This is a genomic window from Frankia sp. CeD (assembly GCF_000732115.1).
Classification (GTDB): domain Bacteria; phylum Actinomycetota; class Actinomycetes; order Frankiales; family Frankiaceae; genus Frankia; species Frankia casuarinae.
In genome coordinates this window covers 49847-107517 of the sequence record NZ_JPGU01000005.1, presented here as the reverse complement: position 1 = coordinate 107517, position 57671 = coordinate 49847, and the positions used below count along the sequence as shown (strand labels likewise).

The 57671-nt window shown below is 70.4% G+C and carries 42 protein-coding genes, 1 tRNA gene and 4 pseudogenes (1 of these 47 cut by a window edge); 26 read left to right on the top strand and 21 right to left on the bottom strand.

The window, feature by feature from the left end; translation table 11 throughout:
* From CED_RS05485 to CED_RS23405, 9 genes and pseudogenes are all read right to left on the bottom strand, one after another.
* Positions 1-803, bottom strand: partial view of a cytochrome P450 gene (locus CED_RS05485; RefSeq protein ID WP_049760874.1) — the 5' portion only. 493 nt of this gene lie to the left of the window's left edge; 803 of the gene's 1296 nt are visible here — the first part of the coding sequence; it begins with the start codon at positions 801-803; its stop codon lies beyond the left edge, outside the window.
* Between the two features lie 11 nt (positions 804-814).
* A complete protein-coding gene (locus tag CED_RS05480; RefSeq protein ID WP_035908945.1) occupies positions 815-1717 on the bottom strand; it encodes a class I SAM-dependent methyltransferase in 903 nt (300 codons plus the stop codon).
* Positions 1718-1722: 5 nt separating this feature from the next.
* Complete coding sequence (locus CED_RS05475; protein ID WP_011436045.1) at positions 1723-1980, bottom strand: acyl carrier protein; 258 nt, start codon at positions 1978-1980, stop codon at positions 1723-1725.
* 12 nt (positions 1981-1992) lie between these two features.
* The gene (locus CED_RS05470; protein WP_035908944.1) at positions 1993-3009 is read right to left on the bottom strand and encodes a fatty acid desaturase; all 1017 of its coding nucleotides are present in this window, start codon (positions 3007-3009) and stop codon (positions 1993-1995) included.
* Between the two features lie 267 nt (positions 3010-3276).
* Positions 3277-4527, bottom strand: a complete 1251-nt coding sequence (locus CED_RS05465) for a cytochrome P450 (RefSeq protein ID WP_035908942.1) — start codon at positions 4525-4527, stop codon at positions 3277-3279.
* A gap of 181 nt (positions 4528-4708) precedes the next feature.
* Entirely contained in the window at positions 4709-5905 is a 1197-nt protein-coding gene (gene chrA, locus CED_RS05460; RefSeq protein WP_051868679.1) for a chromate efflux transporter, read from the bottom strand.
* Between the two features lie 195 nt (positions 5906-6100).
* Positions 6101-6769: a DUF305 domain-containing protein gene (locus tag CED_RS05455; RefSeq protein ID WP_035908940.1), complete on the bottom strand. Its 669-nt coding sequence runs from the start codon at positions 6767-6769 to the stop codon at positions 6101-6103.
* Between the two features lie 91 nt (positions 6770-6860).
* Positions 6861-7361 carry a hypothetical protein gene (locus CED_RS05450; RefSeq protein ID WP_011436050.1) on the bottom strand — a complete coding sequence of 167 codons (501 nt, stop codon included), beginning with the start codon at positions 7359-7361 and terminating at the stop codon, positions 6861-6863.
* An 82-nt stretch (positions 7362-7443) separates the two neighbouring features.
* Positions 7444-7659 (bottom strand): annotated as a pseudogene (locus CED_RS23405) (C40 family peptidase); the annotation flags it as partial.
* Positions 7660-7891: 232 nt separating this feature from the next.
* Here CED_RS23405 and CED_RS22175 point away from each other — a divergent pair.
* Positions 7892-8222 (top strand): annotated as a pseudogene (locus CED_RS22175) (SAM-dependent methyltransferase); the annotation flags it as partial.
* Positions 8223-8579: 357 nt separating this feature from the next.
* Here CED_RS22175 and CED_RS05440 read toward each other — a convergent pair.
* The gene (locus CED_RS05440) at positions 8580-10361 is read right to left on the bottom strand and encodes a GGDEF domain-containing protein (RefSeq protein WP_035908939.1); all 1782 of its coding nucleotides are present in this window, start codon (positions 10359-10361) and stop codon (positions 8580-8582) included.
* Between the two features lie 898 nt (positions 10362-11259).
* Between CED_RS05440 and CED_RS05435 the strand changes: the two genes are divergently transcribed.
* Complete coding sequence (locus tag CED_RS05435; protein WP_011436053.1) at positions 11260-12102, top strand: SAM-dependent methyltransferase; 843 nt, start codon at positions 11260-11262, stop codon at positions 12100-12102.
* A gap of 193 nt (positions 12103-12295) precedes the next feature.
* On the opposite strand, the gene CED_RS05430 is transcribed toward CED_RS05435, so the two are convergent.
* Positions 12296-12844 carry a flavodoxin family protein gene (locus CED_RS05430; RefSeq protein ID WP_011436054.1) on the bottom strand — a complete coding sequence of 183 codons (549 nt, stop codon included), beginning with the start codon at positions 12842-12844 and terminating at the stop codon, positions 12296-12298.
* Positions 12845-14099: 1255 nt separating this feature from the next.
* Here CED_RS05430 and CED_RS05415 point away from each other — a divergent pair.
* Complete coding sequence (locus CED_RS05415; RefSeq protein ID WP_035908927.1) at positions 14100-14882, top strand: DUF899 domain-containing protein; 783 nt, start codon at positions 14100-14102, stop codon at positions 14880-14882.
* 453 nt (positions 14883-15335) lie between these two features.
* On the opposite strand, the gene CED_RS05410 is transcribed toward CED_RS05415, so the two are convergent.
* A tRNA-Leu gene (locus CED_RS05410) sits at positions 15336-15411 on the bottom strand.
* Between the two features lie 246 nt (positions 15412-15657).
* Here CED_RS05410 and CED_RS05405 point away from each other — a divergent pair.
* From CED_RS05405 to CED_RS05385, 5 genes are all read left to right on the top strand, one after another.
* Complete coding sequence (locus CED_RS05405; RefSeq protein WP_011436057.1) at positions 15658-16257, top strand: ANTAR domain-containing response regulator; 600 nt, start codon at positions 15658-15660, stop codon at positions 16255-16257.
* A gap of 91 nt (positions 16258-16348) precedes the next feature.
* Positions 16349-17965, top strand: a complete 1617-nt coding sequence (locus CED_RS05400) for a branched-chain amino acid ABC transporter substrate-binding protein (protein WP_035909012.1) — start codon at positions 16349-16351, stop codon at positions 17963-17965.
* A 311-nt stretch (positions 17966-18276) separates the two neighbouring features.
* Positions 18277-19482 (top strand): branched-chain amino acid ABC transporter substrate-binding protein, encoded by a 1206-nt coding sequence (locus CED_RS05395; protein ID WP_200875367.1) that lies wholly within the window; start codon positions 18277-18279, stop codon positions 19480-19482.
* A gap of 255 nt (positions 19483-19737) precedes the next feature.
* Positions 19738-22458, top strand: coding sequence for a DNA polymerase I (gene polA, locus CED_RS05390; RefSeq protein ID WP_035908923.1), 2721 nt, complete (start codon positions 19738-19740; stop codon positions 22456-22458).
* 250 nt (positions 22459-22708) lie between these two features.
* A complete protein-coding gene (locus CED_RS05385) occupies positions 22709-24787 on the top strand; it encodes a bifunctional diguanylate cyclase/phosphodiesterase (protein WP_011436061.1) in 2079 nt (692 codons plus the stop codon).
* A gap of 9 nt (positions 24788-24796) precedes the next feature.
* Here the strand turns inward: CED_RS05385 and CED_RS05380 are convergent, their stop codons facing one another.
* Both CED_RS05380 and CED_RS05375 read right to left on the bottom strand, forming a co-directional pair.
* Positions 24797-25924: a M4 family metallopeptidase gene (locus CED_RS05380; protein WP_035908919.1), complete on the bottom strand. Its 1128-nt coding sequence runs from the start codon at positions 25922-25924 to the stop codon at positions 24797-24799.
* 162 nt (positions 25925-26086) lie between these two features.
* Positions 26087-26758 carry a hypothetical protein gene (locus CED_RS05375; protein ID WP_011436063.1) on the bottom strand — a complete coding sequence of 224 codons (672 nt, stop codon included), beginning with the start codon at positions 26756-26758 and terminating at the stop codon, positions 26087-26089.
* A gap of 99 nt (positions 26759-26857) precedes the next feature.
* Here CED_RS05375 and coaE point away from each other — a divergent pair, with 99 nt between their 5' ends.
* The gene (coaE, locus tag CED_RS05370) at positions 26858-27547 is read left to right on the top strand and encodes a dephospho-CoA kinase (protein ID WP_011436064.1); all 690 of its coding nucleotides are present in this window, start codon (positions 26858-26860) and stop codon (positions 27545-27547) included.
* Between the two features lie 25 nt (positions 27548-27572).
* Here the strand turns inward: coaE and uvrB are convergent, their stop codons facing one another.
* Positions 27573-29705 (bottom strand): excinuclease ABC subunit UvrB, encoded by a 2133-nt coding sequence (uvrB, locus tag CED_RS05365; protein ID WP_035909009.1) that lies wholly within the window; start codon positions 29703-29705, stop codon positions 27573-27575.
* A gap of 211 nt (positions 29706-29916) precedes the next feature.
* On the opposite strand from uvrB, the gene CED_RS05360 reads away from it, so the two are divergent.
* The 3 genes from CED_RS05360 (at position 29917) to CED_RS05350 (ending at position 33638) form a co-directional block, all read left to right on the top strand.
* The gene (locus tag CED_RS05360; RefSeq protein WP_035730300.1) at positions 29917-31239 is read left to right on the top strand and encodes a peptidase M50; all 1323 of its coding nucleotides are present in this window, start codon (positions 29917-29919) and stop codon (positions 31237-31239) included.
* Positions 31240-31281: 42 nt separating this feature from the next.
* Entirely contained in the window at positions 31282-32286 is a 1005-nt protein-coding gene (locus CED_RS05355; RefSeq protein WP_035730298.1) for a TerC family protein, read from the top strand.
* 326 nt (positions 32287-32612) lie between these two features.
* Positions 32613-33638 (top strand): glycosyltransferase family 2 protein, encoded by a 1026-nt coding sequence (locus CED_RS05350; RefSeq protein ID WP_023841696.1) that lies wholly within the window; start codon positions 32613-32615, stop codon positions 33636-33638.
* A 97-nt stretch (positions 33639-33735) separates the two neighbouring features.
* Here CED_RS05350 and CED_RS05345 read toward each other — a convergent pair whose 3' ends face one another.
* A complete protein-coding gene (locus tag CED_RS05345) occupies positions 33736-34434 on the bottom strand; it encodes an MBL fold metallo-hydrolase (RefSeq protein ID WP_035908917.1) in 699 nt (232 codons plus the stop codon).
* Between the two features lie 245 nt (positions 34435-34679).
* Between CED_RS05345 and uvrA the strand changes: the two genes are divergently transcribed.
* Entirely contained in the window at positions 34680-37610 is a 2931-nt protein-coding gene (gene uvrA, locus CED_RS05340; protein WP_011436070.1) for an excinuclease ABC subunit UvrA, read from the top strand.
* Here uvrA and CED_RS05335 read toward each other — a convergent pair.
* A complete protein-coding gene (locus CED_RS05335; RefSeq protein ID WP_011436071.1) occupies positions 37553-37966 on the bottom strand; it encodes an SsgA family sporulation/cell division regulator in 414 nt (137 codons plus the stop codon). The two genes, uvrA and CED_RS05335, sit on opposite strands and share 58 nt — an antisense overlap.
* Before the next feature lie 250 nt (positions 37967-38216).
* Between CED_RS05335 and uvrC the strand changes: the two genes are divergently transcribed.
* The 13 genes and pseudogenes from uvrC to CED_RS05275 all read left to right on the top strand — a co-directional run bounded on the left by uvrC (position 38217) and on the right by CED_RS05275 (position 52432).
* Positions 38217-40334, top strand: coding sequence for an excinuclease ABC subunit UvrC (gene uvrC / locus CED_RS05330; protein WP_035908915.1), 2118 nt, complete (start codon positions 38217-38219; stop codon positions 40332-40334).
* Positions 40331-41200, top strand: a complete 870-nt coding sequence (rapZ, locus tag CED_RS05325; RefSeq protein WP_011436073.1) for an RNase adapter RapZ — start codon at positions 40331-40333, stop codon at positions 41198-41200. Before uvrC ends, rapZ begins: the two co-directional genes overlap by 4 nt.
* Before the next feature lie 7 nt (positions 41201-41207).
* A complete protein-coding gene (gene yvcK, locus CED_RS05320; RefSeq protein ID WP_035908912.1) occupies positions 41208-42290 on the top strand; it encodes a uridine diphosphate-N-acetylglucosamine-binding protein YvcK in 1083 nt (360 codons plus the stop codon).
* 14 nt (positions 42291-42304) lie between these two features.
* Positions 42305-43282: pseudogene (gene whiA, locus CED_RS05315) on the top strand (DNA-binding protein WhiA).
* Between the two features lie 467 nt (positions 43283-43749).
* The gene (gene gap, locus CED_RS05310; RefSeq protein WP_035908910.1) at positions 43750-44757 is read left to right on the top strand and encodes a type I glyceraldehyde-3-phosphate dehydrogenase; all 1008 of its coding nucleotides are present in this window, start codon (positions 43750-43752) and stop codon (positions 44755-44757) included.
* 165 nt (positions 44758-44922) lie between these two features.
* Entirely contained in the window at positions 44923-46125 is a 1203-nt protein-coding gene (gene pgk / locus CED_RS05305) for a phosphoglycerate kinase (RefSeq protein WP_011436077.1), read from the top strand.
* Positions 46126-46194: 69 nt separating this feature from the next.
* The gene (tpiA, locus tag CED_RS05300; RefSeq protein WP_255361091.1) at positions 46195-47121 is read left to right on the top strand and encodes a triose-phosphate isomerase; all 927 of its coding nucleotides are present in this window, start codon (positions 46195-46197) and stop codon (positions 47119-47121) included.
* Positions 47122-47158: 37 nt separating this feature from the next.
* Positions 47159-47397 (top strand): annotated as a pseudogene (locus CED_RS22170) (oligopeptide/dipeptide ABC transporter ATP-binding protein); the annotation flags it as partial.
* Complete coding sequence (gene secG, locus CED_RS05295; RefSeq protein WP_011436079.1) at positions 47398-47628, top strand: preprotein translocase subunit SecG; 231 nt, start codon at positions 47398-47400, stop codon at positions 47626-47628. It begins immediately after the preceding pseudogene.
* A 74-nt stretch (positions 47629-47702) separates the two neighbouring features.
* Positions 47703-49469, top strand: coding sequence for an ABC transporter substrate-binding protein (locus CED_RS05290; RefSeq protein ID WP_035908908.1), 1767 nt, complete (start codon positions 47703-47705; stop codon positions 49467-49469).
* Positions 49470-49726: 257 nt separating this feature from the next.
* Complete coding sequence (locus tag CED_RS05285) at positions 49727-50062, top strand: RNA polymerase-binding protein RbpA (RefSeq protein ID WP_011436081.1); 336 nt, start codon at positions 49727-49729, stop codon at positions 50060-50062.
* 141 nt (positions 50063-50203) lie between these two features.
* Complete coding sequence (locus CED_RS05280) at positions 50204-51814, top strand: serine/threonine-protein kinase (protein ID WP_035730280.1); 1611 nt, start codon at positions 50204-50206, stop codon at positions 51812-51814.
* A 228-nt stretch (positions 51815-52042) separates the two neighbouring features.
* Positions 52043-52432, top strand: coding sequence for an SHOCT domain-containing protein (locus CED_RS05275; protein WP_011436083.1), 390 nt, complete (start codon positions 52043-52045; stop codon positions 52430-52432).
* 69 nt (positions 52433-52501) lie between these two features.
* Here the strand turns inward: CED_RS05275 and pgl are convergent, their stop codons facing one another.
* The 4 genes from pgl to tal all read right to left on the bottom strand — a co-directional run bounded on the left by pgl (position 52502) and on the right by tal (position 57219).
* Complete coding sequence (gene pgl / locus CED_RS05270; protein ID WP_011436084.1) at positions 52502-53299, bottom strand: 6-phosphogluconolactonase; 798 nt, start codon at positions 53297-53299, stop codon at positions 52502-52504.
* Positions 53296-54408: a glucose-6-phosphate dehydrogenase assembly protein OpcA gene (locus tag CED_RS05265; RefSeq protein WP_011436085.1), complete on the bottom strand. Its 1113-nt coding sequence runs from the start codon at positions 54406-54408 to the stop codon at positions 53296-53298. Before CED_RS05265 ends, pgl begins: the two co-directional genes overlap by 4 nt.
* A 20-nt stretch (positions 54409-54428) precedes the next feature.
* Positions 54429-55961 carry a glucose-6-phosphate dehydrogenase gene (gene zwf / locus CED_RS05260; protein ID WP_084680695.1) on the bottom strand — a complete coding sequence of 511 codons (1533 nt, stop codon included), beginning with the start codon at positions 55959-55961 and terminating at the stop codon, positions 54429-54431.
* Positions 55962-56103: 142 nt separating this feature from the next.
* Complete coding sequence (tal, locus tag CED_RS05255; RefSeq protein WP_011436087.1) at positions 56104-57219, bottom strand: transaldolase; 1116 nt, start codon at positions 57217-57219, stop codon at positions 56104-56106.
* Positions 57220-57671: the final 452 nt, after the last annotated feature.

Here is a 57671-nt window from a genome sequence, read left to right as displayed (position 1 = left end):
CCGGCCACGAAGCACATGATGCAGACGAAGACGACTTCCTCATCGCTGAGCCGGTCGCCCCCGGCCGTCCGCGCGGCGAGCAGCCGGCTGATCAGATCGTCACCCGGCCGGGACCGGCGTTCGGTGACCACGTCGTCCAGGGCCTGCGCGAATGTCTCGACGACGTCGGATACCCGGGTGAAGTCCTCGGTCTTCATCAGCCCCGGCTCGAGCAGGAAGCGGATGTCATGCGTCCAAGGCCCGACGCGCTCGCGCAGGCTGTCCGGAAGGGCCATCCAGTCGCACATGACCGTGAGCGGTAGGGGCCCCGCGAGATCGGCGACGACGTCCATGCCGCCGTCGTCCCAGGCTCGCCGCACCAGCCGCTCCGCGACCTCGTGGACGCGGGGGCGCAGCTCGGCGACCGCCTGCGCCGTGAATACCCGGTTCACCAGGCCACGCAGCCGGGCGTGGTCGGGGTTGTCGGTGAAGACGAGCGACTTGGTCGCCAGCCGCCCGATCCGCGCCACGTCGTCCCGCGACAGCCGCGACGCCTGCCGGCTGACCAGCTGGGGGATGAGCCCGGCGCTGAACGTCCGGTCGTGCAGGACACCGCGCACGTCGGCGTGCCGCGTGAGCACCCACATGCCCAGCGTCCGGTGGACGGGCTGCGCGCCTCGAAGCCGCGCATAGAGCGGGTACGGACTGCGCCGGAACTCGGCGCCGAAGGGGTTGAAGCGGATCGGTGCCCGGGTGGCTTCGGCGGTCGCGGTGTCGGCGGTCGCGGTGTCGGCGGTCGCGGTGCTGGGTGTCGGGGACGTCATCCCGCCCGTGCTCATCCCGCCCGCACCCCGCGGCCCTCGAAGTATCCGCTCCCGAAGGGCTGAAGGACGAGCCTGAGCAGGCAGATCTTTCCCATCCGGAACCCCAGGGCGGACAGCTTCAGGTAACGCTCGTACCGGGCGACCACCTCCGGTCCGACGACACCCACGGCCTCCTCGCGGTGTCGGCGCAGTCGGCGGGCCCACTCCTCGCATGTCCAGGCGTAGTCGAGCCGACCGTTGTGCACCGACTGGATCTCGAAGACACCCTCCGCCGCGGCGGTGATCTCCGTGAGCGTCGGCAGATCCGCCGCCGGAAATATCTCCTGCTGAATGAAGGCGCTCGCGTTCTCGCGGGACATGTTCGCGTAGGCGATCGTCTGCAGCGACAACACGCCGTCCCGNTTCAGCCAGCCGTGGCAGCGGGTGAAGAACTCCCGGTACAGGCGGATCTTCTCGGCGGACGAGTCGTCGGGTCCGGCGAAGTGCTCGAAGGCACCGATGGAGATGATCCCGTCGAACCGGGTGCCGGGTTCGTAGTGCGCCCAGTTCTCCGTGCGCACCTCGACACCGGGATAGCCGCGGGACCGGACGAAGGCCGCCTGCTCCGCACTGAGGGTGAGACCGACGGAGCGTCGCACCCCGTGCGTTTCCGCCAGTCGCCCCAGGATCGAGCCCCACCCGCAGCCGATGTCCAGAACGCTTTCGGCGCGGTCGGCGCGAATCGCGTCCAGGTGGAACCGCAGCTTCCTTTCCTGGGCTGTTTCCAGGGTGTCGTCCGCGCCTTCCCGCAGCGCGCAGGAGTAGGTCAGCGAGCGGTCCAGCCAGAGCCGGTAGAAATCATTTCCGACGTCGTAGTGGTGGCGGATGGCCGCCGCCGCTCCGACCGTCCGATCGTGTCCGACCGAGGTGGCCATGACGACTATGCCACGTGCCGCGGGAGCTGCGTGTGCAGGTACGTGGCGACCGCGTTGAGGTTCGGGTTCTCGAACAACGCCTCGGGCGGTAGGTCGACGCCGTAGCGTTCCTCAACCTCGATCAGCAGGGAGACGGCGAGGGCGGAATCGATTCCCAGTCGATCGAAGTCCGCGTCCGGATCGACCTCCTCCGCGGGTATCTCGAGGAGACCCGCGACATACTCCTGGCACCAGGTGACAATCTCTTCCCTGCTTGGCTCCACCGTGCTCGCTCCTTATACCGCGGTACTCGGAGCGGATCTTCTGGCGGCGATGCGCTTCGCCGCCATCCGCTCTTCGGACGGAAGTTTGACATCCCAGGCGAGGCCACTGACCGCGAGCAGCCTGATGAGCCAGTAACCCGGATCGAGGCGGTACCACCGCAGCCCGAAGGAGGGCGAATCGGGGAACGCGTGGTGATTGTTGTGCCACGATTCGCCCAGGCTCAGCAGGGCGAAGATCCCGCCGTTCCTGCTGTTCTCCCGGGACTCGTAGGGGCGGGNGCCGAACATGTGCAGGAAGGAGTTGATCCCCCAGATGACGTGTTCGAGGACGAACATCCGTACGAGACCACCCCAGAGGAAGCCGCTCACCGCCCCGGTCCAGCTTTGGTAGACGAGGCCACCGACGAGCGCCGGGAGCAGAAGCCCGAGCGTCACCCAGTAGTAGTAGAGGCGGGCCACCCGGACCAGCGCGCGGTTCTTGATCAGATCCGGCGCGTAGTGGACGACGTTGGGATATTCGTGGCGGCGCATCCACAGGAAGTGCGAGTGGGCCAGGCCGCGGAGCCGGCCCTTCAGACCGTTGCCGGCGAGATTCGGCGAGTGCGGGTCTCCGTCGCGATCGCTGCACTCGTGGTGCCGCCGGTGCAGAGCGACCCAGGACACCACGCCGCCCTGGCCGGCCATCGAGCCGAGTACCGCGAGCGCGGCCGCCGCGGCCGGCGCCGCCTTGAACGCGCGGTGCGTGAAGAGCCGGTGATAGCCGACGGTGATGCCCAGACCGGTCAGGAGCCACATCGAGAAGAGTAGGGCGAGTTCGGTGGCCCCGATCGGATGTACCGCGAGAAACGCGATGGCGGCGGCGGTGCCGGCAATCGGGAGGACGTCGAACAGCAGGAAGTGCCGGCGCTGCAGGCGATGCAGGTAGGAATTGCTGATCGTCTTCCGGCGGGGAGTGGATCCATCGGCTCCGTACCCGTTTTCAGAGTACCCGGTTTCAGGAATGTGCGTTGCAGGCTGGAAGCCAGCCATTCTCGACCGCCTCCTCCGGAGGGCTGCGGATGGGTCGTCGGCCCGAACTTTTCCGATCGTAACAGCCGTCGTGGCCGGTTCCGGAACATGCGCCGGAGTAATCGATCGTGAGATTGTGTTTCGTTATCGTCCGCTGCTGAGCCGCACCCGCCGGCTCTCCGGCCCACGGATAGTGCGGGTGCCGCGGTAGTGCGGATGCCGCGGTAGTGCGGGTGCCGCGGTAGTGCGGGGTGTCGCCCAGCACCGTCATAGGGCGACACCGCATGGTCAGGGCGACAGCCGGATGGGGAGTGTCTCCAGGCCACGCACGGCCAGATGCGGGCGATAGGAGGGAGGGTCGCTGGCCGGCGTGAGGCTACCGGCCCGGCGCACGAGTGCCTGCAGGGCGATCTCCGCCTCCAGTCGGGCGAGCGGCGCGCCGAGACAGTAGTGGATCCCCAACCCGAAGCCGAGATGACGGGGGGCGGGTGTCGGCCCGGCGTACCGGCGGATGTCGAACCGGTCCGGCTCCGCGAAGGTCCGCGGATCCCGCCCGGCGGCGGCCAGCATGATGACGCCGACCTCGCCCGCGGCGAAGGAGTGCCCGGCGACCTCGGTGCCACGCAGCGCGAGACGCCCGACGAACTGGACGGGCGGGTCGTGGCGCAGCGTCTCGTCAACGAGTGCGGGCGCCAGGTCGGGGTCGGCCCGCAGCGCGGTGAGCTGGTCGGTGTCACGCAGCAGGGCGAGCACCGCGTTGCCGATCAGGTTGATCGTGGTCTCGTACCCGGCGACCAGCAGCAGAGCGCACAGCTCCAGCAGTTCGGCCTCGGTCAGGCTGTCACCCTGCTCCCGCACCGCCACGAGAAGACCGAGCAGGTCGTCGGTCGGCCGAGCCCGTCTGGCCGCGANCAGATCCGTGAAGTAGGCGTCGAACTCGACGGTGGCCTTCCCTCGCAGGGCCAGCTCGTCGGGTGTGAGCAGATAGTCCGGATCGAGGCCGCGGGTGAGGGCGGTTCCCCAGGCCCGGAACGTCTCCTCGTCCCGCACGGGCACACCCAGCAGATCGCAGATGATTCTCAGGGGAAGGGGACGGGCGAACGCGTCGATCAGATCCACCTCGCCAGCCGCGAGCGCGGCGTCGAGCAGCGACTCGACCAGGACGGTGATCTGTGGCCGCAGCCCGGAGATGACCCGGGGAGTGAACGCCTTGCTGACCAGCCCGCGCAGCCGGGTGTGATCGGGCGGGTTCACGCCGAGGAGCGACCGCAGCCCGCCGTCGAAGCTGTTGGCGGAACGCCAGGCGTTGGTTCCCCCCTCACCCCGGCCCCAGGCGGCGTCCTGCAGAACGTGCATGCAGTCCTGGTAGCGGGTGAGCAGCGTGACCTGCTGGGCGCCCAGCGGCAGACGGTAGAACGGATCCGCCTCCCGTAGGGCGTGGTAGCTGGGGTAGGGATCATGGCGTCGGGCCGGATCGAACGCGCCGAAGGCCGGCGGCGTGCCGACCGCGGCCGCACCGGACGGGGAATCGGCATCCATTGTCAGCTCCTCGCTTCCGGTGGTCGGTGACCCCGCAGCCGCGCCGCCGCCGCTGCGTGCGACCGTGAAGGACGTTTGCAGGGCGAACCGGACTCCCGATGAAGGGAACGCGAACGGACGACGAGAAGAACGGGAAGGACGGGAAGGACGAGGAGACCGAGAAGGCCGNCCGNCCTCTCCCTCATNGNGGGAGAGGCCCGCCGGCGGCGGTGACGACCACCCCGACCGCGGCGGCGATGAGCAGGGTGAGAACGACGCCGCGGCGCAGGGGCAGCAGGAGGATCATGGCGCCGCCGAGGGTGGCATACTGCCAGGGCCGGTCGAGCGCGCCGGCTAGCGGGATGGCGGAGCCGAGGATGGCGCCGGCCGCGGCGGGGGCGGCGCCATCGAGGAAGGCGCGGATTCGCGGTTCGGCCCGCAGCCGGGCGAAGTGGGGACCGCCGAGCAGGATGAACGCGAACGACGGACCGAAGGCGACGGCTGCGGCCAGTAGCCCGCCGCCAATCCCGGCTGCCGCGTACCCGACGGCGGCGACGGTCTGCACGACGGGGCCGGGGGTGATCTGTCCGAGCGCGACCGCGTTGAGGAACTGGTCGGCGGTCATCCAGTGATAGTGGTCGACCGCGTCGGTCTGCATCAGCGGGATGATGACGAAGCCGCCGCCGTAGGACAGGGCACCAACCTTGAAGGCAACCCAGATCAGCGCGAGCAGCCCGCCGGTGCCGGTTGCCGCGGCGGCGAGCAAGGGCATGGGTGGCGCGGCAGCGCCCGGCTGGCGGCCGGGCCGATGGTGGCGGCGGGCGGCCAGCTCGAACGCGCCGCAGCCGAGCAGGACGAGCACCAGCCACGGGCCGACAGCGGCGGCAGCCGTCGCCCCGGTGGCCAGGTAGCACGGCCAGCGCAGGCGGCTGACCGTGCGGGCCCGCCGCCAGCTTGCCGGCAGCAACGCGACGCCGGTCTGGACGGCGACGGCCGCGACCGCGGAACCCGCCCCGGCGCCGGCGGCGCGCACCCACCGCGGCGGCGAGCCGGCGAGGAAGATCGCCGCCAGCGCGAGAATCAGGATCAGACCTGGCACGATGAACGCGATCCCGCCAACGAGCGCACCCGGCCGGCCCCGGAGCCGCCAAGCGCAGTAGATCGCCAGCTGGGTGGACGCCGGTCCGGGCAGCAGGTTACAGACCGCTACGGCGTCTTCGAATTCGGTGGCGGTCAGCCACCGTCGTCGCTCCACGCAGAGCTGGCGCAGCAGCGCGATGTGCGTCGGCGGGCCGCCGAAGCCGAGGCAGCCGATCCGGCCCCATTCCCGTAACACGGCGAGCAGGCTCGGGTGAGCGGGGGTGGCCGCGGACGGCGCATCGAGCTCCACGGTTGACATCCTCTCCTCCCCCGAGGGAGGGGATTCCCGGGCCTCGCGGCACCCGGCCGGGTGGTCAGGGTCGGCGCCGATCCACGAACCCTCCCTCCCCTGAAGCACTCGACTGAAGCACTCGACCGGCTGGCCGCGAGATGGTGGCCGCGAGGGTGTGTCGCGGCCACCATCTCTGCGAGCCAGGCAGCTCGGTCAGATCTTTCAGATTTTAGCGAGGAGGTTCCGCATACTCGTGATCTCGGCGTTCTGGGTGTTCTGAATATTCTCGGCGAGCTGCTGCGCCGGGGTATAGCGTCCGTCGCGGATTTCCGTCTTCGCCATGGTGACGGCTCCCTGGTGATGTGCGATCATCATGGTGAGGAACATCTTGTCGAAGGCGGGTCCGGTCGCGTTCCCCAGCGCGGTCATGTCCGCGCTGGACATCATTCCTTCCATGGTGTCGCCCGGCATCATGGTTTCTGATCCGTGGCCGTTCATGCCGTGGCCGTTCATGCCGGGGCCGCCCATGCCGGGGCCGCCCATGCCGGGGCCCGATCNGCCGCCGCCGGCGGGGGGAGCGGTGGGCTGCTTCCAGGCCGTGAGCCAGCCGACCATCGTGGTGATCTCCGGAGTCTGCGCGGCGCGGATCTGCGGCGCGAGGGTCTTCACCTCCGGGTTCTGGGCGTGGGTGCCGGCCAGGTCGGCCATCTCGATGGCCTGCCGGTGATGGGGGATCATGTTCTGGGCGAAGGTGACGTCGGCGGCGTTGTAGTCGGTGCTGCCGGTGGCACTGGTGGCACCGGTGGCACCGGTGCTGCTTCCCCCGCTGCCGCACGCGGTAAGAACGGCTGCGGCCAGAAGCGCCGGGATGAGCAGGATGAGTCGTCTCATGCTGGTTCCTCGTCTGCCAGGTGTCGGTAGATCCTTGTGCGGGTTCGCCGTGCGGAAGTCCGTGGGGACGCGCAGGCGAAAGCCGACCGGTCTACAGGCGGAGCACGCAGAGGCAGACGAGTGAGGGTGCGTGGGACGGTGGCGGTCCGCCGGGGGGCGATCGTCCAGGCCGGGATGACGCCACACGTAGCCGGCTCCGGGCGGTGAAGGTCGAGCGGACGGCGCGGGTGAGCAGCAAGGCGATGAACAGGACGCCGGCCAGGCGAAGGAACGCCAGGCACAGCTGACCGGCATGCCCGTCGTGGCCTGCGTCTGTGGCCGGCATCGTGACCCTGGTCCGCGGGTCGAGACCGGCCAGGTGGACGGGCGCGGAGCGCGGATTCATCCCACCGTCGGGCATCGTCGCGTCGGGCATCGTCATTGATTCGCTCCGGGCCGCGGGGAGCCCGTGCGTGCCGGAGTCGGTATGGCCGGCGTGCGCGGACAGGCCGCCGTGCATGAGCAGAATGCCGAGGAGCACGGGCACGAGAAGCGGGAGCAGATGCAGCCTGCCCGGGGTGCTCTTTTCTCTTCCTCGGCGCCGGACCCTCACCGTTGCATGATGCTCCACGCGCAGGCGCTCGGTAAAACCCGCGCCCGGGCCGGCTCGTCTCTCGCACGGTCGAAAGAGCGGCTTACCGGACCCTGCCGACGTAGTAGCTGCTGCTGTAGATGGGCTGTAGGTTGACATTTCGTCGAGTTTGTGGCGCGGCCCACATATAGCCGTTGCCTGCGTAGATGCCCAGGTGGGTGATGTTGCCGGGAGTCCCGAAGAAGATGAGGTCGCCGGGCTTCTTCCCGGACCTGGGGATGCGCACCGTGGCCTGGAACTGCTGCTGGCCGGCCCCTGGTCCGCACCCGAGTTGCACATGCCGCACGGCTCGGACGCCGTACACCGACCACCGCACCGCCGGACCCTTGTTGACGATGTCGACCCGATCCAGCCCCAGAGAAACTGCGACAGCACGGCTCGCCGTGGTCTCCTCCCCGGCGTCGTCGAGCCAGCAAGGAGCTATGATCATGGTGTTGCGCGGCAGGGACCTTCGGATCCAGCAGGCTTGAGAGGAGACGCGATGATTCAGGATCGCGGTCCTTCCCTTCGTCCCCGATGCCGACGACCCGTACGGCATCGGGGACGGCTCGTCGACGCCCTGCTGTCCGGCAGCTACCTCGCCCTCACCCATGCCACTGTCGACTTCGACCCGACCCTGCTGGCGGCGACCGAGACCTATCGGCAACGCGGCATCCCACGCAGCCACGCAGCCGCGCCGAGGTGGAACGTTTCCTGGCTGGCCTGGAACTCGTCGAGCCGGGCGTGCAGGTCGTGCATCGCTGGCGGCCGGACGACACCACGCCGAAAGACGTCACCGACGCCCAGGTCAACAACTACGGCGCCGTAGGCCGCAAACCGTAACGTCCCTCCGATCGGCCCCGATGCTGGCGGTACCCACCTCCAGAGAAGCTGTGTCTCCCCAGATCACCTCTAGGGAGACACAACGAGGAAACCCTGGCGAACTTCGGCGCTTCGCCGCTGGGGCGGATCACTACCAGCGTGGGCGCACCGGTCCACCCGTGAAGAACCGGAGCAGGTCGCCGAGGATCCACTCAAGATCCAAATTGGGTTCCGGCTCGACTGGCGGTCCGGCCAGTCGAGCACCGGGGTGAACGGTGCGGTCGGTCACTGGATACCTCGATCAGACGGCGACCGACCTGAACGGGGCGCTCCTCCCCAGGCCGGTGATACGCGCGCGGAACGGGGCAGGCAGATGGATCACATCAGGCCTACTACTCGGCCGTAGGCGCCCACCGGGTCGTCCTGGCTGGGTGGGTCCGGGTGGCGGTGCTCGGGGAGGGCGGACAGCTCCGGCCGGTAGACGACCAGCCTGCCCGCGCGTTCCCGCTTGGCCGCGTACATGGCCAGGTCGGCCTGGTGCAGCAGGCTGTCGGGACTGGCCGGCCGGGTGGTGGAGCCGTCGAGCGTGACTAGGCCGAAGCTGGCCCGCGGGGTGTAGATCTGCCCGGCCAGCAGGCACGGCTCCTGGACTGCCATCGCGAGCCGCTCACCCACCTTCCGGGCGTCGACGCCGCCGCTGCCGAGAATGATGGCGAACTCGTCCCCGCCGAGCCGGGCGACGGTGTCCACCGCGCGGGTGTCCGCCCGCAGTCGCTCCGCGCTGATTTTGAGGAGTTCGTCCCCGGCGGCATGGCCGAGCGTGTCGTTCACCAGCTTGAACCCGTCGAGATCCAAAAACAGGACGGACACCGTCCCGGAGTCGCCGGCGTGGCAGGCGTCGGGGTTGTCGGGGTTGTCGGGGTCGTGGGTGAGGGCTCGTTGCAGCCGCCGAGTGAACAGCGCCCGGTTCGCCAGGCCGGTCAACGGGTCGTGGAACGCCTGATGGTGAAGCTGCCGTGCGCGCTGGCGTACCTCGGCCAACAGTCGGTTACTCTCCGCCAGGGTGACCATCTGCCGGACCAGCGCCACCAGCAGCAGTCCGACCATGCCGTACGCCTCGAACCGGTCGAGCTGCGCACCGGTCGACAGTTTGCCCAGGATCAGCAGGCCGGCCGCACCGAGCACGGCGTAAGGCAGCACGGCGTGCGCCCACACCGCCCGGGGGCCGCCCGGGGTGAGGCTGTCGGTCGTGAGGCTGTCGGTCGTGAGGCTGTCGGTCGTGAGGCTGTCGGGTGTGGGGTTGTCCGGGTGCGTGCGCGCCGGTAGCAGAGCGGCAAGGAAGATCATCATAAAGGCGAGGGTGAATCCGATCATGGCCCAGGGGGGAAGGTGGTGGCTGTCCGGCGCGGTGCTGTAGACGGAGATGTTGCTGGTGAGTCCGTCGATCAGCAGGCCCGTGCTGAGCAGTACCGACGCCGCCGGGGAACGCGGCCGGCGGAAGCAGGTGATCAGCAGCACCGCCGTGGCGAGGANCAGGCTGGCGACCGGGTGGAGCAGGGCGGCCAAGAGCTGGATGGGGTCGGGCGGGCCGGCCGGGACGAGCGCGGCGAGAGTCGTCCCCCACGCCAGCAGGATGATCGAGCCGACGATCAGCACACAGTCCAGCAGGGTGATCGTATGCCAGCGGTATCCGCTGTGTCGCGCGGTCCTGGTGTTCTCGCCCTGGCCTTCCACCGGTGCGGTGGGTAGGGACAGCAGCCCGGCCAGGGCCACCCCGTAGAGAACGAGGAAGATGGCATAGCTCGGGGACATGCGGCCAGTCAGGAAGCCGCCGGCGAGGAACGTCGCCGCCGTCGCGAGGTTGGCGACCAGCACGCCGCCAGCGGCGAGGCGGGCGAACCGCCGGCGGCGCTCCGTCCCGCGAACCTGCCGGGCGGTCCGGAAGCAGGCGGCCGCAGTGGCCAGTTGGGCAGCGGCGTCGAGGAAAATCGACGCGATTCGGGGGGTCTCCGGATTTACGACCAGTTTTCCCCAGGTCTTGCCGGATTCGGCTGGCCGCTGCGGGGCAAGTTCCCGAGTCCTCGTCTGGAAGAACTCGACGGCGGGCGTCCTCGCCAGCGTGTACCACCTATCGTGGGTGATCGGGTATACGGGGGTCATTATTTCTCCTTGGCGGGGTGTCAACCCGGATCGCCGTATTGCGTGCACAGCCAGCGACGATCATGACGGTTGGCGGTCGACGAAACACCGCGCCTGATCGTGNAGTGCTGTCACCGTCTTGACCTGCGTGACAGGTTCACCGTCCGTCGCATACAGGTCGGTGAGCGTGTCAGCGTTGTCGACGTTGACAAGGGTTCCCATCGGCTTTCCGCTGCCTTGTTGTATGAAGTGAGTCACAGCCTTGCAGTCGGTGGGGGGTGGTGCACCACCCCTCCGGGTAGTCAATAGCTGGAAATCGGGTGGTCAGTGTCCTGAGCGAAGCCACTCTTCCCGGAGATCCTGGTTTAGATCTTCTTTTTTTATGCGGAGCGTGGCGAGAAGCATGGGCGGTGGTCGAATCCGAGCTCCCGCCACCGTCGAAAGACCGGCGGGCACCACCTCAAGGGCACGAACGTCCACGTCCGCCGACGGTGCTCCCGTTGCTGACGGTGTTGGTGCGGCTCGCCTGCGTGCAGGACCGGGATGGCGGCCGGCCGCCGCTGGCTGGCCGCCCCTGGCTACCCACCCGGCGATCGCCGGACGGGAAAACCACGGGTTCACCCGTGAATGGACATGAACCTAAAGTTTTGGTATCGCGCCTGGACTGGGCGGTTCGGGTGCGTGGAGCCGGCGTTGCGGCGGTGGGGACGTTCCCATTTCCGTAGCCGGGNGTGGGTGGGAAAGGCGACGGGATCTGCCGGGCCGGGCCCGTTTCCAGCGGCCGCCTTCTCCAGGGTCGGGCCTTCTCCAGGGTTGCTGTGGATGGTGCCTGCCCGTGCCGTTAGGGTGCTCGTCAGTGGCATCCGAGTGGCATCCGAGTGGCGAGCGGATGTCCGAGTGGCAAGGGGATGGAGGAGCGGTGACGGAAACACGGGACCCGGCGTGGGTAGCGACGACGGGGGACCGGGAGCCGGTGAACCTGCGGATGGATCTTCCTCATACGGCCCGGATGTATGACTACTACCTGGGCGGGAAGGACAACTTCCCGGCCGACCGGGAGGCCGCCGAGCAGGTCATCGCCGCGTTCCCCAACGCCCGCGTCACGGCCCGGGAGAACCGGGCGTTCATGACGCGGGCGACCCGGTTTCTGGCCGGGGAGGTCGGGATCCGCCAGTTCCTGGATATCGGTACCGGCATCCCCACCAGCCCGAACCTGCACGAGATCGCCCAGGGCCTCGCCCCCGACACCCGGGTGGTTTACGTCGACAATGACCCGATCGTGCTCACCCACGCCCGCGCGTTGCTGACCAGCACCCCGCAGGGGCGCACCGCCTACCTCGACGCCGACCTGCGCGACCCTGACGGGATCCGCGCTGCCCCGCAGCTGCACAGCACTCTTGACCTCACTCGGCCGATCGCCCTGTCCGTCGTCGCGATCTTCCATTTCATCCCCGACGCGGATGATCCCTACGGGATCGTGCGTCGGCTCCTCGACGCGTTGCCGTCGGGGAGCTATCTTGTCCTCACCCACGGCACCGGAGATTATGATCCGGACGCGGAACGGGCGGCGGAAGCCTACCGGCAGAAGGGGATGTCGGTGCAGCCCCGCAGCCGATCCGAAGTCGAACGTTTCTTCGACGGGTTGGAGCTGGTCGACCCCGGGGTTCAGGTCGTTCACCGCTGGCGGGCCGACGGCAGCGCCGTCGAGGAGCTGACCGACGCGCGGGTCAGCATCTACGGCGGCGTTGCCCGCAAGCCGTAGCACACCATCCGGGCCAGGGCAGGTCTGAACCCGTCAGGCCGCGCAACATCCAGACATCCAGACGTGCCTACCCATAACAAGATCTACAAGATGCCTGAATGCTTACGCGCAACGCCCGGGCGGGCCGAGGGCTGTACGCCGGTGACCGCGAACCGCTCGACCACTACCGCTCGCCGTTGATCCATGGCTCCGGTCAGACCGGAAACTCGGTCCTCGCCGGCTCTGTGGCCACGTGCGACAGGTGTTCGCCCCACCGGCGCGCGCGGTCGATCTCCCCTGGTGCGAGTGCGTTGTCCTTCGTCACGAAGAAGCTCTCCGGCGGGCAAACCTGTCGCGCTCCGTGCCGGCGCAGCAGCCGGTGAATGCGCTTTGACGCCCGGCCAGTCAAGATCGAGGGCCCGTGTGCGCGCGTATCGAACGCTGCCGCATACCCCTCGATCACGCCGCAGCGGGCGAACCATTCCCGCAGTCCGGGGCCTTCTGCGCCGGGCTCGAGCGCCACACCGCTCGGTGGCTTCCGAGCGATCTCGCCGGCCGACGTACGGCTGGCCGGACGGCTCATGCCGTGCACATGCGTGGGACCGCCCACGACGACGACGTCGGCACCGCTGATCACCTCAGGATTTGCGTCACGCACCGGGATGACGACTACCTCATGGAGCGGGCCGATGCCATCCGCAATCGCCTGGCCAATCTGCCTCGTGTTCCCGAACATCGACTCGTACACAACAACAACCCGCATGGCGAAATGCCTCCTCGGATTCACTTACGGCGATGACCCGCAAACGCCGCTGCCTCGGGATCCGACGTTGCCGCTGCCTCGGGATCCGACGTTGCCGCTGCCTCGGGAGCCGACGTTGCCGCCGCGTCGCGGGAGGCAGCATCCGCATAGTTCCCTTCGTCTCCTCTTCGCCGTGACCGGCCAAGATCCGGCCCGGGCCTCCACGCCTTGTGCTCCTCAGTGGTCCCCAGCGGGGGCAGCATCCACCGGTGCGAAGGTCCCGGCCAAGCAGAGCACTGATGCCCGGTGGCCTCGCCCAACCGGTCATAGCGCGGCGGTGGGACTGAGCAGGATCGCGGNCATCCTTCACGGTCCGCGTCGATGCCCATACAGTGAGCGCCTGATCAAACGTGTGCCCGGCTGGAGCGATTCCGCCTACGGCTACGCAGATCGTCCTGTTCCGCGCGCACCCACCACGCCGTCACGGCCGTCCGCCCGTGCCCGAGGAGTGAGAGGAGCAGAAGGCACGCCGCAGCGACCGGTTAACTGTCCCGGTCCCTGATCAGTCGTTGCCGCCTGTCGTGCGGCGGGTGCTGAGCAGGCGCTCTTCCAGCCAGGCCCATCCTTCGGGGCGACGGTGCCAGCGGTGCCAGTCCCACAGCACCCCGTGCACCCGCGGGCCCTGTTTGATGACCGCCAGCACCGCGACGCGGGTGCCTTCGGAGACAACCATCTCGGGGAACTCGCGAACCGCGCNGTCGGCGGTCCGGAACGATATGCCGCCGCTGCCGAACGGACCGGCGACCATGTCAGCCAGCTCCCCGACCGCTCCTTCGACGCGCGGGATCTCGACGGTCGCCGCCCCTCGATGGGGAACGTCACCGATCGCGACTAGTTCCCCCGTGTCGTGGAACCATTCCAGGTGCGCGACCCTCGACGCGAGGGCAGCAGCGACCGGGTCGGGCACCTGCCAGTTACCGAAATTGGTGATGAAACTGGTCGGGCGCCGCTCGTCGGCAGCGAGGAAGTCGTTGATCCCCCAGATCTCGACGTCCGCGCCTGCGACGGGCAGATGGGAAAGTGGNCCCCCGCCGGTATTCGCGGNCACCCTGCCTCCTCACGGCGCCGTTGCTCGATCCTCAGTTTGCCAGTTGCCAAAGCACGTTCCGCGCCGCCCCCTGCCGCGATGCGTTCCGGCCGGGTCGCGAGTCTGTTCTGGCGACCGTCGTAGGACGTCGTAGGACGCCGCCCGGCACGAGACACCACGGAGGAGACCATGACGACCACACCGGACGGCCCGGCCACAGCGCTGCCTGGCCGCCCGCCCGTCGTTGACCTGACTGCCTGGCAGACCGCCCGTGACGAGCTTCTGGTCCGCGAGAAGGCCCACACCCGCGAGGGCGACGCCCTCGCCGCGGCCCGCCGCCGGCTGCCGATGGTGGAGCTCGACGGGACGGTCNAGGTCGTCGGGCCCGACGGCCCGGTCCCGTTCCTGGACTTGTTCCAGGGCCGCGACGAGCTAGTGGTCTACAAGCACATGTGGTATGACGGCGCGCCGCACCAGGGGCAGTGCGAGGGCTGCACCACTACGGCCTGGCACCTGAAGGACGCCGTCTACCTCAACGCCCGCGGCGTCTCGTTCGCCATCCTGACCACGGGCCGTTGGGACGAGGTGGCCTCCTACGTTGAGTTCATGGGATACACCCAGCCCTGGTACTCGGTGCGCGACGTGGACGGGCCGGTCGGCGGCAGCATGGGTTACATCACCTGCTTCCTGCGCGACGGCGACCGCGTGTTCCTCACCTACTCCACGACGGGCCGTGGCAACGAGCCGGTCAACGGGTCCCTCGGCCTGCTCGACATGACGCCCTACGGCCGCGGCGAGGCATGGGAGGACAACCCCGAGGCCTGGCCCGAGGGGCGCAGCTCGTGCTGGTTCTGGCGCTCGGACGCGGACGGGAACGCCACCTGGGGCCCGACCAGCCGCCCCGTGCCGCAGTGGACCCGCCCCGGCGCGACCCCCGTGGAGACCCTCGGTCGGCACGGCCACCACCACTGACGCGCCTTCGTCGACGGTGTCGGCAGGAAGCGCCCGTTGAGCGTTTCTATGCTGGCGTGCGTCTTAACGAGGATGAACAGGAGAAAATCCGCGCGGGGCTGCGGACGGAGCTTGACACTCGTCGGCGGGTGCGGCGAGCTGTACCAGCTGTCCGGACCGCAGGTGCAGCGCATGAGTAACCAGGCTTTCTTCACGAAGCTCTTGGCAGAGGTCGAAGAGGACGAGGCGGTCGTAACCGGCGTACGCCTCCGCGAGCCCTACGCCACGCTGACAGGAGAGGCGTTTCGGCGGGCGGTGGCCNGGGGNGGTGGCCGCGCCGGGCATGAGCCGGGCTGGGACAGTGACAAGCCCGGTCTGGCCGCGGACACAAGCCTCGGCCACGATCTGGACCCTGTTGGGGATCTTGGTCGTGGCCAAGGCTTGACCGTGACCAAGGTTCGAAAACGATCTATCTGGTACCCCGGGTGGGATTCGAACCCACACTGTCGGTGGTTTGAGCACCGTCTCTCTGCCGTTGGAGTACCGGGGCCGGCGGGTGGAGCGTGTTGGATCAGACGGAACAGGGGCGAGTTGGCGCAAGTGGAACGGGCGGAGGAACCGGGCGGGACGAGGGCGAGGAGATCGCCGTCGAACCTGGCCGGAACCGCTCCTTGAAGACTCTATCCGGGTAGGGTGCGTTTCGACCTCCCGCCCTCCGTGTCCGGGGCGGGACGGCCCCCCGATCGTCCGTCCTGCCACACTAGGGACGCACCTCCGAGACCAGGAGTCCGACTCGATGAGCCACCCCTCCTCGAACCCGCGCCGGGTTCTGATCGCCGAGGACGAAGCGCTGATCCGGCTCGACCTCAGGGAGATGCTCCAGGAGGAGGGCTATGAGGTGGTCGGGGAGGCGGGCGACGGCGAGATGGCCGTCAACCTCGCCGGCAAGCTCCGCCCCGACCTGTGCATCCTCGATGTGAAGATGCCGAGGATGGACGGCATCGAGGCCGGTGCGAAGATCGCCAAGGACCGTATCGCTCCCGTCGTCATCCTCACCGCCTTCAGCCAGCGGGAGCTGGTGGAACGTGCCCGTGAGGCCGGCGCCATGGCCTACGTGGTCAAGCCGTTCCAGAAGAAGGACCTGCTGCCCACGATCGAGATGGCGATGAGCCGCTTCACCGAGATCGTGAGCCTTGAGGCCGAGGTGGAGGACCTGCAGGGGCGCCTGGAGGCCAGGAAGATCATCGAGCGGGCCAAGGGCGTGCTGCAGACCGAGCACGGCATGACCGAGCCGGATGCCTTCCGCTGGATCCAGCGCACCTCGATGAACCAGCGCCGGACGATGCGGGCGGTCGCCGAGGCCGTGCTGTCGGGTGAGGCGTTGCCGGGCTCGTGACCTCCGTGTCCGTGACCTTCGCGTCCGTGACCTTCGTGTCCGTGATCCCGGAGGCCGGGTGAGCGATTCGTCGCGGACGTCTCTCGCGTCGATGACCGGTTCGATCGGGCGGTGGACCCGGGCCAGATCGCGCACCGGTCGCGGACGCGTGGCGCTTGCGGCTCTCGCCGTCCTGGTCCTCGCGGTGCCCTCGGTCCTGGGGCTCACGCTGGCCGCCAGCCTCGGCGCAGGCGATGACGCCGGTGGCGGCGCTGGCGCCAGAGCCGCCACCGGCGTCACCCGGGTCGCCACCCTCGGTGTGATGGCGCCGCTGTCCGGGGATCTCTCCACGGACGGGGTGAGCGCGCGCAACGCCGTCGCGCTCGCGGTCGACGAGGCCAACAAGTCCGGGGCCGTCCCGGGCTGGCGCATCGAGCTGTCCGCCCACGACGACCTGTCCCGTCCGGACGGGGGAGCGCAGGCCGTGGACGCCTTCGTGGCGAACAATCATGTCATCGGCGTGGTCGGGCCGCTGAGCTCACTCGTAGCGAAGGTGTCCCTGCCCACACTGAGCGCCGCTGGCATCCCCGTCGTCTCCCCGTCGAACGCGGACCCGACGCTGACCGACTCCGGTTCCCGGCCGCGCACCCGGCCCTTCCCGTCCTACTTCCGCCTGGCCGGAACGGACGAGCGCCAGGCCCGGGTCGCAGCCGAGTACGCGGTCAGGACGCTCGGCCGCAGGCGTATCGTCGTCGTTGACGGCGAACCGAGATACGGCACGACCCTGGGCGCCCGCTTCGCGGCGCGCGCCGCCGCTCTCGGCGCGTCGGTGACATCGGTGTACCAGGTCCGGGGGGACGAAGCGGACGGATCCGAGATCGCCGACACCGCGCGGGCGATCGAGGAGGACGCCCCCGATCTGGTCTACGTCTCGACGGGTGCGGCCTTCGCCGGGAAACTGCGGGCCCGGCTCGCCGACGCGGGGACGTCGATCCAGGTAGTGGGTTCGGACGCGTTGCTCCAGCCCCGCTACACCGACGAGGCGAGGTCGGCAGCCGACGGCGATCTGATCATCGGTCCGCTGGTCCCGCCGACCCGGCTGCCGTCCTCGGGTGCCTTCGTCGCGGACTACTCCGACCGTTTCGGGGGACCGGCGGATGACGAGGGCAGTACCCGTCCCGGGGCCTCGGGCGGCGTGGAATCGCCTGGCGCGAGTGGGCGGTCGAGTGGGACTCTGGGCCCGCGGGGCCAGGAGGACCCTGCGGACCTGCGGAGCCAGGAGGATCCAGCGGAGACCGCCTCGCCCGGCCGGGGCGCCACCACCACCCCGAGGGTGGTCCACGGCACCTCGGCACCGGTATCGGCACCGGGGCCGGGCCTGGAGGAGGGGCCCCACGGGCCCCCGGCCGCCGGTACCCGCGGTACGTCCGGGGTGAACGACCCCGCCGCGGAGCTGGAGCTGCGGCGGGCCGAGGCCATCCCCGCGGTCGCGGCCTATGCGTACGACGCCGCCAGGGCGATCATCCGCGCAGCGGCCACGGTGCTGCCGGGCCGGACGACCGTGGACGCGGCCACCAGACACGACCTCGTGACGGCGATCGGAAGCGGCTCGTTCGCGGGGATCACCGGCTCCGTCGCCTTCGACCGCTGGGGGGACACCCGATCGCCCACGGTCGTGCTCTACACGGTACTCGGCGGCAGATTCGTCCCGTTGAAGACGGAGAACTGACCGACCGGCGGTGACGTGTCGGCGGCTGCCGTAATGGCTGCGGCGGCTGCGGCAACCGACATCCTCCGACCGGGCCGTTGCGGGTTCTGCCGGGTCGTTCGCTTCTCCGATCGGGTCGTTTGCTTTCGGACTCACCGGCGAAACCCCCTTCAAGTTACGACACGCTCACGTTGCGCTTCCCTTCCACTCCTCCGAAGGTTACGTTTTCGTCACTATCCGCTGTCGATCGGTTGCCGATGATGCGGTGGCGGACCGGGTCCTGACGCCGAGGGTGTCGGTAGCGGCAGCGATGTGCTGTGGGAGGGCGTGTCATGACGGGTCCTGGACGGCGAGGGGGCGTGCCCCGACCGAGCGTGACGCGGTGGGGGGCCCTCGGATCCGTGGGTGTGCTGACAGCCGCGGCCGTCCTTGCCGGCTGCGGCGGTGGTTCGTCCGGNGACGACGGGNAAAAGGAATACGCCATCGGNTTTCAGGGGCCGCTCTCCGGCGACAACCAGCAGCTCGGCATCAACGCCTACGACGGGGTGCTGACCGCTGTCGAGCTAGCGAACCGGCGCAAGGATCTGCCGTTCAGGCTGCGCCTGGTCGCCTCGGACGATCAGGGTATGGCCGAGCAGGGGCCCACCGCCGCGCAGAAACTGATCGACAATCCGGAGGTCATCGGCGTCGTCGGCCCCGTCTTCTCCGGACCGACGAAGTCGAGTGAGCCGCTCTACAGCGGGGCCGGGCTGCTGTCGGTCAGCCCGTCGGCCACCAATCCGGCGCTCACCGATCTCGGGTTCACCAGCTTCTACCGGGTCATCGCACCGGACACCGTGCAGGGATCCGCCGCCGCGGAATACCTTGCCAAGGTCGTGAAGGCGGACAAGGTCTACTCTCTCGACGACCGGAGCGAATACGGCACCGGCTTGTCCGGAGCGCTCGAGAAGGCCCTGACCGGCCGTGGCATCCGCGTGATCCACGACGGCATCAATCCGACGAAGGACTACACGTCCCAGGCCACGAAGATCCTCGCCGAGAATCCGGACGCCGTGTACTATTCTGGCTACTATGCGGAACTCGCGTTGCTGACCAGGGCGCTGCGCAGCAAGGGGTACACCGGGAAGGTCGTCAGCGGCGACGGCGCGAACGACGACCAACTCATCCACCAGGCCGGTGCCGGCAACGCCGAGGGAACGCTGCTGACCTGCNCCTGCGGTGACCCGAACAGCGATCCCGCGGCGGCGGGGTTCGTCGCCGACTACAAGACGATCAACGCCGACGCGCGGCCTGGAACCTATTCCGGCGAGGCTTATGACGCCACGAACGCCGTCATCGAGGTGCTGCGCCGGCTCGGTAGCGGCGCGACGCGGGAGGCCGTGCTCGCCCGGTTCGGCTCGGTCGACATTCCTGGCGTCACCAAGCGCATCAGATTCCGGAAGAATGGTGAGGTCGAGGGCTCGACGGTCTACGTGTACGAGGTCCGGGCCGGGAAACGGGCCGTGCTCGGCCCGGTCAGCTCCCTCGTCAGACCGTAACCGGCGGACCTGCCCGGCCGGCGGACCTGCCCGGCCGGCGGACCTGCCCGGCCGGCGGAGCGACGTGGTCGACGCATCGGTCCGCCCGCTCGCGGCGAAACTGTCCGACCCACGGCCTAAACTCGCCGCGTGTCCGTCACCACTTCGTCCCCCACCTCGTCTCCGTCCGGGAGCCGCTCGGCAGCGTCCGCCACTGGGGCCACTGGGGCCACTGGGGCCACTGGGGCCACTGCGGCCACTGCGGCCGGCCCGGCCGTGTCCTCGCCGAGTCCCGCGCCATCGAGCCCCGCGAAGTCGACCCCGGCAACGCCCCGGTTGTTGCTGCTTGATGGGCACTCGCTGGCCTACCGTGCCTTCTACGCGCTGCCGGNGGAGAACTTCTCCACCACCACGGGCCAGCCGACGAACGCGGTGTACGGATTCACCTCCATGCTCATCAACGTCCTGCGCGACGAGCGGCCGACCCATGTCGCCGTGGCGTGGGACCTGCCGACCCCGACCTTCCGGCACACCCAGTACGCCGAGTACAAGGCCGGTCGGGGCGAGACCCCGGCCGACTTCGTCGGCCAGGTCAGCCTCATCCACCAGGTGTGCGACGCCCTCGCGGTGCCGGGGGTCAGCGCGCCGGGATACGAGGCCGACGACGTGATCGCCACGCTCGCGACCCTGGGCGCGGCCGAGGGGATGGACGTGCTGGTCGTCACGGGTGACCGTNACGCGCTGCAGCTGGTCGACGAGCGGGTGACGGTGCTGATGACCCGCAAGGGCATCAGTGACATGGTCCGCTTCACCCCCGACGAGGTGCAGGCGAAGTACGGCCTGTCCCCAGTGCAGTACCCGGACTTCGCGGCCCTGCGCGGGGATCCCTCCGACAACCTGCCGTCGGTGCCGGGGGNGGGGGAGAAGACCGCCACCAAGTGGATCCAGCAGTTCGGCTCGCTGGCCGAACTGGTCGACCATGCCGACGAGATCGGCGGGAAGACCGGGGNGNCGCTGCGCGCCCNCCTGTCCGAGGTCATCCGCAACCGTTCCCTGACGGAGCTGTCCCGTGACGTGCCGCTCGACGTCGTCCCCGCCGGCCTGCGGATGCGGCCCTGGGACCGGGAGGCCGTCCACCAGCTGTTCGACACGCTGCAATTCCGGGTGCTGCGGGAGCGGCTCTACGCGGCCCTCGCGATCGCGCCGCCTCCCGCCGACGAGGGGTTCGAGATCGAGCTGACCGTGCTCGGGCCGGGCGAGGTGGCCCGGTGGCTCGCCGAGCACGCCCACAGGGTCGGCCGTACCGGCCTGCACGCCCGGGGCACCTGGGGGCGCGGCACCGGTGTGCTCGCCGGTCTCGCGCTGGCCGCGGCCGGCGGTGCCGCGGCCTGGATCGACCCGACGTTGCTCACCCCCGCGGACGTGGCGGCGCTGGGCGCCTGGCTCGCCGATCCGAACCAGCCGAAGGCCGCCCACGACGTGAAGGGGCCGATGCTGGCCCTGACCGAGCTTGACCTGCCGCTCGCCGGCGTCACCAGCGACACCGCGCTCGCGGCCTATCTGGCTCTGCCCGGCCAGCGGTCCTTCGACCTGGCCGATCTCGTCGCCCGGTACCTGCATCGCGACCTGTCCGCCGACCCCGTCCCGGGCGGCCAGCAGCTGACCCTCGACGGCTCCGGCGAGGCCGACCAGGCGCACGCGGACGCCGTGCGGGCCCGGGCCTGCCTCGAGCTCGCCGACGCCCTCGACGCGGACCTCGAACGCCGCTCCGCCGCCACCCTGCTGCGGGACATCGAACTCCCGCTGGTCACGGTCCTGGCCGGCATGGAGCGGGCCGGCATCGCCGTGGACTCCGAGCACCTGACCGAGCTGCAGAAGCACTACGGCGGCGAGGTCAGCGCGGTCGCCGCGCAGGCCCACGAGATCGTCGGCCGGCCGTTCAACCTGGGCTCCCCCAAGCAGCTGCAGCAGATCCTCTTCGACGAGCTGGGCCTGCCCAAGACCAAGAAGATCAAGACCGGTTACACCACGGACGCCGACGCCCTCGCCTGGCTGGCGGTCCAGTCCGACCATCCGCTCCTGCCGGTGCTGCTGCGGCACCGCGACGTGGCCCGCCTCAAGACGGTCGTCGACTCGCTGATCCCCATGATCGACGATATTGGGCGCATCCACACCACGTTCAACCAGACGATCGCCGCGACCGGCCGGCTTTCCTCCGCGGACCCGAACCTGCAGAACATCCCGATCCGGACGGCCGAGGGGCGCCAGATCCGCCGGGCCTTCGTCGTCGGCGCGGGCTACGAGACGCTGCTGACGGCGGACTACTCGCAGATCGAGATGCGGATCATGGCTCATCTTTCGGGTGACGAGGGCCTCATCGAGGCGTTCGGCTCCGGCGAGGACCTGCACACCTTCGTGGCCGCCGAGGCGTTCGGCCTGCCGGTCTCCGAGGTCGACCCGGAGCTGCGCCGGCGGATCAAGGCGATGTCGTACGGCCTGGCCTACGGGTTGTCCGCGTTCGGCCTCGCCGGGCAGCTCGGCATCGCGCCGGACGAGGCCCGGGAGCACATGGACGCCTACTTCGCCCGGTTCGGCGGGGTCCGCGACTTCCTGCGTGGGGTCGTGGAACGGGCCCGCAAGGACGGCTACACCGAGACGATCCTCGGCCGCCGTCGCTACCTGCCCGATCTGACCAGCGACAACTCCCAGCGGCGGCAGATGGCCGAGCGGATGGCGTTGAACGCGCCGATCCAGGGTTCCGCCGCGGACATCATCAAGATTGCGATGTTGGGGGTCGACCGGGCGCTGTGTGCCGGGGGGTACGCCTCCCGGCTGCTGCTCCAGGTGCACGACGAACTCGTCCTCGAGATCGCGCCCGGCGAGCACGATGCGGTCGAGCGGCTGGTCCGGGCCGAGATGACCTCCGCGTACACCATGTCGGTGCCACTCGACGTGAGCGTCGGCGCCGGCTGCACCTGGGACGACGCGGCGCACTGAGTGTTCCTGTTACTGAGTGTTCCTGTTACCGAGCGTTCCTGTACCCGGATGTCATTTTTGCGCCGAATTACTCCGCTGGCTTCCCGGATTTTCCGTCGTCTCCGGTATCAGTCGAGGAATTGTACCGAACCGTGAAATTGCATCGGTGCCGGGAAGCTGCTGGCTATGATGTCGGTCACGCCGGATCGACGGCTATGTTGGAAGGAAGCCTGACCCGGCCCTGTCGCCGTCGTGCACCGTGATCTCTCGGATGCGGGGTCGTTGCGACACCCGGAGCGACGTCCCGTTCGGTGCGGTTCGTCCCTGTTCGGTCCGCCTGATCCGCTCGGTCCGTTCGGTCGGGCTCATCGCGGGTCAGTGCGGGAGGAAGCGGTTTTTGATCAGCGGGCGTACGTTCGCCGGCCGTCGGCGTTTTCTCGTGGTCACCCCTGCGATCGCGGCGGTGCTCTTCCTGCTCGCCGGGTGCATTCCGGGCTCCCCGGGTTATCTGCGCTGGGGAAACTGGCTGGGTCTGGTGGTCGCGGTCGGTAACGCCGTCGTCGGGCTGGTGGCCAACCCGAGAGGGCGCTGGATTCCGCCCGTCGCCGTCGCCTCGCTCGCCGCCGCGCTCGCCTTCGCGCTGGCGAGCGCGGCGCCCGGCCGGAACGCGGACACATACCTGACCTGGTTCCCGGTGCTGTGCGCCTATGCCGCCCTGGTCCCCGTCGGCTGGGCCGTCGCCGGCACCGCGGCCGTCTGCGCTGCCGTCGTCGCCGGCGTCACCGCCCACGGCGGACTGGCCGAGGCCGCCGCGCCCATGTTCTCCACCATCGCCGCCGTCATGCTCGTGGGCGCGGTGGCGAAGGCCCTGTTCCGTGAGGGCCTGCTGCAGAACCGTTCCGATCCCCTCACCCGCCTGGCCAACCGGGGCGGGACGATGGAAATCGGGCAGTCCGCCGTTGCGAAGATCAATGCCGCGGGGAACGAGGCTGTCCTCGTCCTGGTGGACCTCAACCGGTTTCACGAGGTCAACGATGCGCTCGGTCACCTCGGCGGCGACCAGCTGCTGAGGATGATCGCTGAGACGTTGCCGACCCTGACCCCGAGGCCGGTGTTCGTCGGTCGGGCCGGCGGGGACGAGTTCGCGCTGGTGTTCCGCGGGCCCGAGATCATCCCGGCGCCGCCCGCTTCATCCGTCTCATCTGCCTCGCCCCCCTCATCCACCTCATCTGCTTCACCTGTCTCGCTCGGCCCGTCGGGCGCGCCGGCCGTCCGCGGCCCCCTGCCCGCGGCCATAGCCGCCGGGCGGCGGCGCACCCTGGGCCGGCGGGTCCTCCGCCAGATCCAGGGGCCCTTTCAGGTCTGCGGGGTCGACGTCGAGGTGGACGCCTCGGTGGGCATCGCGGTGGCCCCCCGCGACGGCGCGACCATGGCCACCCTGATGAGCTGCGCCGATGCGGCCCTGCTGCGGGCCAAGCGGGTCGGGGAGAGCGTGGGCCTGTGGGATGCCGGCATCGCCGGGGTGCGGCCCGAGGAGATCGCGTTGAACGCCCAGTTGCGCGCCGCGATCGGCCGCGACGAGCTCGTCCTGTACTACCAGCCGGTCCAGTCAGCTCGGACCGGTGGGATCGTCGGTGCCGAGGCGTTGCTGCGGTGGCGACATCCGAGCCGTGGGCTGCTCCCCCCCGGCGAGTTCCTGCCGATCGCCGAGCGGTCCCCCCTGATCGCGGACCTGACCCGGTGGGTTCTCGACGAGGCACTGCGGCAGTGTGCCGCCTGGGACGCGGGGGGCCTGCACCTGCCGGTGTCGGTCAATCTCTCCCCCCGGATGCTGGTGATCGACGATCTTCCCCGGGTGGTCTCGGACTCGATCGCCGCGCACCGGCTGGCCCCCGACGTCCTCACCCTGGAGATCACCGAGAGCGCCCTGGTCACCCAGCCCGCGCGTGCGGCGACGATGCTGGGTCAGTTGCGCTCCCACGGCGTGGCGCTCTCCCTCGACGACTTCGGCACCGGGTATAGCTCGATGGAGATCCTCAAGACGTTGCCGTTTGACGAGGTCAAGATCGACCGGGGGTTCGTCACGGACGTCCGGGGGAGCCTGCCCGACGCCGCGATCGTGCGTTCCGTGCTCGATCTGGGACATCGCCTGGGGCTGCGGGTCGTCGGTGAGGGCATCGAGGACGAACGGACCCTGACGATGATGGTCGACTTCGGCTGCGATCTGCTGCAGGGAGAGGCGATCTCGCCTCCGCTGCCGGCGGAGCGCGTCCGCGAGCTGCTGCGGACCCGGGCCGCGAAGGCGGGCAAGGTGGTCCCGGGCGGTGACGTTCGATGTCGCCGGGCGTGATGGTCCGAATTACCCGGCTGCGCTGACCTGCCCGGCTGCGCTGACCTGCCCGGCTGCGCTGACCTGCCCGGCTGCGCGGACGACGATGCCGACGGCCTGCCACGCCTCGGAGACGGCCTTCCGCGCGTCCGCACCGAACAGCAGGCCGGCCTGGTGCACGGTCACCGAGGCGAATGCACGGAACGTCGTGTTCGGCCGGATCTGCGGTGCGCGCAGGGTCTCGTACCAGATGCGGCCGGCCTTCTCCCAGGCGTATCCGCCGAGAGCCGTCGCGGCGAGGTAGAACGCCTTGTTCGGGATGCCCGAGTTGATGTGGACGCCGCCGTTGTCGGCGGTCATCCGGACGTAGCGGTCCATGTGGTCCGGCTGGATGTCGTCGCCGAGTACCGGATCGTCGTAGGCGGTCCCGGGGGCCTTCATCGACCGCAGCGCGACGCCTTGGACGGCGTCTGTGAGCAGCTCGTCGCCGATCAGCCAGTCGGCCTGCTCGGCGGTCTGGCCGCGGACGTACTGCTTCACCAGGGAACCGAAGACGTCGCTGATCGACTCATTGAGCGCGCCGGACTGGTTCACATACATCAGCGCCGCCTCGTCCTCGGTGACGCCATGGGTCAGTTCATGACCGATGATGTCGAGCGACGCCGTGAAACGCTTGAACAGCTCGCCGNCGCCGTCGCCGAACACCATCTGGCGGCCGTTCCAGAAGGCGTTCTCGTAGTGGTCGCCGTAGTGCACGGTGGCGAGCAGAGCCATCCCCTCGTCATCGATGGAGCTCCGGCCTAGGACGTCGGAGTAGAACGCGAACGTCGAGCCCAGGCCGTCGTAGGCCTCGTTGACCGCCGCGTCGTCGATCGCGGCGCCACCCTCCTCGCGAACCATCGCACCCGGCAGGATCTCGGTGCCGCCCGCGTCGCTGACGGTACGCNGCGGGCCGGTCTCGGGCGCCGGGCGCGGTGGGACGGCACCGCGCCGCGTCGAGCGCATCAGGGCGTTGTGCACCCGGATGGTGCGATGAGAGGTGTCCTGGAGCAGGGTGGACAGGGCCCGGGAACGCTGCTCCTCGGTGCCGTTGCGGACAATGCGTTCGAGGATGTGGGGTGGGACCGCGCAGGGCAGGGCGTGGCGGGGGCAGGGCATCGTCGACTCCGTAGCGTGAGATGATCGCCGGTGGATTCCCGCGGGCGTCGACGGCCGCGGATGACCCCGGAGTCACCGACCTTGCTACCTGCGACACAGGATGTCCAGAGAGTGCCGGTCCACCGCCTTCTTCTGGCTAGCCGGAAACGTTCCGTTACCACCCTATCCGCGATGCCGGCCGGGCGACCAGCCGGACGATGGGCCGGGCGGGGAACCGGATGCAGTGCGGAGCCGACCCCGACGGCGCAGGAGCGTCCGCGCCCCCAGCTGGATGATCGCCAACGTGAGGCTGCCGAGGATCAGGAAGGTCATGTTCTCGTCGAGCCAGGTGACGACGCCGTGCATCCATGGCGTCACGGCACGCGCCGCCGTCAGGTAGAGGGCCGAGGACAGCAGGGAGCCGGGAACCAGGAAGCGCAGGAACCGGCGCAGCGGGACGTCGCCGGCGCCGAGCGCCGCGTCCACCGCCGCGTTGGTGTTCAGCAGGCAGAACCACAGCAGCGGGCGCTGGGTGCCGCGGCGGGACAGCGCCGCCACGACGCGGCCGGTGCTGATGCGCCGTAGGAGCACCGAGCGGATGTTGTTGCGGGCCAGACCGAAGTAGCCGACGTCGATCAGCCCGCGGAAAAACGCGGCGATCAGCAGGGCGGGAACGAACGGCACCGTGCCGCCGACCAGCAGCAGGATCGCCCACGTGGGTCGCAGCGCAACGAGCAGCAACGGTGCCGAACCGGCGAGCGCCGGTGCCAGCGCGAGGCCGAGGGCACCGAGACCGAGCAGCGTGCCGGTGAGCAGGGCCGGCCAGAGCCGGTGCGCGACCGGGGCAACCTCCATCCGCACAGTCTGCCAAGTACGCGAGCTGCCAAGTACGCGAGGGCGCAGCCGGGCGGACCGGCTGGGTGGCTGGCTCCGGGAGCTGGCAGACTCGGCGATGTGTTCACAGTAGGTCTGACGGGTGGCATTGGTTCGGGCAAGAGCGCGGTGTCAGCGTGCCTCGCGGCCCGGGGCGCCTTGCTGATCGACGCCGACCAGGTCGCCCGGGACGTGGTGGCGCCCGGCACCCCGGGGCTCGCCGCGGTCCTGGCGGAGTTCGGCACCGAACTGGCGAACGCGGACGGCGGCCTGGACCGCGAGGCGCTCGGCCGGATCGTGTTCGCCGATCCCGCCGCCCGCGGCCGGCTCGAAGCGATCGTCCATCCGCTGATCCGCGAGGAGACGGCGCGGCGCATGGGGGAGGTGTCACCGAGCGGAATCGCCGTGCACGACATCCCGCTGCTCGTCGAGGTGCACGCCGAGGGCACCTACGACGTGGTGCTGGTCGTCGAGGCGCCGCGGGAGCTGCGGCTGCACCGCCTCGAGGGCCGCGGCCTGCCCCGCGACCAGGCGCTGGCGCGGATGGCGAACCAGGCCACGGACTCCCAGCGCCGGGCCGCTGCCGACATCGTGGTGGACAACGGCGGGAGCCTGGACGACCTCGACGCCCGCATCGAGGAGGTCTGGCAGGATCTGCTGGCCCGCCGCGACGCCAAGGCCACCGCCAAGGCCACCGCCAAGGCCGAGACCGTCGCCAGCGGCACGGATACTGCCGCCAGCGGCACGGACACCGCCGCCCCAGCCGGCTGATCGTGGCAGGCCGGCGCTCACGGCATCACTGCACGCCGGCGGCGCCCATGCCACGCAGCTCCTTCTTCAGCTCGGCGATCTCGTCGCGCAGCCGGGCGGCCAGCTCGAACTGCAGCTCCTTCGCCGCCTCGTGCATCTGGTCGTCGAGCTGGCGGATAAGCTGCGCGAGTTCGTGGGAGGGCAGGCCGGCGAGTTCGGCGGCGTACCGGCCGACGGCGCCCTCCCTGCCGGCGCGCGACTTCATCCCCGGAACCGGGGCCTTGCCGCGGGACTGCGATCGGCCGCCGCCGCCAATCAGCTCGCCGTCGGCCGACTGGCGAACCATGTCGTCGAGGATGTCGACGACCTTCTTGCGCAGGGGCTGGGGATCCAGCCCGCGCTCGGTGTTGTAGGCGATCTGCTTCTCGCGCCGCCGGTTCGTCTCGTCGATGGCGCGGCGCATCGACGGGGTGATCGCATCCGCGTACATGTGGACCTGCCCGGACACGTTACGGGCGGCCCGGCCGATCGTCTGGATCAGTGACTTGTCCGAGCGCAGGAAGCCCTCCTTGTCGGCGTCGAGGATGCTNACCAGCGACACCTCTGGCAGGTCGAGACCCTCGCGGAGCAGGTTGATCCCGACGAGCACGTCGAACTCGCCGCGGCGCAGCTCGGTGAGCAGCTCCACCCGGCGCAGGGTGTCCACCTCGCTGTGCAGGTACCGCACCCGGATGCCGAGTTCGAGCAGGTAGTCGGTGAGATCCTCGGCCATCTTCTTGGTCAGCGTGGTGACCAGGACCCGTTCGTCCCGCTCGGCGCGCAGCCGGATCTCGTGGACGAGATCGTCGATCTGCCCCTTCGTCGGCTTGAGCACGACCTCGGGGTCGAGCAGGCCGGTAGGCCGGATGATCTGCTCGACGACGCCGACGGACCGGCCCAGCTCGTAGGGGCCCGGGGTCGCCGACAGGTAGACCGTCTGGCCGATGCGCTCGAGGAACTCCTCCCACCGCAGCGGGCGGTTGTCCATGGCACTGGGCAGCCGGAACCCGTGCTCGACGAGGTTGCGCTTGCGGGACATGTCGCCCTCGTACATCCCGCCGATCTGCGGGACGGTGTTGTGCGACTCGTCGATCACCAACAGGAAGTCGTCGGGGAAGTAGTCGAGCAGGGTGTGCGGCGGGCTCCCGGCCTCGCGGCCGTCGATGTGCCGGGAGTAGTTCTCGATGCCCGAGCAGAACCCGACCTGGCGCATCATCTCGATGTCGTAGGTGGTGCGCATCCGCAGCCGCTGTGCCTCCAGCAGCCTGCCCTGCCGCTCCATGGTGGCCAGCCGCTCGGCGAGCTCCGCCTCGATGCCGGCGATCGCCCGCTCCATCCGCTCCGGCCCGGCGACGTAGTGCGTGGCCGGGAAGACGTAGATCTCCTCCGCCTCGCTGACGACCTCCCCGGTCAGTGGATGCAGGTAGGTGAGCCGCTCGATCTCGTCGCCGAACNTCTCGACTCGGACGGCGAGCTCCTCGTAGACCGGGAAGATCTCCACCGTGTCCCCCCGGACCCGAAACGTCCCGCGGGTGAAGGCGAGGTCGTTGCGGGTGTACTGCACGTCAACGAAGCGGCGCAGCAGCAGGTCCCGCTCGATCTCGTCGCCGACCCTCAGCCGCACCATCCGGTCGATGTACTCCTGCGGTGTGCCGAGGCCGTAGATACAGCTGACGCTCGCGACCACGACGACGTCCCGACGGGTGAGCAGGTTCATCGTCGCCGAGTGCCGTAGCCGCTCCACCTCCTCGTTGATCGAGGAGTCCTTCTCGATGTAGGTGTCCGTCTGCGCGATGTACGCCTCGGGCTGGTAGTAGTCGTAGTACGAGACGAAGTACTCGACGGCGTTGTGCGGCAGCAGCTCCCGGAACTCGTTGGCGAGCTGCGCGGCGAGCGTCTTGTTCGGGGCCATCACCAACGTCGGCCGCTGCAGGCGCTCGACCAGCCACGCGGTGGTCGCGGACTTTCCGGTGCCGGTGGCGCCGAGGAGGACGACGTCGGACTCGCCGGCCCCGACCCGCCGGGCCAGCTCGTCGATGGCGGCAGGCTGGTCGCCCGACGGGGAGAAGTCGGACACGACCTGAAACGGCGCCCGCGTCCGCTCGATGTCGATGGTGGGCCGTTCGAACGTTGTGCTCACGGCTTCTAGCACACCACAGGCCTCCGACAGTTTCCGAATCTCGATGTTGCCGAACTTCGATGTTGCCGAACCTCGGCAACGAAATCGTCGGCAAAGTCGCGGACTCCCTGCGGTGTCTGCCGGGACGTTGACGGGCAGGCTATGCGTTGAGCATGTATGACACCCGGTCGTGACCGCGGCCCGGTGAAGGCGAAAGGAGCTCTGAGCGGACATGNCCNCCCACGACGCCNCCCGACGGGGACATCTCCCGCCGATCACGGTGCGTCCGGGACTGGCTGTCTCGGTGGCGATCGTCACTGTCCTCCTCTCCGCGATCACGCTGCCGGCCACCGTGCCCGGCCGGCCCGGATTCGCCTACCTGTCCGGCGGTCTGATCGGGGCGGGCTTGCTCGTGGGCGTCCTGCTGGCCGCCGATCTGATGCGGGCCCGGTCGGCCCGTCGGTCGGGGGTGACCGTTCTCGGCATCACCCTCGGCGCCTTCGGAAGCCGGCTGGTCCTGGCCGGTGCGCCCGACCGCTCCGCGGGCGTGGCGGTCGCCCCTCACCCGACAACCCCTCACCCGGCCGCCCACCAGCCGGCACTCCACGGTATCGATCTCGCGCCGCCGCCCGTGGCGGCCCTCGATCCCACGCCGGGGACGGGCACCCAGGTCGGCACCCAGGTCGAGGCGCGGATCGCGCGGGCCGGCCTGCTCGTCACCGCTGCCGCCGGGGCCCTGCTTGTCGTGCTCGGTGCCCTGGCACCCGCCGGCACCTGGGAACTGGCCGGCGAGGTGGCCCTGTGGGTGGGTACCTTCGCGCTGCTGGTGACCCTCGTTGACGTCCTTCCCTCCCCGCGCAGCTCCGGCGGCCGGCTGATCGCAGCCCGGGTGGAGCGCCGCACTGGCAGTCGTGCGCGCGCCGAGCAGGCCGCGGCCCGCGCCGGCGTGATCACTGGCTGGTCACTGATCGCCGTCGGGTTGGTCGGGTCGTTCCTGGTCGGGTTCGTCGCGCTGTGGGCTGTCCTGCTGGGTTGGTTGGCGCTGGGCACCTCCCGGTTCGCCCAGGCGCAGCAGCGGACCTACGTCGCGCTGGAGGGTCTGACCGTCCGGGACGTGATGAGCCCGCCGCCGCCGCCGTTGTCCGCCTGGACGACCGTCGCAAGCGCGCTGGACGAGGTTGTACTGCCGTCGCGGAGGGCGGTGTTCGGAGTCGAGGACTTCGACGGATCCCTCGCCGGGGTGGCGCTGTTGCGTGACCTCGCCGCCGTGCCGATGGACGATCGAGGTCTCGCCCGGATCAACCGGGTCATGATTCCGCTGGAGATGGTTGCCACCGCCCGTCCGGACGAGCAGCTGACGGACGTCACCGGCCGGCTTCTGGAGCGGCCGGCCGCGGGCTGCGTCGCCGTCATTGGCGCCGCCCCGGATGACGGTCGCCTTCGCCTGATCGGAACGGTGGGCCCGGTGGAGCTGAAGCAGGCGGTGGAGACCGCCCCGCTGCGCGGGCGCGCCACCACGGTCCGCCCCGCCCATCCCGGCGGCTTCTGGCGCTGACCGCCCGCCGTGGCGGGCACCCGACTCCGCTGGAGATCATCTGTGTACGTGCCCCCCTGGGCTTGGGCCGCCTTCGTCGGCGTCCTGCTCACACTCCTGACCATCGACCTGCTGGCACATCGTCGGGCTCACGTCATCGGCTTTCGCGAGGCCGCGTGGTGGAGCGTTCTGTGGGTCTCGCTGGGCATCGGATTCGCCGGTGTCATCTGGGCCTGGCAGGGCCCGGGGCCCGCCGGCGAGTACGCCGCCGCGTGGCTGCTGGAAAAGAGCCTGTCCGTCGACAACCTCTTCGTCTTCGCGCTGATCTTCTCTTATTTCAAGGTGCCTCGCGCCTACCAGCACCGCGTCCTGTTCTACGGTGTGCTGGGAGCGCTTGTGCTCCGTTTCCTGTTCATTGCGGCCGGCATCGCGCTGCTCGAACGGTTCAGCTTTGTCATCTACGTCTTCGGGGCTTTTCTGCTCTACACGGCGGTCACGATGCTCCGGGGCGACGGCGTCGAGATGGATCCGGGCCGAAGCAGGGCGGTCGCGCTGCTTCGCAAGGTCATTCCGGTCACCGACGACTATCAGGGGCAGCGTTTCGTGTTTCGGCGTGCCGGGAAGCTGGTCGCCACGCCGCTACTGGCCGTCCTCGTCGTNATCGAGACCGCCGACGTCCTGTTCGCGTTCGACTCGGTGCCCGCCGCGCTCGGTGTGACCGACAAGGTGTTCCTGGTCTACACGAGCAACGCCCTGGCCATCCTGGGGCTGCGGTCGTTGTTCTTCCTGCTCTCCGGTCTGATGGAACGTTTCCACCACCTGGCGACGGGGCTCGCGTTCATCCTGGCCTTCATCGGCGTGAAGATGTTGCTCACCGACGTGTGGCACCCGCCGATCGCGCTGTCGCTCGGTGTCATTGTGGTGACATTGATCGTGGCCATCGTCTGGTCGCTGCGCACCNCCCCGCCGGCCCCGCGGTCCGTGGCCGAGCCGGAGGGGGTAACCAAGCCGGAGGGGGTAGCCGAGCCGGGGGGCGTGGCCGAAGGCTCCCAGGAGGTGCCCCGATGACCGGTGGGCGGGTGGCGAACCGGGCCCGGTTCGCCACTTGCCCGGAAACATATCGAGGAATGGTGTCGCGACGCGCCGGGAACGAGGATGCCTGACAGTCCTGGCTCAGCGGTTATGCTGGCTCCGGCGGGTACTGCGGTACATTCGGTGCACATCCAGCCGCCGGAACGTATCTCTCTGACGTGGGCGAGGAGACGCGCGGGCGGGAATACTCGACGTTCCGGGACCGATCGTGTGTACTCGTTCGGTGTGAGTCGTGGTCCTTTCTTGCCGATTCTTCCCGAAATTTCGCAGCTCGTTGCGGGCGTACTAGCCGAAGGCGGATGATGCACAGGCTGTTGGCGGTCGTCGTTTCTCACGGGGGATCGACGTCTCTGTACCGGTTGCTGACCACACTGGATGCCATGGCGGAATGTCGGGTGTTTCTGGTAGAAAATGATGGGAAATCCCGACATGATGCGTTGCCGGACGGTGTGCGCGTGGTCCAGGGGCACGGGAACGTCGGATACGGCACCGCGGTGAACCTCGCTGTCCGCCGTGCCCTGGAGGACGGGCTGCGGCCGGAGTGGATCCTGGTGGTCAACAGTGACGTGACGGTCCCTGCCGACACCGCGACGATGATCCCGAAGCTGCTCGCCTGGGCCCCGTCGTCCGCCGACGTGGTCGGCTTCCCGATCCGCGGCACGGCGGGCGAGCGGGGACGGGCGAGTGCCGTCCTGCCGCGCCCGCGGACGAACGCCTACACGGCGGTACGGGGCGAGATCGCCGCGGTGGAGAGGTGGCCGGAACTGCGCTATCCGGTCGGCGCCTTCTTCGCCGTCCGCTCGGAGATTTTCCTACGGCTGGGCGGATTCGACCCGTCGTACTGGATGTACTACGAGGAGACGGATCTGTTCGCCCGGTTGCACGCCGCGGGTGGGCGCATCGTCTGGGCGGACGACGCCTGGCCGGTCGTTCATGTGGGCGGGGAGACCGTCGGGCGGTCCGGGCTGCTGTACGCCGAACTCGGCCGGTCGGCAGCCACCTATGCCCGGCGGCACCGTCACGACGTGGGCCGGTCGTGGACCGCGGTGCACGCGGCCCAGTTGACCGTCCTCGCCGCGCGCAAATTGGCCGTGGGCCGGTCGCACGACGCGTTGCGCGCGGTCCGGATCCTCTCCGGGCTGGTGAGCGGGCTGGCCCGGCCAGGCTGGGAGCCCGCGGTCAGCTCACGGTGGCACGCCGTCCCGGCCGAGACGCGGCTGCGTCTCGGCCATCTCCGCCCGGTCCCGCGGACGCCGCGGCAGCGGCAGGACGATCTGATCGATGATCTCGCCGACGGCTCCCCCGGCTCCTCTGGCCAGCGGACGTAGCGCCAGCATCACCTCGTGCCGGAGGGGGTCTCGGGGGAGTGAGCGTATCCGGTGGCGTGAGTGCGCGAGCTCGCCGCAGCCGGCCTCACCCCCACCGTCACCAGCCGCGGGCGCGCCATTCCGCCAGGTGCGGGCGTTCGGCGCCGAGGGTGGTGTCGTGTCCGTGGCCGGGGTAGATCCAGGTGGTGTCCGGCAGTGGGCCGAAGATCTTGCGTTCGAGATCGTCCATCAGCGTCGTGAAGGCCTGTTCGTCACCGAACGTGTTTCCAGGGCCGCCAGGGAACAGGCAGTCTCCGGTGAAGAGGTGGGGAGCGGCGGGATCGGCGTCGTAGAGCAGGGCGATGGATCCGGGNGTGTGCCCGACCAGGTGGATCACCCGAAGGGCCGCCGTCCCGACGGCGATCTCGTCCCCCTCGCGCACCTGCCGCGCGGTGGGCACCGGAATGGCCGGGGCGTCGTCCGGATGGGCGACCGTGCTGGCCCCGGTGGTGGTGACCACATCTGCGAGGGCCTGCACATGATCATCGTGCCGATGGCTGGTGACCACCGTTGCCAGCCCCGCGTCCCCGACAAGCCGCAGCAGCGTGTCGGCCTCGTTCGCCGCGTCGACGAGCAGCTGCTCCCCGGNGACCGGGCAGTGCAACAGGTAGGCGTTGTTGTTCATCGGGCCGACGGCGACCTTGGTGATCGTCAGGCCTGGCAGGGTCCGCACGTCGGCCGGACCGCCGACCGTGACTTTCCCGGTGTACTCGGTGTAGCCGGTGCGGCTGGTGTCGCCGCCGTTGGCGTCGCTCATGACGATCCTCTCCGGAGTGGATGGCGCGGATGGGACGGGAACAGGGGATAGCTGCCGGTCGTTACGGTCCGTCGGGTGGCACCGGGAGATCTGACGCCTCTGACGCCTCTGAGGTCTCTGCCGGATGCGACGGATTCGTCCGGCTGATGGTTAGGTGGCCGCCCCCGGAAAAGTGTCGGTCCTCATCCGTAGCATGGCCACACTCGCCCAGGTCCGGTCTTACTGAAGATCATGAGGGTTTGTCGATGGCCGATCGTCTTGTCGTGCGTGGCGCGCGTGAACACAATCTCCGTGACGTCGACCTCGACCTGCCCCGCGACGGGCTGATCGTCTTCACCGGTATGTCCGGGTCCGGCAAGTCCAGCCTCGCCTTCGACACAATCTTCGCCGAGGGGCAGCGGCGCTACGTGGAGTCGCTGTCGGCCTATGCGCGGCAGTTCCTCGGGCAGATGGACAAGCCCGACGTCGACTTCATCGAGGGGCTGTCTCCGGCCGTCTCCATCGATCAGAAGTCGACCTCGCGCAACCCGCGGTCCACCGTCGGCACGATCACCGAGGTCTACGACTACCTGCGGCTGCTCTTCGCCCGCGCCGGCCGTCCGCACTGCCCGAAGTGCGGGCGGCTGATCTCCCGGCAGACCCCGCAGCAGATCGTCGACCGGCTGCTGGAGTTGCCCGAAGGCACCCGCTTCCAGGTGCTGGCCCCGGTGGTGCGTGGCCGCAAGGGCGAGTACGTCGACCTGTTCGCCGAGCTGCAGAGCTCCGGGTTCGCACGGGCCCGCGTCGACGGCACGGTGGTGCCGCTCACCGATCCGCCGAAGCTGGAGAAGCAGCGCAAGCATACGATCGAGGTCGTCGTCGATCGGCTCGCGATCAAGTCGTCAGCGAAGCGGCGGCTCACCGACTCGGTGGAGACGGCCCTGAAGCTGGGCGGCGGGCTCGTCCTGGTTGACTTCGTCGACCGCGACGCCGACGATCCCGAGCGCGAGCGGATGTACTCCGAGCATCTGGCCTGCCTCTACGACGACCTCTCCTTTGAGGAGCTGGAGCCGCGGTCGTTCTCGTTCAACTCGCCGTACGGCGCCTGCCCCGAGTGCACCGGGATCGGGACCCGCAAGGAGGTCGACCCGGAGCTCGTCGTGCCCGACCCCACCCTGTCGCTGGCGCAGGGCGCGGTGGCCCCCTGGTCGGGCGGCCACAACAAGGAGTACTTCGAACGGTTGCTCACGGCCCTCGCCGAGGACCTCAGCTTCAGGATGGACACCCCGTGGGAGGGGCTGCCCGAGCGGGCCCGCAAGGCCGTGCTGTACGGCAGCGGCGACACCGAGATCCACGTCGGCTACACCAACCGCTACGGCCGCAAGCGTTCCTACCACACCTCCTTCGAGGGCGTGATCGGTTTCCTGGGCCGCCGGCACCGCGAGGCCGAGTCGGACAGCAGCCGGGAGCGGTACGAGGGCTACATGCGCGACATCCCCTGCCCGGCCTGCCGCGGCGCGCGGCTAAAGCCGGAGTCACTCGCGGTGACGCTGGGTGGCCGGTCGATCGCCGAGGTTTCGGGTCTGGCGATCGGCGAGTGCGCCGTGTTCCTGCGCGGGCTCGACCTCACCGAACGGGAGCGGACCATTGCCGGTCGGGTGCTCAAGGAGGTCGACGCGCGGCTGACATTCCTGCTGGACGTGGGGCTGGACTACCTCTCCCTCGACCGGGCCGCCGGCACCCTGGCGGGCGGCGAGGCACAGCGCATCCGGCTGGCCACCCAGATCGGTTCCGGGCTCGTCGGGGTGCTGTACGTGCTCGACGAGCCGTCGATCGGCCTGCACCAGCGGGACAACCGCCGGCTCATCCAGACCCTGCTGCGGCTGCGCGACCTGGGTAACACGCTCATCGTCGTCGAGCACGACGAGGACACGATTCGCGCCTCCGACTGGGTGGTCGACATCGGCCCCGGCGCCGGCGAGCACGGCGGTCGGGTCGTCGTCTCCGGGCCGGTCGAGAAGCTGCTCGCCAGCGAGGAGTCGATGACCGGCGCCTACCTGTCCGGGCGGCGGCGGATCCCGGTGCCCGACATCCGCCGGGTGCCGGCCAAGGGCCGGGCACTGACCGTGCACGGGGCCCGGCAGCACAACCTGCGCGACGTCACCGTGTCGTTCCCGCTGGGCTGTTTCGTGGCCGTCACCGGGGTGTCGGGCTCGGGGAAGTCCACCCTCGTCAACGACATCCTCGCCGCCGTCCTGGCGAACAAGCTCAACGGCGCCCGGCAGGTGCCGGGCCGGCACCGCACTGTCAGCGGGCTCGACAATCTCGACAAGGCGGTCCGGGTCGACCAGTCCCCGATCGGACGCACGCCGCGGTCCAACCCCGCCACCTACACCGGCGTGTTCGACCACATCCGCCGGCTGTTCGCCGAGACGACCGAGGCGAAGGTCCGTGGCTATCTGCCGGGCCGGTTCTCGTTCAACGTCAAGGGCGGGCGGTGCGAGGCGTGTTCCGGTGACGGCACCCTCAAGATTGAGATGAACTTCCTGCCAGACGTGTACGTGCCGTGCGAGGTCTGCCACGGCGACCGGTACAACCGGGAGACGCTGGAGGTGCACTACAAGGGCAGGAACATCGCCGAGGTGCTCGACATGCCGATTGAGGAGGCGGCGGAGTTCTTCGCCGCGGTGCCGGCCATCGCCCGCCACCTGCGGACGCTGAACGACGTCGGCCTGGGGTACGTCCGGCTCGGCCAGTCGGCGCCGACCCTCTCCGGCGGCGAGGCGCAGCGGGTCAAGCTCGCCTCGGAGCTGCAGCGGCGCTCCACCGGCCGGACGGTCTACGTGCTCGACGAGCCGACGACCGGTCTGCACTTCGAGGACATCCGCAAGCTGCTCGGCGTGCTCGGCCGGCTGGTCGACGCCGGGAACACGGTCATCGTGATCGAGCACAACCTCGATGTCATCAAGACGGCGGACTGGATCATTGACCTGGGTCCGGAGGGGGGCACGGGAGGCGGCCGTGTCGTCGCGCAGGGGTCGCCCGAGGCCGTGGCTGCGGTCGAGGAGAGCCACACCGCGGTCTTCCTCCGGGAGATCCTCAGTGACCGGGTCGCCGAGGTGGGACCGCTCCCGCCCTCTCAGGTCCGCAGCAGGTCCGCGAGGACGGCGTCCAGCTCCTGTTCGGTGTGCTCCTGACCGGTCGGGACAAGCCGCTCGGTGCGGTCCAGGAAGCTGCGCAGCGACGACGCCGCGACCACTACCACGGACTGGCGGTCGCCGTGCACCAGGTCGAGCCGCACGCCGCGCCGATCCGCGTCGGGACCGATCCGGACGTCCCCGTCGCCCACCGCCGTCTCCAGGCCGGCGCGCAGGGTGTCGCGTGGTGCGACCCAGCTGCCCTGCGGCAGCGCGGGATGCTCCGGCCTGGACACCAGCGTCATGGACACGGCCAACGGGTCGCGGGCGCCCCAGCAGATCTGGAACACGGTGATCCGCCCACGGCTGGACGCGTCGTCCACGACGAACTCCGCCGTGACGTCCTTACCAAGCACGCGCTGGCTCCCTCGGTTCGCTTGCCCGATGTCTCGAGGGTCGCAGCCCTCCGCCCCGGACGCCAACGGGGGCCCCCGAAACAGCGGAAGGTGTGTAATCGGTCACGATGCTGCCGGGTGGCCGTCGCCGCTCGTCACCCTACCGCCACCACCGGAGGGAACCCGCCGCCAAGCCCGCGCGCTATGCGTGATGAAATGGTTACGTGCAGGTGCTGCTTGCTCGGGATGAAGGTCGCCGTAGGCTCGGTTCATGGCTGATCCGGCGTCCTACCGGCCCGCGCCGGGCTCGATCCCCGAGACACCCGGTGTCTATCGTTTCCGTGACGAGCACGGTCGCGTGCTCTATGTCGGCAAGGCCAAGAACCTGCGGGCCCGGCTGGCCAACTACTTCGCCGAGTTGCACACCCTCCATCCGCGTACGCAGCACATGGTCTCCTCGGCGAGCTCGGTCGACTGGACCGTCGTCTCGACCGAGGTCGAGGCCCTCCAGCTCGAGTACACGTGGATCAAGCAGTTCGACCCGCGCTTCAACGTCCGCTACCGCGACGACAAGAGCTACCCGAGTCTCGCCGTGACCCTCCACGAGGAGTTCCCGCGCCTGCAGGTCATGCGGGGACCCAAGCGCAAGGGCGTCCGGTACTTCGGCCCGTACGCGCATGCCTGGGCCATCCGGGAGACCCTCGATCTGCTCCTGCGGGTCTTCCCCGCCCGCACATGCTCGGGCGGGGTCTTCAAACGGGCCGCGCAGGTCGGACGGCCGTGCCTGCTCGGGTACATCGACCGGTGCTCGGCACCCTGCGTGGGACGGGTCGACGCGGCCACCCATCGGGAGATAGTCGAGGACTTCTGCGACTTCATGTCCGGGCAGACGGGCCGTTACCTGCGTCGGCTCGAACGGGAGATGCAGCAGGCGGCGCAGGCCCAGGAGTACGAACGCGCCGCGCGGCTGCGCGACGACATCGGCGCCCTGCGCCGTGCGGTTGAGAAGCAGGCCGTGGTCCTGCCCGACGGCACCGACGCCGACGTCATCGCCTTCGCCGAGGACGAGCTGGAGGCCGCCGTCGCGGTGTTCTACGTGCGTGGCGGGCGGGTACGCGGCCAGCGGGGCTGGGTCGTCGACAAGCTCGACGAGGTCACGACCGCGGACCTCGTCGAGCAGNTCCTCACCCAGGAGTACCTCGACGGCACGGGAGCGGCCTCGACCGGGACCGCCGGTTCGACGGTGCCCACGACCACCGCGGGATCCCAGGGGGAAGGCATCCCCCGCGAGATCCTGGTGCCCGCCCTGCCGCCCGATGTCGAGGCGGTCACCGAACTGCTCGGCGCGGCCCGGGGTAGCCGCGTCGAGGTCCGCGTGCCCCGCCGTGGGGACAAGCGCACCCTGCTCGAAACGGTGGAGCGCAACGCCAAGCAGGCGTTCGCGCTGCACCGGACGAAGCGGGCCAGTGACCTCACCGCCCGCAGCCGTGCCCTCGCCGAGCTTCAGGAGGCCCTGGAGCTGCCCGACGCGCCGCTGCGCATCGAGTGCTTCGACGTCTCGAACACCCAGGGCACGAACGTCGTGGCGAGCATGGTCGTGTTCGAGGACGGCCTGCCGCGCAAGTCCGAGTACCGCAGGTTCGCGATCCGCGGCATCGCCGGCCGGGAGGGTGCCGGCCGGGAGGGTGCCGGGGACGACGTGGCGAGCATGTACGAAACCATCCACCGGAGGTTCTCGCGCTACCTCGCCGAGCGGTCCCGCATCGCCGACATCGCCGACATCGCCGAGCTTGGCGACATCGCCGGCGCGCCGGGTGCCGCGCAGCCGATCGATCCGGGGACCGGGCGGCCGCGCCGGTTCGCCTACCCGCCGAACCTCGTCGTGGTGGACGGCGGGGCGCCCCAGGTGGCTGCGGCGGCCCGGGCGCTCGACGAGCTCGGCATCGACGCCGGCCCCGGCGGGGTGGCGCTGTGCGGGCTGGCGAAGCGGCTGGAGGAGGTCTGGCTGCCGGACACCGCGGACCCGGTCATCCTCCCGCGGACGTCCGAGGCGCTCTACCTGCTGCAACGGGTGCGCGACGAGGCGCACCGCTTCGCCATCGCCTACCACCGGCAGAAGCGGTCCACGGCCATGGTGGCCTCCGCCCTCGACGAGGTCCCCGGCCTGGGTGACACCCGGCGCAAGGCCCTGCTGCGCCACTTCGGTTCGGTGGCGAAGATACGGGCGGCGAGTGCCGAGCAGATCGCGCAGGTGTCCGGCATCGGCCCGCGGACGGCGGCGGCGATCGTCACCGCGCTGGCCCGGTCGGCGCCGGGCCGCGCCGACGCGCCCGCCCCCGTCGTCGACCCGCGCACCGGAGAGATTCTCGACACGGAGACCGTCTCATGACCACCCCGACCCTGGATCTGGCGATCATCACCGGGCTGTCCGGCGCCGGGCGCAGCACCGCGGCGAAGTGTCTGGAGGACCTGGGCTGGTTCGTCGTCGACAACCTTCCTCCGGAGCTGCTGTCCACCATGGCTGAGCTGGGCCGTCGTTCCGGTGGGGCAATCAGCCGCATCGCCGTCGTGGTGGACGTGCGGGGCCGGCCGTTTTTCTCTGACCTGCGCGCCGCGATCGCGGCGCTCGACGCGCGGGGCATGCATCCCCGGATGCTGTTCCTCGAGGCCAGCGACGACGCGCTGATCCGCCGGTTCGAGCACGTCCGCCGGCCGCATCCGCTGCAGCGCGACGAGCGGGTGGTCGACGGCATCGGCCGGGAACGGATTCTGCTCGCCGAGCTGCGCGGCGAGGCCGACCTGGTCCTCGACACCACCGACCTGAACGTCCACGAGTTGCGGTCGAAGATCGACGCCGCGTTCGGGCAGCCGAACGCCAACCGGCTCAACGCCACGGTGGTGTCGTTCGGGTACAAGTACGGACTTCCGCTGGATGCGGATCTCGTCGCCGACTGCCGGTTCCTGCCCAACCCGCACTGGGTGGAGGCGCTGCGCCCGTTCACCGGCCGCGATCCGCAGGTGCGCGACTATGTGCTGGCCCAGCCGGGAGCGCAGGACTTCCTCGACCAGTACTCGGCGCTGCTCCGCCTGGTCGGCGAGGGTTACGCCCGTGAGGGCAAGCGGTATCTCACGCTGGCCGTCGGGTGCACCGGCGGCAAGCACCGTAGCGTCGCGATCGCCGAGCAGCTCGGCATCCGGCTCGCCGCGGGCGGCGTGGGAGTCCGGGTGGTGCACCGTGACCTGGGACGGGAGTGAACCATCCGTGAACCTCAAGGGCGTAGCCGCGCGCTCCGACGGTCCGGACCGGGCACCGGCGGTCGTCGCCTTCGGCGGCGGCCACGGGCTCGCCGCCTCGCTCGCCGCGCTCCGGCAGATCACCTCGGCGCTTACCGCCGTGGTGACCGTCGGTGACGACGGTGGATCCTCCGGGCGGCTGCGCGCGGAGCTCGGCGCGCTCCCCATGGGCGATCTGCGAATGGCCCTGGCCGCGCTGGCCGGACCGGACGGATGGTCGACCACCTGGGCGGACGTGTTCCAGCACCGGTTCGGCGGCGACGGGCCGCTCGCCGGGCACGCGGTCGGCANCCTCGTGCTGACCGCGCTCGCCGAGCGCACCGGATCACCGGTGGCCGCGCTCGACTTGGCCGCCACCCTCCTCGGCGTGCGGGGGCGGGTGCTGCCGCTGTCGACCAGGGGCATCGATATCGTCGCCGACGTCGTGGGGCTGGATCCGGCGGCGCCCACCGCCGAGGTCGAGGTGCGCGGGCAGGCCGCGGTGGCCACGACCGGTGGACGGGTCGCGGGTGTCCGGCTGTCGCCGGCGGCACCGCCGGCCTGTCCGGAGGCGGTGACCGCGGCGGGCGCGGCCGACTGGATCATCCTTGGACCGGGATCGCACTACACGAGCATGCTGCCGCATCTGCTGGTTCCTGAGATGAACCGGGCGATCGCGACGTCCCGGGCGAACCGGGTGATGGTGTTGAACCTGACCGCCCAGCCGGGGGAGACCGAGGGATACACCCCCCAGGCCCATCTCCNCNCCCTCGGCCGGCACGTTCCCGGCCTGCGGCTGGACGTGGTGATCGCCGATCCGACCGCCGTGCCCGACCCCGATCTGCTCGCCCGGGCGGCGGCGGACGTCGGTGCCCGGCTCCATCTGGCGCCGGTGCGGATCCCCGGCGCGCCCGTGCACGATCCGGTCCGGCTCGCCGCGGCCTTCCGTGCGGTGTTCGCGGGACTCCCGGAGGCGACCTGCCCGACGCCCGCGTCCCGGCGGCCGGTCACGCAGTACTCATCGTCCGGCGGACCGGTCCGCCGGACCCCATCCGGTGAAGCCAAGGAGTGATCGGTGTGGCGGCGATGACGGCCACCGTCAAGGACGAACTGAGCCGGCTGCGGGTCGCGAAGCCCTGTTGCCGGCGGGCCGAGATGGCGGCCCTGCTGCGCTTCGGTGGGGGGCTGCACATCGTCGGTGGTCGTATCGTGGTCGAGGCGGAACTCGATACTGGCGCGACCGCCCGCCGGTTGCGTCGTGAGGTCGCCGAGGTCTTCGGCTTCCCCTCGACGGTGGCCGTGCTGGCCGCCGGTGGGCTGCGCCGCTCGGTGCGCTACATCGTGCGCGTCGAGCGAGACGGCGAGCAGCTCGCGCGGTCCACCGGCCTGCTCGACCAGCGTGGCCGTCCGGTGCGCGGGCTGCCGCCGCAGGTGGTCACGGGCTCCGCCTGTGACGCCGCGGCGGCCTGGCGGGGCGCGTTCCTCGCCCACGGTTCGCTGACCGAGCCGGGTCGGTCCTGCTCGCTGGAGGTGACCTCGCCTGGTCCAGAGGCCGCGCTCGCCCTGGTCGGCGCGGCGCGTCGGCTGGGGGTCCAGGCCAAAAGCCGGGACGTGCGCGGCGTCGATCGCGTCGTCATCCGCGACGGCGACGCGATCGGCGCGCTGCTGACCAGGATCGGTGCGCACGACAGCCTGCTCGCCTGGGAGGAACGGCGGATGCGCCGGGAGGTCCGGGCGACCGCCAACCGGCTGGCGAACTTCGACGACGCCAACCTGCGCCGCTCCGCCCGGGCCGCGGTGGCCGCCGGCGCCCGGGTGCAGGCCGCGATGCGCATCCTCGGCGACGACGCCCCGGAGCACCTGCTGGCGGCCGGCCGGTTGCGCATCGAGCNCGCGCNGNCCNCCCNGGAGGNGCNGGGCGCGCTCGCGGACCCGCCGCTGACCAAGGATGCGGTCGCCGGCCGGATCCGCCGGCTGCTGGCGCTCGCCGACAAGAGGGCCAACGCGCTCGGTATCCCCAACACCGAGGCGAGCGTCTCCCCGGATCTCCTTGAGAACGCCTGAGCAACAGCGGCCCAGGTCAGGCCCAGACATTTCATACCTGCAAGTCATACCCGCAAGTGGACTACTGGCCCAGTAGCACCATCGGGATCGGATGGCTCTTCGGGGCTCTTCGGGGTGGGACCCGCCCTGTGGGGCGCCCGCCTGGGCGGTTCGGCCGGCGTCAGCGCGGGTCCACGGGATCTGCCGGCCCCCGGCCCTGCGCGGAGGCGCACCGGCGGTGCGGCAGCGCAGCCATGTGATGGGATGTAGTTTCCGGGTGGGGCGTGCCCGCACCGTGTGAGGAGACCAACATCGCACGGTTCGGATTCCCGCCGATGATGTGCAAACTCGTTAGGCTCCTGCCTCGACAGCGCCACACGAACGACAGCGCCACACGAACGAGAACGTCACAACCGAACGACGACGTCGCGATGGAACGACGGCGTGACTATCGAAACGACGAGACAAGACGGTAGGGAGTCCTGGACGTGGCTACGCGGGTGGGTGTCAACGGCTTCGGGCGAATCGGTCGTAACTTCTGGCGGGCGCTCGCGGCGAGCAACCGGAACGATCTCGAGATCGTCGCGGTCAACGACCTGACCGACAACAAGACTCTCGCGCATCTGCTCAAGTACGACACCACGCTGGGTACGCTTTCCGCTGCGGTCGGTGTCGTTGACGAGGGTATCCGCGTCGGTGATACCGTGATCAAGGTGCTGGCCGAGCGCGACCCGGCGGCGCTGCCCTGGGCCGATCTGGGCGTGGACGTCGTCATCGAGTCCACCGGCCGCTTCACCAAGGCGGCGGATGCGGGCAAGCACCTGCAGGCGGGNGCCAAGAAGGTCATCATCTCGGCGCCGGCCAAGGACGAGGACATCACTGTGGTGATAGGCGTGAACGACGACGCCTACGACCCGGCCAGGCACCACATCCTGTCCAACGCATCCTGCACGACGAACTGCGTCGCGCCGATGGCGAAGGTGCTCGACGANGCCTTCGGTATCAGCCAGGGGCTGATGACCACCATCCACGCCTACACCAACGACCAGGTCATCCTGGACTTCCCGCACTCGGACCTGCGGCGGGCGCGGGCTGCGGCGCAGAACATCATCCCGACCACCACGGGTGCGGCGAAGGCCACCGCGCTGGTCCTGCCCCACCTCAAGGGCAAGCTCGACGGACTGGCGATGCGGGTGCCGGTCCTCGACGGCTCGGTCACCGACCTGGTGGCCACCCTGGACAAGAAGGCCAGCAAGGAAGAGGTCAACGCGGCGTTCAAAGCGGCGGCGGAGGGCCCGCTGAAGGGCTACCTTGTCTACACCGAGGACCCGATCGTCTCCTCTGACATCGTCAACACCCCGGCGTCCTGCACGTTTGACTCGCTGCTGACGATGTCCGCCGGCAATCAGGTGAAGGTCGTCGGCTGGTACGACAACGAGTGGGGCTACTCCAACCGGCTGGTCGACCTGACCGCGCTGGTCGCCGCGCGTCTCTAGGCCCGCGCGCCGCTGGTCGCCGCGCGCCGCTGGGCCCGCGCGCCGCCGGCAGGCGAAACCCGTCGGGCGGCGCCGGTCCTCCCCGGCCGTTCCTCCCGACCGGGCCGGAGAGGATCCTCTCCGNCTCTTCCTCGACAATTTCTCTCCCCAATGGAGTAACGAAGCGTGAGGACGATCGACGACCTGCAGGTCGCCGGGCACCGAGTGCTGGTCCGCAGTGACCTGAACGTGCCGCTGGATCGTTCCGGTGACACCCCGCGCATCACCGACGACGGCCGGGTCCGCGCCAGCGTCCCGACCATCTCCGCGCTGCTGGACCGGGGCGCCCGGGTGGTCGTGAGCTCGCACCTGGGCCGGCCGAAGGGCGAACCGGACCCGAAGTACTCCTTGGAGCCGGTGGCGGGTCGGCTCGCCGAGCTGCTGGGCCGGCCGGTGGCGTTCGCCGGCGACGGCAGCGGTGACATCGCCGGTGCGCATGCCCGCGAGGTGGTCGCCGGACTCGGGGACGGCGAGGTGGCCCTGCTGGAGAACCTGCGCTTCGCCGCCGGGGAGACCAGCAAGGACGCGGCGATCCGCGCGGCTTTCGCCGACGAGCTGTCGGCGCTCGCCGAGTTCTACGTCGGGGACGCCTTCGGCGCGGTCCACCGGGCCCATGCCAGCGTCGCCGACGTCCCGAAGCGGCTGCCGCACGCCGCGGGTCGGCTCGTGCTTACCGAGCTGGAAGTGCTCCGCCGGCTCAGCAGCGACCCGGCGCGTCCCTACAGTGTCGTGCTCGGCGGGTCCAAGGTGTCCGACAAGCTCGGCGTGATCCGCGCGCTGCTGCCCAAGGTCGACGCGTTGCTCGTCGGCGGGGGGATGTGCTTCACCTTCCTGGCGGCGCTCGGTCACGGGGTCGGCGGGTCGCTGCTGGAGACCGAGATGATCGAAACGTGCAAGGAGCTGCTCGCCGAGGGCGGGGAGCGGATCGTGCTGCCGACCGACGTCGTCGTCGCGGACAGGTTCGCCGCCGACGCGGACACCGCCGTCGTCGCGGCTGACGCCATCCCCGCCGGCTGGCTCGGGCTCGACATCGGCCCGGCGTCGACGGAGCTGTTCGCCGCGCGGCTGGCCGGAGCGGCCACGGTCTTCTGGAACGGGCCGATGGGCGTGTTCGAGCTCGCGCCGTTCGCTGCGGGCACCCGGGGGGTGGCCGAGGCGGTCGCCGCCGGCAAGGGGTTCTCCGTCGTGGGTGGCGGCGACTCCGCCGCGGCGGTCCGCACGCTCGGCATCCCGGAGGATGCCTTCAGTCACATCTCGACCGGCGGCGGCGCGAGCCTGGAATACCTGGAGGGCAAGACGCTGCCCGGGCTCGCGGCCCTCGATGTCTGATTTCCGCGGGACGTCCGGCCTCCGCGGGACGTCCGGCGTCCGCGGGACCTCCGGGGCCGGGGCCGGCTGATGGCCCTGCTGGGCCGGGGAAGATCTGAGCGAGGTTCCGACAGGGGATCCGNGAAGAACAGGGGATCCGGGAAGGACGAGGACGGCGTGGGCAAGGACAGGTCGGTGAAGGGCGCTGCCGGTTCAAAGGGCGCCGCCGGCGTCAAGGGCACCGGCCGACGGACGCTGGTAGCCGGCAACTGGAAGATGAACCTCAATCNCCTCGAGGCGATCGCGCTGGTGCAGAAGATCGCCTTCGATCTCAAGCCCGCCGAGCTGGAGACCGTCGAGGTCGTCGTTCTCCCGCCGTTCACCGATCTGCGCAGCGTGCAGACCCTGGTGGACGGGGACAAGCTCGCCATCGCCTACGGCGGGCAGGACCTCTCCCCCTACGCGTCGGGNGCGCACACCGGTGACATCAGCGGGGCGATGCTGGCCAAGCTCGGCTGCGACTACGTCGTCGTCGGGCACTCCGAGCGCCGGGCCGACCACCACGAGGACGACGCGCTGGTGGCGGCCAAGGCGAAGGCGGCCTTCTCCGTGGGGCTCACCCCTATCCTGTGCGTGGGGGAGCCCGAGGAGATCCGGGCCGCCGGCACCCAGGTCGAGCACGTGCTGCGTCAGCTCGAGCGGTCGCTGGCTGGCATCACCGCCGAGCAGGCCGCGACGATCGTCATCGCCTACGAGCCGGTGTGGGCGATCGGCACTGGCCGCACCGCCTCCGCGCAGGACGCCCAGGACATGTGCGCGGCGGTCCGCGGCCAGCTGGCCAGTCAGTACGGCGATGAGATCGCCGCGGGGATCCGTGTCCTCTACGGCGGCTCGGTGAAGGCAGCGAACGCCGGCGAGCTGTTCACCATGCCGGACGTGGACGGCGGGCTGGTCGGCGGGGCGAGCCTGGTCGCCGAGGAGTTCGTCGGCATCGTGCGCAGCGGGCCGCCGGCCTGACGGCGGACGCGTCCGTACACTCGCCTACCGCGCACTCGCCCTGCCGCCGGCCGTCCCGGTGCCGGACCACCGGACCAGGCGAAGCACTGTCGGTGAGAGCGGATACTGTTGCGTGGCGACGTGTCCGGCCCGCCCGATCCCCTCAAGGCGTGCCGGTTCCACCCACGTTGCTGGAAGGCCGAGGAGGTGTGTAGGACGGTGGAACCGCCCTTGTCGGAGGTTCGGCCTGGGCACCGAGCGGCCTGCCACTTCCCCGAGGAGCGGGAGCTGGTCTAGATGACGATCGGTCTGTCGATCGCCCTGATTGTCGCGAGTATTCTGATGATCATGCTTGTGCTGTTGCACCGAGCCAAGGGAGGCGGGCTGTCCACCCTGTTCGGCGGCGGCGTGTCCTCGTCGCTGGGTGGGTCCTCGGTCGTGGAGAAGAACCTCGACCGGTTGACCATCGCTGTTGGGATCATCTGGTTCACCTGCATCGTCGGTCTCGGTCTGCTGCTGAAGAATTGAACGCCCAGTTCGGCCCGCGCCCTGGTCCCGGCCGCGGGAGTGGTCGCGGCCGTGGAGGCCGGCTGCCTCGCCTCGTGTCCGTGCTCGCCACGATCCTGCTCGCCACGGTCCTGGCTGCCACGGTGACCGCCTGCAGCGGTGGCTCGGGGGACGGATCGCGTGAGCTCGCTGCCAGTCCCACCCCGGCGACGACCACCACGCCCCCTCCGTCCGGCAAGCCGGGCGGCACGCTGCGGATCGTCACCCAGTGGATGCCCAGTGGCGATCCGGGCTGGGCCGACCAGCCCGGCGAGCGGGCGGTCAGCCGGCTCGTGACCCGCCAGCTGTACAGCTATCCCTCCGACGAGGACACGACGAAGTCGACCATCCCGCGGCCGGACCTCGCCGTCGGCGCGCCGGTCGTCACCGAGAACGGGCTGGTCTACACGGTGCGGCTGCGTCCCGCGGCGCGCTGGGACACCCCCAACCAGCGCCGGATCACTGCCAACGACGTCGCCCGCGGCATCAAGCGACTGTGCACGCCCCCGAACCCGTCACCGCTGCGCGGCTACTTCACGGCGACCATCGTCGGATTCCGGGAGTTCTGTGCCCAGCTGGCGGCGACCCCGGTCGCCGNCGCCGCGGCCTTCGTCGAGAGCAGCACCGTGGAGGGCATCGAGATCGTCGGCGACGACACGCTCGCGTTCCACCTACTGGCCCCGGTGAACGACTTCGTGGACGTGCTGGCGCTGCCGGCGGCCTCCCCGGTGCCGCTGGAGGCCCTGGCCTACCCGCCGGACTCGCTGGAGTACCTGCACAACCTGGTCTCGGCCGGGCCGTACCGGTTCACGGTCGCCCCCGGCGAGGGGTACCGGCTGTCGCGCAGCCCATCGTGGAGCGCGTCCTCGGACGGGATCCGCCGCGCCCTGCCCGACCATATAACGATCTTCGACGGCCTGAGTCCGGAGGCCATGCAGCAGGAGCTGGAGAGCGGCGACGCGGACATGTCGCTCGACGGGAAGATACCCGACAGCCGGGCCGTGGAGCTCGCCAGGGCGAACGACCCCCGTCTCGTGGTCGACGGGGTCGGGGTCACCCTGGCGCTCACCGTCGGGTTCAATGGGCCCTCCGCGGCCGCGCTGCGTGAGCTGTCGGTCCGCCGGGCGCTGCCCTACTGCATCGACCGGGTGAGCCTCGCGGCGGCGCTCGGCGGCCCCGAGTTCGCCGCTGCCGCCACCGGGTTGCTGCAGGAGACGATGACCGGCTACACCGACGCGGATCCCTTCCCGAGCCCGGCGGGACTCGGCGACGCGGCCCGTTGCCGGGAGGCGCTGAGCCATACCCCCGGCGGACCCGTCACGGCGCTGTCCCTGCTCACCACGGACAGCGCCACCGACGTGGCGGCCGCCGAAGCACTGCGGACCGCCTTCGCCCGTTCCGGTATCCGCCTCGACATCCGGATCCGGACCGGCGAGCGCTACCGTGCGGCAGCCGTCCACCCCACCGGGCAGTTCTGGGACCTGGCGCTCACTACTATCGCCCCGGACTGGTACGGCGACGCGGGCCGCACCGTCTTCCAGCCGTTGCTGGACGAGACGTGGGCCGGCCCCAGGCCGGCCGACGGCGGCTACCGGGATCCGGGCGCCCTGCATCTGCTCGCCACGGCGCTGCGGGCCACCAGCGAGGCGACCGCCGCGAGCAATTGGGCCGACCTGGAGCACACGCTGGTCGAGCAGGTCGCGGTGATCCCGCTGGCCGTCGTGCACNCCCCGCAGTTCCACAGCACGAACGTCACCGCGTTCACGATCGTGCCGTCGATCGGCACCGCCGATCCGACCGCGGTCTCGCTGGGGTCCGGATGACAGCCGACCTGAACACGCTCCTCCCACCGGGGGTAACGCCAGGGGTAACCAGGCGGGGGTGGCCGGTGCATCCATGGGTGGCTCTCGCGGCCTACACTCCCTCCAGGACGTACCCGGAGGAACATCTGGGGAAAAGCGCCGGGAACGTCAGGTTTACGAAACCGGGTACGAGGTTTCGCGGCACTCGAGGCAGCGAAATCGGCAGGCACGGTTTCCGTGCTACCACCCATGGGACGAGACGAAGGAGCACGCGGGCCGTGGCAGGTGGCAACGCCATCCGGGGGAGCCGGGTCGGGGCAGGACCGATGGGAGAGGCGGAACGGGGCGAGACCGCGCCCCGGCAACGTATCTCCTTCTGGTGCGCTAACGCGCACGAGACGAGACCGTCGTTCGCTGCGGACGCGGCGATCCCCGACACGTGGGATTGTCCGAGCTGTGGTTTTCCGGCGGGACGGGATCGGGACAACACCCCGGCCCCGCCGCGCACCGAGCCGTACAAGACCCATCTCGCCTACGTGCGGGAACGACGGAACGAAAAGGACGGCGAGGCGATCCTCGCCGAGGCGCTCGCCAAGCTTCGGGGCGCATCCTAGCCCGGCCCCGGCCCCGGCCCCGGCCCCGGCCCCGGCCCCGGCTCCGGCCCCGGCCGACGGTCGCCGCCGGCGGCGACCGTCGGCGCACGCGCGCCCCGCCCCCGCTCCCGCAGCCGTTGCGCCGTCGCCGAGGATGCCCCTGTGACTGTGGATGGTGTCGGCATCGGCCCGCTCGTCGCCGGGCGGTACCGGCTCGTCGAACGGATTGGCTCCGGTGGGATGGGCACCGTGTGGCGGGCCCACGACGACGTGCTCCGGGNCGAGGNGGCGATCAAGGAGATCCGGGTCTCCGCCGACCTCGACGACGACGAGCGTGCCGCCGGAGTGGAGACGGCGATGCGCGAGGCCCGCAACGCCGCCCGGCTGCGGGGGAACCCACACGTGGTCACCGTCCATGACGCCGTGGAACACGACGGCCTGCCGTGGATCGTGATGGAGCTGGTCCGGGCCGGCACACTCGCCACGACGGTCAACCGGGACGGTCCCCTGCCGCCCGAGCGTGCCATCCAGGTCGGGCTCGCGGTCCTCGACGCCCTGGTCGCGGGTCAGCGGATGGGCGTGCTGCACCGGGACGTCAAACCATCGAACATCCTGCTGGCCGACGACGGCCGGGTGCTGCTGACCGACTTCGGCATCGCCACCCACGCCGCCGACCCGACCCTCACCGGCGGCATCGGCAGCGGCGGGACGCCCGCTTACATGGCGCCCGAACGCCTCCTCGGCGGCCCCGCGACCCTGGCCGGCGACCTGTTCGCCCTCGGCGCCACCCTCTACTTTGCCGTCGAGGGGGTCTCACCGTTCCAGCGCGACACGCTGCCCACCACTATCGGCGCCGTGCTGCACGCCGATCCGCCACCCTTCCTCCGGGGCGGCAGGCTGTCGGCAGCGATCGCCGGGCTGCTGGCCAAGAACCCGGCGAGCCGGCTGCGCGCGGAGGGAGCGCAGGCGTTGCTGACCTGGGCCGCGTCCCACCCAGCCGATTCCGCCCCGGCATCCCTGGTATCTCCGGCATCTCCGGCATCCCTGGCCGCGTCGTTGCCGCCGTCCTCGGCATCCCCGGCCGCGTCGTTGCCGCGGTCCCCGGCGCCGGACGCGGTGATCCGGCGCCGGACCGGGTCGCGACCCGTGCCGTTCCCGCCGGCCTGGCCAGGGACGGCGCGGCCCCCCGGCGCGGTCGGGTGGGTCCGGTCGTGGCGGGCACCCCGGCTGATGGCCGGGGCGATGATCCTCCTGGTGCTGCTCGCCGCCGTGGCCGCCGGGGCGTACCAGCTGTTCGGCGCGGACGACGGCGGCGACGGCGACCGGCGTCGTGCCTCGCCGCCGACGGTCGCCACGCGGGATCCGGCGGGGGTCGGGTCGCAACCGGGCGCCGAGGCTGGCGAGGCGCTGCCCCCGGGCATGATCGGCAGTTGGAGCGGATCGGTGACGCAGGCGTTCGTGCACTTCAACGCCGAGCTGGTGCTGCGGGGCGGCCGGATCGGCGAGGTGATCGGCACGAGTGCCTACCCGGAGAGTGGATGCGCCGGCGAGCTCGTGCTGCGGGGGGTGTCCGGCGCCTCGGTCCGGCTCGAGGAACGTCTCACCCGGGTCGGGGCGTTGTGCTTCGCCGCCACCTGGCTGGACCTCGTGCTCCACGGCGACGGCACGCTCGACTGCTCGTATCCGGCGACCGAGATCAGTTCGGCGGGGCAGGCGACCATGCGCCGCTCGGCGCCCCCCATGTCCCCATCGTCCCCCGCGCCTCCGGGCTGACCGGGACTGCCGGCTGACCGGACTGCCGGGTGAGCGGGTGAGCGCGCTGGGCGGTCCACCCCCGGCGGGTGAGGCGGCGAGACGGGGGGAACGGCCCGGCGCGGGTATGAACGGACCGGGTCAGAAACCGGGTCCGGGCCGGAACCGGGGCCCAGGACGCCGGGACGGCCGTGGCCCGTCCAGGCCACCGCCCGACCACGGCGTGGACAGGTGGACAGGAGGTACTCCGTGGATCCCGATTTTCCGCTACTCAGTGTCTTCCTCTATATGCTGTGGTTTTTTGCTTTCATCCTGTGGCTGTGGCTGCTGTTTGCGGTGATCATGGATGTGTTCCGCAGCCAGGATCTGTCCGGATGGGCGAAGGCCGCCTGGACGGTCGCGATCGTGGTGCTGCCCTGGCTCGGCGTGATCGCCTACCTGATCGTGCGGGGTGGCAGCATGCACGAGCGCAGCCGCGCCGCGGCGCAGCGCGACGAACAGGCCTGGCGCGCCTACCTCCAGGAGGCCGCCGGGACAACGAGCGACGCCGACGAACTCGGCAAGCTCGCGCACCTGCGCGACCGGGGGATCATCAGCGAGGCCGAGTTCGAGCGGGGCAAGACCAAGATCCTGACCTGATCCGCCGGTGCCGTCCCGTGGGCCCGGCCCACGGGACAGGTCTACGGGACAGGTCGTCCACGGACCGTGTCACTGCCAGCCGGGCAGCCGGGAGGCGGCGGCCCGGTCGGCGAGCCACAGGCTGCGGTCGCGGCCGACGGCTCCCGTCGCCGGGATCGTGATCGGTCCCGCTCCGGAGAACGACGCCGCGACCGCATCGGCCTTCTCCTCCCCGGCGACGATCACCCAGACCTCGTGGGCGGACTGAATGGCCGGCAGGGTCAGCGTGACGCGTTCCGGCGGTGGTTTGGGGCAGTCATGCACGGCCACCACCGGTTCGGTCGCGACGACCGCGGGGGAGTCCGGGAACAGCGAGGCGACATGGCCCTCCGGGCCGAGCCCGAGGAGCACCACGTCGAAGCTCGGCACCGCCGATCCGGCGACGGCACGGGTGGCCAGCAGCGCGGTGTACTCCGCCGCGGCGGACTCCGGATCGGTATAGCCGGAGGCCGAGGCCCGTCCCTCGACGTCACCGCCCGCGGTCGGGGCCGCCAGATGGCCCATCGGGAAGATCCGTTTGGGATCCACCGGGATGTGATCGAGCAGCGCCTCCCGCGCCTGCCGCTCGTTGCGGTCGGGCGAGCCGGCCGCGACGAACCGCTCGTCGCCCCACCAGATGTCGACCTTGCCCCAGTCCACCGCGTCGAGAGCCGGGTTCGATCGCACCGCCCGCAGCAGGGCGATGCCGATGCCACCGCCGGTCAGGACGAGTGAGGCCTCCCCGCGGGCCGTCTGGGCGTCCACCAGCCGGGTGATCAGCCGGGCCGCGGCCGCCCTGGCCAGTACCCCGGCGTCACGATGGAGGACGAGCTCCGGCTCGGCCGTCATGCGCCACCCACCGTCCGTTCGTTGTTCGGGGCACTCGTCATCGGGGCGGTGCCCGGGGCCGCGGTGCTGGACGTCACGGTGCCCGACGTCACGGCGCCCGACGTCGCGGCGCCGGCGGCCAACGCGTCCGTGGTGCCCACGGTCTGGTCCATCGGGTCCCGCCAGATGTGCTCTCGGTGCGGCGAGCGTCTGGTCAGGTTCGGCAGGCCGCTCCAGGTACCCAGGGCCTCGGCGTAGACGGCGTCCTCGTCAAGCCGGCGCAGCTCCTCGGCGAGCAGGTCCCCGACGCCCCGGTCGGCCAGAGGCAGTACCCGGTCCGGGTACCCGGTGCGGGAGATCATCGCCGAGCGGGAGTCGGTGCGGGAGACGGCCAGCCGGTCCCCGTCGAGGGCGACGGCGACCGCGGTGATACCGGGCCGGCCGCCCGTCTCGTCGACCGTCACCGGGACGGCGAGCCTGTTCTGGAGCCAGCCGGCGAACAGCTGGGCGCTCGGATCGGCCCGGCCGGCGGTGATGACGGCCGAGTCCGGCCGCTCGCTGACCACCGCGTCGAAGGCGGCGGCGAGCAGGGTGCGCCAGGGCGACAGCCTGGTCCAGGACAGGTCCGTGTCGCCGGGGGCGAAGTCCGCGGCCCGCTGGAACAGGGCCGACAGCGGATCCGGGCTGGCGGTGACGTCGGTGACCCGCCGGTCGGCGAACACGCCGAGCGGGTCGTAGGCGATCCGGGCCGGCGGCTCGTCGTGCCACCAGGTGACCACCGGGGCGTCCGGTGCGAGCAGGGGAAGCACGACCGATTCCGCGTGCAGCGCCAACCGGCCGGACATCCGCATCACGACCGCTTCGCCCGGGCCGAGCCGACCGCCGATCGAGACCTCGGCGTCGAGCCGGGGATGCGGCACGTCGACCTGCCGGCGGACGACGATCAGTAGCCGGCACGGATGGGCCGAGGCCGCCAGCGTCGCCGCGCCCTCGGCGGCGCTGACGTGCTTTTCGTCGACGACGACGACGAGGGTCAGCGCCAGGCCGAAGGCCAGGGCTCCGGCCGCCCGTCGTTCGGCGGCGAGGGCCTTGACCACCTCAGAACCGGTGGTGTCCCACAATGTGGTCACGAGGGGCTCCTAATCCATGGTCATGGCCGCCGCCACCGGCGACCGTCGTGGGCGAGCATCTCGTCGGCGGCAGCCGGACCCCAGGTGCCGGCCCGGTAGCGGTGCGGGGTGGTGCCCGCCCAGTGCCGCTCCAGCGGATCGACGATCCGCCAGGACTCCTCGACCTCCGCGTTGTTCGGGAACAGCGTCGCGTCGCCGAGCAGCACGTCGAGGATCAGCCGTTCGTAGGCCTCCGGCAGCGCCTCGGTGAACGCCTCACCGAACAGGAAGTCCATCGCGACGTCCCGGACCTCCATCGCCGAGCCGGGGACCTTGGAGCCGAACTTGAGCGTGACCCCCTCGTCGGGCTGCACCCGGATGACCAGCTGGTTGTTGCCGAGCTCGGTGGTGGCGGTCTCGTCGAATGGCAGGTGCGGCGCCTTCTTGAAGAAGATGGCGACCTCGGTGACCCGCCGTGGCAGCCGCTTGCCGGTCCGCAGGTAGAACGGCNCCCCGGCCCACCGGCGCGTCTCGATGCCGAGGCGCACCGCCGAGAAGGTCTCCGTCCGCGACTGCGCAGGGATGTCCTGTTCGTCGAGGTAGCCCGGGACCCGCTCCCCGGCGAGCCAGCCCTGCTCGTACTGCCCCCTTACCGCGTAGCGAGTGAGGTCCATGGGCAGCGACACCGCGCGGNGCACCTTCAGCTTCTCGGTGCGGATGGTCTCCGCGCCGAAGCTGACCGGCTCCTCCATCGCGGTCAGGGCGAGCAGCTGCAACAGGTGGTTCTGGAGCACGTCCCGAGCGGCGCCCGTCTCGTCGTAGAAGCCGGCCCGGGTGCCGATCCCGACGTCCTCGGCCATGGTGATCTGCACCGAATCGACGAACTGGGAGTTCCAGANCGGTTCGAACAGCGTGTTGGCGAAGCGCAGCGCGAAGAGGTTCTGGACCGTCTCCTTGCCCAGGTAGTGGTCGATGCGGAACACCCCGGACGGGGTGAAGACGTCGTCGACGAGCGCGTTGAGCTGCCGGGCCGACTCCAGGTCGTGACCGAACGGTTTCTCGACGACGACCCGGCGCCAGCCGCCCGAACCCGCGGCCGAGGAGAGCCCGGTGCGCTGCATCTGCTTGAGCACGACCGGGAAGGCCGACGGCGGGATCGACAGGTAGAACGCCGCGTTGCCACGGATACCGTGGGAGTGCTCCAGGCTCTCCAGCGTGCGGGCGAGCCGGTCGAACGCGGCGTCGTCGTCGAAGGACCCTGGCAGGAACCGCACGGAGCCCGCCAGCCGGTCCCAGACCTCTGCACGGAAGGGGGTGCGGGCGCCCTTCTCGGCGGCCTGCCGGGCGAACTCGGCGAAGTCCTCGTCGGGCCAGTCCCGGCGGGCGAACCCGAGCAGGACGAAACCCGGCGGCAGCAGGCCGCGGNGGGCCAGGTCGTAGACGGCGGGGATCAGCTTCTTGCGGGCCAGGTCGCCGGTAGCGCCGAACACCACCAGGGCGCTCGCGTCCGGCAGGCGCGGCAGTCTGCGGTCACGTGGGTCCCGCAGCGGGTTGGTACTCACCGTGGGCGCCACCCGTTCCCCCTTCGTTCTGCTTGTGGTCTCTCCGAGGTTGTTTCACCGGGGACCGTCGGGTGTCCATGAACGACGCTGAGACGATCATCACGGCCGTGGCGACGGCCGTGGCGACCGCCACGGCCACGGCCGGCGCCAGGCCTTACGCGGACGAACCGGCTGATCCCAGGTGCGCCGCGATGGTGTCCAACAGCTGGGTCCACGAGTCCTCGAACTTCTGTACGCCCTGGCTCTCCAGGGTCTCGATCACGTCGTCGAGATCGATTCCGACGGCTGTGAGCTGGGCGAACACCTCGTGGGCCTCCTCGTAGCGGGGGCGGATCGTCTCACCCGTCACCGACCCGTGGTCGGCGAACGCCTCCAGGGTCGCCTCCGGCATCGTGTTGACGGTTCCGGGCGCGATCAGCTCGGTGACGTAGATCGTGTCCGGCAGGGACGGGTCCTTGGTGGACGTCGACGCCCACAACGGGCGTTGGGGCTTCGCGCCCGCCGCGGCCAGGGCCGCCCAGCGGGGGGTGGCGAACGCCTTCTCGTACCGCTCGAAGGCCAGCCGGGCGTTGGCGACGGCGGCCCGGCCGCGTAGCGCCTTCGCCTCCGAGGTGCCGATCTTCTCCAGCCGCTGGTCGACCTCGGTGTCCACCCGGCTGACGAAGAACGACGCGACCGAGGCCAGGTCGGTGATGTCGCGCCCCGCGGCCAGGGCCTTCTCCAGACCGGTCATGAACGCGTCGATCACGGCGTCGTACCGGTCGAGTCCGAAGATCAGCGTCACGTTCACGCTGATGCCCTGGGCAAGCGTCTCGGTGATTGCCGAGAGGCCGGCCCGGGTGGCGGGAATCTTGATGAACAGGTTGGGTCGGTCGACCAGCCACCACAGGGCACGCGCCTCGGCGAGCGTGCGCTCGGCCTCGTGGGCGAGCCGGGGATCGACCTCCAGGGACACCCGGCCGTCGACGCCGCCGCTGGCGTCGTAGACGCCGCGCAGCACGTCGCAGGCGTCGCGCACGTCGGCGGCCGTGATGGCCCGGACGGCCTCGCCGACGTCCACGCCGCGGATCGCCAGGTCGTGCAGCTGCTCGTCGTACAGGTCGCTCGAACTGATCGCCTTCTGGAAGATGGTCGGGTTGCTCGTCACGCCGACAACGCCGCGGTTCTCGACCAGGTGGGCGAGGTTGCCGGTGCGTAGGCGGTCCCGGCTGATGTCGTCCAGCCAGACCGCCACTCCGGCGGCTGAGAGCTCGGACAGGGGATTGCTCATCGGGCTGACTTCCTCTCCGCGGGCGGTGGCGTCCTCACCATGTCTCCAAGGCCTCCAAGCTGTTCTCGCGCTTCATGGCCGTTCTCGCGCTTCGGATGGGCGCACCCCCTTCAGGGCACTACCCTCTGGGGCCGGCTCCATCCCAGTCTGTTTCCAGTCTGATCCCAGTCTGCGGATCCCCGTGACAGTCGGGTGGCGGTTGGGAGAACAACGCGCACGACGAGTGGAATCCCGGTCCCTGCGGTTCATGCCTGATGCCCGATGCCCGCCGTCCATGCGCCATGCCCACCGTCGCTGTCCGATGCCCCACGCCAGTACATGTCGGTCGCCGCCGCCCGGGGGGCCGCGTGGCGCGGTTGTGAGAGAGGACGCAGGACGGCGGCGGGGGTCCGGGCGCGGTCGACGCGCGTACGCAGCGCCGCGGCGGCTAGACTCCGACACGTCGTAGAACA

Coding starts and splice junctions, on each gene's coding strand:
- CED_RS05430 (WP_011436054.1), bottom strand. CDS start 12,844: ATGCGGGTTGTTGTTGTGTACGAGTCGATGTTCGGGAACACGAGGCAG.
- CED_RS05405 (WP_011436057.1), top strand. CDS start 15,658: ATGAGCCACCCCTCCTCGAACCCGCGCCGGGTTCTGATCGCCGAGGAC.
- CED_RS05400 (WP_035909012.1), top strand. CDS start 16,349: ATGACCGGTTCGATCGGGCGGTGGACCCGGGCCAGATCGCGCACCGGT.
- CED_RS05385 (WP_011436061.1), top strand. CDS start 22,709: ATGCGGGGTCGTTGCGACACCCGGAGCGACGTCCCGTTCGGTGCGGTT.
- CED_RS05375 (WP_011436063.1), bottom strand. CDS start 26,758: ATGGAGGTTGCCCCGGTCGCGCACCGGCTCTGGCCGGCCCTGCTCACC.
- CED_RS05350 (WP_023841696.1), top strand. CDS start 32,613: ATGCACAGGCTGTTGGCGGTCGTCGTTTCTCACGGGGGATCGACGTCT.
- uvrA (WP_011436070.1), top strand. CDS start 34,680: ATGGCCGATCGTCTTGTCGTGCGTGGCGCGCGTGAACACAATCTCCGT.
- rapZ (WP_011436073.1), top strand. CDS start 40,331: ATGACCACCCCGACCCTGGATCTGGCGATCATCACCGGGCTGTCCGGC.
- secG (WP_011436079.1), top strand. CDS start 47,398: ATGACGATCGGTCTGTCGATCGCCCTGATTGTCGCGAGTATTCTGATG.
- pgl (WP_011436084.1), bottom strand. CDS start 53,299: ATGACGGCCGAGCCGGAGCTCGTCCTCCATCGTGACGCCGGGGTACTG.
- tal (WP_011436087.1), bottom strand. CDS start 57,219: ATGAGCAATCCCCTGTCCGAGCTCTCAGCCGCCGGAGTGGCGGTCTGG.